The organism is Pseudomonas sp. GM48 (assembly GCF_000282335.1).
Lineage (GTDB): Bacteria > Pseudomonadota > Gammaproteobacteria > Pseudomonadales > Pseudomonadaceae > Aquipseudomonas.
In genome coordinates this window covers 1-45,229 of sequence record NZ_AKJM01000039.1, presented here as the reverse complement: position 1 = coordinate 45,229, position 45,229 = coordinate 1, and the positions used below count along the sequence as shown (strand labels likewise).

The window sequence follows — 45,229 nt, the reverse complement described above, 5'->3', positions numbered from 1 at the left end:
CGCCCACCCCCGGATGAACGCCTCCACTCAGCCTGCCGAGGGGGCGGGTGGATCAAGATCAAAAGCTGCAGGCGAGCTAACGCTCGGCCTGATGAGTGGTGAGGAGCGAAGGTGTACGCCGATCTGCCTTTGCTCTTCTGTGGGAGCGGGCTTGCTCGCGAAGGCGGCCTGCCAGCCGACCAATTTCTCGCAGATACACCCAGCCCCCCCTGTGGGAGCGGGCTTGCTCGCGAAGACGACCTGCCAGCCGACCAATTTCCACCGAATGTACTCGGTCCAATTGTGGGAGCGGGCTTGCTCGCGAAGGCGGCCTGCCAGCCGACCAATTTCTCACAAACATACCCAATCCCCTGTGGGAGCGAGCTTGCTCGCGATGGCGGCCTGACAGGCGCAGGTAGATCACAGTCGAACGAACCCCGTAAACAGGCCGGCCGGTAGGCCGCCTCGCTTTGCTTTTGCGGTGTACGCCCCCTCGTGAGGCCGAGCGCAGGTTCTGCGCAGTGGGCAACCCGGCATGGATGCCGGGTTAGCCGCCCCCGGCCATGGATGGCCGATGGCGGCGGGCCCACGGAGCAGGACCGGAGCGAGGGCATGCCGAGCCACGGCGAGGCACCGAATGTCAGGGGCAAGAGCCCTTTGGTTACTTTGGGGCTTTTCCAAAGTGACCCGCTGTAAGAGCGGAACCATAAGCGGCCGTGACCGCAGCAATGGATATGTACACCCGTAAAAAACACATCGCCCAACACATAGCTTTCGCGAGCAAGCCCGCTCCCACAGGGATCTTCAGTGGCCAGCGGACCCAATGTGGGAGCGAGGAAAGTCGTAAAATCGCCTTGCATTGCCTGCAATCGGGCGATCTCCCCGAAATAACGGACGGCGGTGTACAATCACGTTTTTATACCCTCTGTTGATTATGCGAAGGATTTTCCGGATGTTGCCGCGCTTTCCTGCCGTCACCCGCTGCCTGACTCTTGCCGCCCTTTTGGTGGCAGGTCCCGTTGCAGCATTGGAGTTTCCCCTGCCGCCACCCGGTGAGGACATCATCGGCCAGGTGCAGGTGATCAAGGCCAAGTACGAAGACACCTTTGCCGACCTTGGTACCACCTACGATCTGGGCTACACGGAAATGGTCGCGGCCAACCCGGGCGTCGATGCATGGTTGCCAGGCGTCGGCACGGAAATCATTCTGCCGACCCGTTTCATCCTGCCGCCAGGCCCGCGTGAAGGCATCGTGATCAACCTGGCCGAGTACCGCCTCTACTACTTCCCGAAAGGCAAGAACGTGGTGTACACGTTCCCGCTGGGTATCGGTCGTGAAGGCTGGGGCTCGCCGATCGCCCATACCAGCATCACCGCCAAGACACCTAACCCGACCTGGACGCCTCCGGCGTCGATCAAGGCCGAGCACGCAGCAGACGGTGATCCGCTGCCCAATGTCGTGCCGGCCGGCCCTGACAACCCGCTGGGGCCGTTCAAGTTCACCCTGGGCACACCGGGCTACCTGATCCACGGTTCGAACAAGAAATTCGGTATTGGCATGCGCACCAGCCACGGCTGCTTCCGCATGTTCAACAACAACGTGCTGGAAATGGCGGGCATGGTGCCGGTCGGTACGTCGGTGCGGATCATCAACGACCCGTACAAGTTCGGCATGAGTGGCGGCAAGGTCTATCTGGAGGCGCATACGCCGCTGGACGACAAGGGCAACCCGTCGGTGGTCGACAAGCACACTGCGGTCATCAACGCGATGCTCAAGCGTGAAGACATCACCAACAACCTGCGCATGAACTGGGATGTGGTGCGTGATGTGGTTGCCGCTGAAGATGGCCTGCCGGTGGAGATCGCTGTGCCGGGCGCCAGCGTCGCACCGATGGTGTCGAGCACTCCGATCGACCCGATGCAGTAAGCTTGCAAAGAGCCCGTCGGCGCGTATCGCGTCGACGGGTTTTTTTTTGCCTGGAGAAAACGCCGGGCAATAAAAAAGCCGACCCAAAAATGGGTCGGCTTGATAACAATCCCGAAGGACTATTACTTGCGGCTAGCTTTGTCCAGCATGCGCAGAGCACGCTCGTTAGCTTCGTCAGCAGTCTGTTGTGCTTTTTGAGCAGCAGCCAGAGCTTCATCAGCTTTACGGTAAGCTTCGTCTGCACGAGCCTGGGAGCGAGCAGCTGCGTCTTCAGTAGCGGTCAGACGTGCTTCAGTTTCTTTCGATGCGCTGCTGCAACCGGTAGCCAGAACTGCGGCCAGAGCCAGAGCAGAGAATTTCAGAACGTTGTTCATCGTGTTCCCCTTCAAGGACTTTCTATTAAGTAGCTATCTCCTCCGATTGAGGAAATAGCCGGCGTACATACTACCCATTACTTGTAGTAAGTAAAACTGACGTGACGCAAGAAGCAAAAAAAATTGTAGGCGTTGATTCTTTTTCGAGCAACTTTTAACTGAATTGTTTAAAAAATATCCAGCTGCAAGGCCCGTGGCTGAGCGAGCCGACAAGAAAAAGTTCCTGTGGCACACCGCTGTTTTTCAGTCTGGCTAAAGTCCGCCTATATGGAGTCGTCTACACTTTTGTTCGGCTTTTGCGTAGCACCTCTCAATATCTTTCTCGATGTTCAGGTGACTTTAACAACGGGCGCTCGTCTTAAGTCTCAACATCCGGCAATGTACAGGCTATCGACCCTGAGTGAGCTTCGGTCGAGCCATTCCTGCGTGATCCGGAGCAGCACCCGCCAACCTGCATGATGACGAGCGCACCTTGAGCATTTCTGTCAATGGTGCCTACTATTTGTACGTGCTCGGTAGCGCGAGATCGGTGCAGCTCTTCTCGGTGTCCATTCAGGCACGGGGTGGCGTAGATGTTCCTTCGCCGGAAAAACATCGGTAAGGTAGGGGTCGAATTCCAGACCCGCGAGGAGTAGTGATGAGCGAGGCGTTGTCCATCCACCATGACCAGGCTGGTCATCAGTTCGAGACCAATGTGGACGGTCATCGTGCCTATCTGACCTATATGGATCTGGGGAAGCAGACCCTGGATATCTATCGCACCTTCGTGCCAAACGCACTGCGTGGTCGCGGTATTGCGGCAGCCTTGACCGAGAAGGCGCTGGAGTACGCTGACGAAATGGGCTACACGGTCATTCCATCGTGCTCCTACGTCGAACGCTACATGGAGCGTCACCAGCGGCATGCTGCCAAGCTGAGTCAGTGACCTTCAATAAAACGAATACATAAAAAAAACGCCGGGTTCTACCCGGCGTTTTTTTGTGCGTGCTTTTTGTGCAGCCAATCGGGTGATCAGCTGCGATCGCGCTTAGGCAGTACATCCTTGAGCTTGGCATGCATGCTGCGCAAGGTGTTTTCGGTCGCGGTCCAGTCGATGCAGGCGTCGGTGATCGACACGCCGTATTGCAGGTCGGCGAGGTCTTTCGGGATCGCCTGGCAGCCCCAGTTCAGGTGGCTTTCAACCATCAGGCCGATGATCGACTTGTTGCCTTCGAGGATCTGGTTGGCGACGTTTTCCATCACCAGCGGTTGCAGGGCCGGATCCTTGTTGGAGTTGGCGTGGCTGCAATCGACCATGATGTTCGGCTTGATCTTCGCCTTGTTCAGCGCCTGCTCACAGAGCGCAACGCTGACCGAATCGTAGTTCGGCTTGCCGTTGCCGCCGCGCAGCACCACATGACCGTAGGCATTGCCCTTGGTGGTTACGATCGATACGCCACCTTCCTGGTTGATGCCCAGGAAACGGTGCGGGCTGGAAACCGACTGCAGGGCATTGATCGCCACGGTCAGGCCGCCATCGGTACCATTCTTGAAGCCGACGGCCGAGGACAGGCCGGACGCCATTTCACGGTGAGTCTGGGATTCGGTGGTGCGCGCGCCGATGGCCGACCAGCTGATCAGGTCCTGCAAGTATTGCGGGGAGATCGGGTCGAGGGCTTCGGTGGCGGTCGGCAGGCCTTTTTCGGCCAGGTCCAGCAGCAACTGGCGACCGATGTGCAAGCCGTCCTGAATCTTGAACGAGTCGTCCAGGTACGGGTCGTTGATCAAGCCTTTCCAGCCGACGGTGGTACGTGGCTTTTCGAAATACACGCGCATGACCAGATACAGGGTATCGGACACTTCGGCAGCGAGGACCTTCAGGCGCTCGGCATATTCATGGGCGGCCTTGATGTCGTGGATCGAGCAAGGCCCGATGACAACGAACAGCCGGTGGTCGGTGCCATCCAGAATGTTGCGAATGACTTCGCGGCCCTTGGTGACGGTGCGCAGTGCGGCGTCGCTCAGGGGAATATCGCGCTTGAGCTGATCGGGAGTGATCAGTGTCTCGTTGGAGGCGACGTTTAGGTCGTTGATCGGTAAATCAGCCATCGTTTACTCGTCAGGTCACGGGTGCCGGCCGCCAGCGAACCCGCGCGGCGGAGCACAGCAAATTAAGCGCGTCGGGGAGCTGAACCTTAGCGCGTTACACCGTGGCTCGACAATGGGCAGACGCCGGTTTAGGGGCCATTCACAGTGAGTTTCCCCAACGTGACGGGCAAACCCTTCGGCAATGCCCCTAATCCGGCACAGGCTCGGCAAAAGCCTTTTGCACCGAATCGTGAGAGAACTCGTCGGCATGCTCCTGAACCCATTCGAGGGCCAGGGCCTGGATATCCTGCAAATCGTCGTGGGTGTCATGCAGGCGGCAGTAGCGTTCGATCTGGCACACCTGCTCGCCCATTCGGGCGCTGAACAGCATTTGTTCGTCGACGAAGGCGATACCCACCAGATAACCGCGTTTGCGCCGCAGACACCAGGCGACATAGCCCAGGTAGCGCACGTCCGGACTTACGGTCGGCATGCGAACTTCCAGCGCCGTGCCGTGGCGCCACGCGCGGTGATAATTGCAAGCCATGCCCCCGAGACTGATAGTGTGCAGCTGTCGTCGCGAAATACACTCAGGTTTCAGCAACGTTAATTCGACGGGCACATCGTCAGGGTGAGGAATAAATCGTCCCATGAACACAGACTCCATGTGTCGGCCATCTGACATTGTTACAACCAGTATAGTGGTCGAATTGGAACTGACCGATTTTGACGCCGACCAACGGCTGCTGGCGATGAGCGGCGTATCGCTGGTTATTTTCACCAGTGTCGGCTGCGCCAGTTGCCGTTTTGCCCGCGAGCAATTGCCGACACTCGACCTGGCAGTCGATCGACTGTGCTGGATCGATGCCGGCAATAACGGAGGGGTGGTCGAGCGTTATCAGGTCTTTCACTTGCCGGCGCTGTTTGTCGTTCGCGACGGCGAATTCTTCGGAGCACTGAAATCGCGTCTGACCGACACCGAGCTCAATCGGGCCGTGCGCCAGGCGCTGAGTCGAACAGCAGAGGAGTTGCCATGATGGGGACAGTTGCCAGGCCGACAATCGGCATTATCGGGACCGGTGCAATCGGCGGTTTCTATGGGGTGATGCTGGCGCGTGCCGGTTTTGATGTGCATTTTCTGCTGCGCAGCGAATTCTCCGCGGTGGCCGAGCATGGGTTGCGAGTCGATAGCGCGCCCCACGGTGCCCTGACATTGAACCCGGTAAAGGCTTATTCGAGCGCTGAAGACATGCCGCCCTGCGACTGGTTGCTGGTGGGCGCGAAAACCACCAGCAACGCAGACCTGGCACCCGCCATCCTGCAGGCTGCGGCACCGAACGCCAAAGTGCTGCTGTTGCAAAATGGCCTGGACGTCGAAGACAGCCTGCGCGAGCTGCTCCCCGACTCGCTGCACGTGCTTGGCGGGCTCTGTTATATCTGCGTCCATCGCGAGGCGCCGGGCGTCATCACCCATCAAGCGCTAGGCGCAGTGCACGTTGGCTATCACAGCGGTCCCGCCGTCGATGGGCCGACGCGCGCCGCCATTGTCGAGGAGGGTGTCGGCCTGTTTCGCAGCGCCGGCCTCGATTCCCAGGCCATGGCGAACCTGCACCAGGCACGCTGGCAAAAACTGGTCTGGAATATCCCCTACAACGGTCTCTCGGTTTTGCTGGGGGCGAGCACCACGCCGTTGATGGCCGATGCCGACACTCGTGAGCTGATCAAGGCGCTGATGGCAGAAGTGGTGCAAGGCGCAGTCGCGTGCGGGCACGACGTACCAGCAGGGTATGCCGAGCACTTGTTCATGGTGACCGAAAAAATGCCCGACTACTGGCCGAGCATGTACCACGATTACTTGCACAAGCGACCGCTGGAACTGGCCGCGATCTACGCCCGGCCTTTGGCGGCGGCGAAGGCAGCCGGGTGTGAGATGCCGCGCATCGAGGCCTTGTTTCGCAGTTTGAGTTTCATTGATCGACGCAACACCTGAGTCGACCGACCTGAGGGGGAAGGGCATGCCAAAGGCAATTGACGACAAGCTGGTGCTGGCGATTTCTTCGCGGGCGCTATTCGACCTGAGCGAAAGCCACATGGTCTACCTGTCGAGTGGCGTCGAAGCCTATCGGCAATATCAGATCGAACACGAAGACGAAATCCTCGAGCCCGGCGATGCCTTTCCGTTGGTGCAGAAACTCCTGAACCTCAATAACAGCCTCGGCCGCGCCCGGGTCGAGGTGATTCTGGTGTCGCGCAACAGTGCCGACACCGGGCTGCGGGTATTCAACTCGATTGACCATTACGGCCTGGCAATTTCCCGGGCGGCTTTTGTCGGCGGGCGCAGTCCGTATCCCTATCTCAAGGCCTTTGGCTGCGACCTGTTTCTCTCGACCCACGCCGAAGACGTACGCAATGCTCTGGACGCCGGGTTCGCGGCAGCGACCATTCTGTCGGGCGGTGCCAGCCGTGCAGCCAGCGACGAGCTGCGCATTGCCTTCGACGGAGATGCGGTGCTGTTTTCCGATGAGTCGGAGCGCATTTATCAGGCTGGTGGTCTGGAAGCGTTCCAGGCCAGCGAGCGCGAGGCCGCTCGCGAGCCGTTGCGCGGTGGGCCGTTCAAGGGCTTTCTTGCCGCTCTCAATCTGCTGCAGCGTGAGTTCCCGGAGGACGCCTGTCCGATCCGTACCGCGCTGGTCACGGCGCGATCGGCACCGGCCCATGAGCGGGTGATTCGCACGTTGCGCGAATGGGACATTCGTCTTGACGAGTCGCTGTTCCTCGGCGGCCTGACCAAGTCGGCCTTTCTCGAAGCCTTCGCGGCCGACGTGTTTTTCGACGATCAGGCCGGTCACTGCGAGTTGGCCCGTGAAGTCGTCGCCACCGGTCATGTGCCCCATGGCATAAGCAACGAGCAAAAGGTTTAAGCCCGCCGTTCAATGCGTTGCGCCGGACGTCGTAGTCGCCAAGGCACTGCTAAGCTGAATCAAATCTCCGCCATGTTGGCAGTCGAGGAGGTCATATGATTCGTTCGATGCTGTATGCCACCGATCTCGGGCTGTATGCGCCCGTGGTGATGCAGCATGCGCTGGAACTGGCCCGGACCTTCAATGCCAATCTGTATGTCGTGCATGCGGTTGAACCCATGGGGTTGTTTGCCGAATCGGTGCTGCAAAGTTATCTCGATGAGCGGGCGCTGAATGAGTTTCACAGCCAGGGCCTGAATACAGTGATTGCCAGTATCGAGCAGCGGGTGCTCGACAGTTTTCGCGAGGAGCTGGGGGATGAGGGCGAGCATGACCTGGAGCGGATTCAGGCGGTGCGGGTGCTGCAGGGCGATCCGTCGCAGGTGATTCTGGACCAGGCCCAGAAACTCTCCGTGGATTTATTGATCGTAGGTAGTCACAGCCATGGTGCCGGTGCGGAAACGCCTCTGGGGCGAACCGCCGCCCGTGTGTTGCAACTGTCCAAGGTGCCGGTCTATCTGGTGCCGCTGGTGCAACGTCGTCGCCAAGGGGATCGCTAGAGCACGAATAATGGCAATTTGACAAAAAAGTTCTAGATTTATTCTTCGTGCCATTAATATAGTTATATACCGTCGCTGATGCCCGTGGCGTCTACCTGCTTTGAGGGATTCATATGAAGCTTCAACAATTGCGCTACATCTGGGAAGTGGCGCACCACGACCTCAACGTTTCCGCAACAGCCCAAAGTCTTTACACCTCTCAACCGGGCATCAGTAAACAGATCCGTCTGCTGGAGGATGAACTGGGCGTCGAGGTTTTTGCCCGCAGCGGCAAGCACCTGACCCGCGTTACCCCGGCCGGCGAGCGCATCATCACCACCGCTGGCGAAATTCTGCGCAAGGTTGAAAGCATCAAGCAGATCGCCCAGGAATTCTCCAACGAGAAAAAAGGCACCCTGTCGATTGCCACCACGCACACCCAGGCGCGTTACGCGTTGCCGCCGGTGATCAGCAATTTCATCAAGCAATACCCGGACGTTGCCCTGCACATGCACCAGGGTTCGCCGATGCAAATCGCCGAAATGGCCGCTGACGGCACCGTGGATTTCGCCATCGCTACCGAAGCGCTCGAGCTGTTCGGTGATCTGGTGATGATGCCGTGCTACCGCTGGAACCGTTGTGTGGTTGTGCCTCAGGGGCATCCGCTGACCAAGCTGTCGAAGCTGACCCTCGAAGCACTGGCCGAATACCCGATCGTGACGTACGTGTTCGGTTTTACCGGCCGTTCGAAACTCGACGAAGCGTTCAGTCATCGTGGCCTGACGCCGAAAGTGGTGTTCACCGCTGCCGATGCCGACGTGATCAAGACCTATGTTCGCCTGGGGCTGGGCGTAGGCATCGTGGCAAAAATGGCCGTCGACGCCAAACTCGATAGCGACCTGGTGGTGCTTGATGCCAGCGAATTGTTTGAGTCCAGCGTGACCAAGATCGGCTTCCGTCGCGGCACATTCCTGCGTGGTTTCATGTGCGATTTCATCGAGAAATTCGCGCCGCACCTGACCCGCGAAGTCATGGCCAAGGCCATTCAATGCCACAACAAGCAGGAACTGGAAGAGCTGTTCGACGGTGTCGAACTGCCCGTTCATTAATCCTGCTTAAACGACCTCGGTGACAGCAAACTGTTGCCGAGCACCCGCCACCAGAATCTCCACCTCATCGCCCTCGAACTTGCCCAGCAGGCTTTTGCCCAGCGGTGAGCGCGGGGTGATGACGGTAATCAGTTGCCCCACCAGATCGACCTTCAGCCCGGCCGCATCGGGGGCGAGAAACAGCCATTGTTCGCGTCCCTTTTCGTCCTCGAGCCCGAGCAACGCGCCCACTTCGATGCCCCGTCGATCTTCATACGGGCGCAGGGCCATGTTCTGGCAGAGGGTCAGTGACTGGCGAATTTCCTCGACCCGCCTGGCTTGCCCGGCGGCGAGATAGGACGCTTCCAGCCCCAGGGTGTCGTACTTGTTCTCGGCGATGTTTTCTTCGTGGGTCGCCGTTTCGTAAGCGGTTTGCGCGGCCCGTTCGGCGATGTCGAGATCGATTCGCAGCTTGTCGAGAATCAGTTGGTGGACGGTATGCTTATTCATGATCAATCACAGAATTGCAGGACGTTGGCGCGACTTTTTTCGCTGGGTATCGTCCGGTCCTGTTGCAACCAGAACTGACAGGTCGGATTGGACTGGTTGCGACTGCTGCTGCGCGCCTGATCGAGCCGTTGTGCCTGCTCGTTTTTGCGCAGGTTTTCTTCGTACTGCTCGAACAGTGGATTCTGCGGCGCAATGTCCGGAACCGGTTGCGCTGCCACGGGCGGTTTGGCCAGTTGCTCCACGGCGGCCGCAACAGATGCCAGTTGCTTGTTGAACAACAAGTGGGAAGCGAGCCAGCAGGTCAGCACAATGGCAATGAATCCCAGCCACATGCCGAGGGCGATGCTGCCGGTCAGTTGCAGGGCGTTGAGGCTGATGGGGAAGGATCGGCGCGGAGTGGGACGGTGGGGCATGGTTGCCTCCTGGCGGAAGGTCACTGGCGAGTGGCGATTGTCGCATGAAGAATAATCGCCGTCGGCTCTTCTGCACGGGGTAATTTATGCGGACAATCGGCGCCTTTGCCAACGGGAGCCTGGAATGCCTGATATGAAAACCCGCTGGGATATTTTTTGCACCGTGGTCGATAACTTCGGCGACATCGGCGTGACCTGGCGACTGGCCCGGCAACTGGTGGCCGAACATGGACTGGCGGTGCGTCTATGGGTCGATGATCTGCGAGCGTTCGAACGCCTGTGCCCGGAAATCGATATCCACGTTGCGCAGCAGTGGCAACAAGAGGTCGAAGTGCGCCAATGGCCGGCCGAGTGGCAACCGACTGAAGCCGCCGATGTGGTGATTGCTGCATTTGCCTGCCAATTGCCGAGCGCCTATATGGACGCCATGGCCGAACGGGAAAAGACACCGTTGTGGATGAACCTCGACTATCTGAGCGCCGAGGACTGGGTGATCGGCTGCCACGGTTTGCCCTCGGTGAAGTACAAAAGCGTACAGAAATTCTTTTTCTTTCCGGGGTTCCGGAAGGGTACAGGCGGGTTGTTACGTGAGCGCGGGTTGCTTGAACGTCGTCGGCAATTTCAGCAAGACCCGCAAGCTCAAAGAGAATTCCTGCAAGGTTTAGGGATCGATCGTGCGCCCGGAGCGCAGTTGATCTCATTGTTTGCCTACGAAAACACCGGGCTGGCCAGTTGGCTCGATGCGCTGGCTGGCGATCCGACGCCCACTCATCTGCTGGTGCCGGAAGGGCGGATTCTCGGCGATGTCGAACGCTGGCTCGGTGTGCAGGGTTTGACGGCCGGTGCCGTGCATGTGCGTGATGCCTTGACCGTGCAAGTGCTGCCATTCGTCCGCCAGGACCAATACGACGGGTTGCTGTGGTGCTGTGATTTCAATGCCGTGCGCGGCGAAGACTCCTTCGTGCGCGCCCAATGGGCAGGCCGGCCATTTCTCTGGCATATTTACCAGCAGGAAGAAGACATCCATCTGGACAAGCTCGAGGCCTTCCTCGAGCTTTATGTAAAGGGGCTATCTGCGCCTGCGCGGGAGGCGATCAGCGGTCTCTGGCGGGCGTGGAATGCCGGTGAAAAAATGCCCGACCACTGGCAATCCACCCGTAAACACTGGCCAGAGCTGGAAAAACACGCCGAGGCGTGGTGTCTGGAACAGGCCTTGCAGGCCGATCTTGCCACGGCGCTGGTACAGTTTTATGGAAATTGGATATGATACGCGGCCTAGATTTTTGTAAATCCCATCCAAATTCGGATATTCGCAATGAAAACTGGTAAAGAACTCAAACCCGGTACCGTGATCCGTATCGACAACGATCCTTGGCTGGTTCAGAAAGCTGAATTCACCAAGTCCGGTCGTAACAGCGCGATCATGAAGACCAAGCTGAAGAACCTGCTGACCGGCTACAAGACCGAAACCGTATACGGTGCGGACGACAAGCTGGACGACGTGATCCTCGACCGCAAAGAAGCGACCCTGTCCTTCATCAGCGGCGACTCCTACACGTTCATGGACACCACTGACTACACCATGTACGAGCTGAACGCTGAAGACATCGAAGCCGTTCTGCCGTTCGTTGAAGAAGGCATGACCGACGTTTGCGAAGCCGTGTTCTTCGAAGGCCGTCTGGTTTCCGTAGAACTGCCGACCACCATCGTGCGTCAGGTTGCCTACACCGAAGGTTCTGCTCGCGGCGACACTTCCGGCAAGGTGATGAAGCCTGCCAAACTGAAGAACGGTACCGAGCTGTCGGTTGCTGACTTCATCAATATCGACGATATGATCGAGATTGATACCCGCGAAGGCGGTTCCTACAAAGGCCGTGCCAAATAAGCACAGCTTGAGGAATGAAAAAGCCCGGCCATTGAGTCGGGCTTTTTTGTGCCTTTCAGAATCTGCGTTGAACCCCTGTGGGAGCGGGCTTGCTCGCGAAGGCGTCTTCATATTCGATATTTATGTCGACTGACAGTCCGCTTTCGCGAGCAAGCCCGCTCCCACAGTTTTATTTCAGGTGTTCCTTGAGCTCTTGCGAGGCCTGCAGCATCGCCGAACGCACCGCTGGCACCTGGCTCACCACGTTGAGCAAACCGTAGTCGTGGATCAGGCCGTTGTAGCGCACCGAGGTCACCGGCACACCGGCTTCATCGAGTTTGCGGGCGTAGGCTTCCCCTTCATCGCGCAGCACATCGGCACCGGCGGTCTGCACCAGCGCGGGAGGCAATCCTTTCAACTGGGCGGTGGTCGCACGCAGAGGTGAGGCGTAGATCTCGTTCCGCTGATTGGCGTCGGTGGTGTAGTTGTCCCAGAACCACTTCATCATGTTTCTGGTGAGGAAGTGCCCTTCGGCGAACTGGTTGTAGGATGCCGTCTCGAAGCTGGCATCGGTCACCGGCCACAGCAATACCTGGAACTTGATCGCCGGCGTGCCTTTGTCTTTGGCCATCAGTGCAACCACGGCCGCCATGTTGCCGCCGACACTGTTGCCGGCTACCGCCAGGCGCTTGCCATCGACATTGATCTCTTTACCGTGCTCGGCCACCCATTTTGTCGCGGCGTAAGCCTGGTTGATCGCCACCGGGTAATGCGCTTCCGGCGACGGTGTGTAATTCACGAACACGGCCGCTGCACCCGAACCCACCACCAGGTCACGGACCAATCGTTCGTGGGTCGGGAAATCTCCCAGCACCCAACCCCCACCGTGGAAGAACATGAACACGGGCAGCTCACCCTTGACCCCGGCCGGCCGGACGATGGTCAGGTTCAGCGGTTGGCCTTCAACCTGGATGGTCTTCTGGCTGACATCGGCTTTTGGCAGCGTCAGCTTCACCCCGGCCTGTGCACCGACCAGCACGGCGCGGGCATCGGCAGGGGGCATTTGCTCCATCGGTTTGCCGGTGCCGGCATTCACCACATCGAGGAATGCCTGGGTGTTGTGTTCAACGTCGCCGGCAAATGCACTGTGGATGGACAGGGCGAGAAGGGTACCGGTCAAGACTTTGCTGAAAGTGTTCATGTTCGTTTCCTGTTCGGGCCTGGTAGGTCAGCGGTTAGACGGTCACGTGCAGGCGCACATCGACGTTGCCACGGGTGGCGTTGGAGTACGGGCAGACCTGGTGGGCTGCGTCGACCAGTGCTTGTGCATCGGCTTGCTCAAGACCCGGCAGGCTGATGTGCAGGTCGATGTCCAGGCCGAAGCCGCCAGGGATCTGGCCGATGCCGACGTGGGCGGTGATCGAAGCGTCGTTCGGGATGCTGCGCTTGGACTGGCTGGCGACGAATTTCAGGGCGCCGATGAAGCAGGCGGAGTAGCCGGCGGCAAACAGTTGCTCAGGGTTGGTGGCTGCGCCGCCGGCACCGCCGAGTTCTTTCGGCGTGGCGAGTTTGACGTCGAGGATGTTGTCGCTGGAAACCGCACGACCGTCACGGCCACCGGTGGAAGTTGCGATTGCGGTGTAGAGAGTTTGCATAGTGAAAGCCTCGTTCAGGGGGATGTGTGTTCGCGCTAAATGTTTGCGCGCTAAGTAAGTGCGAAGTGAATGTATCGCGCTAATGTTTAGTGCGCAAGATAAAAAATAAAATAAATTTGCCAAGACCGACGAACGGTTAAGCAGGATTGGCTGGAGCCATTGAGTTAGAGCGGCTGGAGGTTTTGCAGGCGACTTTTTGTGGCGGGGAATCGGGTTGTATGGCACCGCACAAAGCAACTGTGGGAGCGGGCTTGCTCGCGAAGGCGGTGTGTCAGTCGACTTAAATATCGAATGACAAGACGCCTTCGCGAGCAAGCCCGCTCCCACACTCGTTTTGTGGTGGTCTTGAAGTTACAGGCTGTCTTGCAGGTGACGACGCAGCTCTTGCAGCTCCGCTTGCAGGTTTTGCAGGCGCTCCAGCGTCATCCCGCTGGCGCCGAGGATGCATTGGGGAATATCTCGGGCTTTGTCGCGCAACGCCCGGCCCTGTTCGGTGAGTTCGACGATCACCACTCGCTCGTCCTCGCGGCTGCGGGTGCGGCTGAGCACACCTTCGGCCTCCAGGCGCTTGAGCAGCGGCGTCAACGAGCCAGGATCGGTCAGCAACCGCGTGCTGATTTCACCTACGGTCAAACCGTCCCGCTCCCACAACACCATCATCGCCAGGTATTGCGGGTAGGTCAGCCCCAACGCTTGCAGCAAGGGTTTGTAGACCTTGGTCATCATCAGCGAAGTGGAGTGCAGGGCAAAGCAGGCCTGATTGTCCAGCAGCAGGCTGTCGCAGTTATCCAGGGTGTTGCGCTCGGTGTTCATGTCGAAGCCTTGATCTGTGATCTTAGGAATCTAGCGGGCGAATCTTTAATGCGCCAGATAATTTTGATCAGTGCCGTTGCAAATGGGTTTGAAGCACCAGATCCCAGGGTGGAACCGGACTGAAGCGGGTTTTCAGGTACTCCAGCAACAAGCGACTGCGGGAGTTGGGTTGCTGTTCCAGGCGCAAGGCATAGATGCCGGCACTTTCCGGTGCTGGCAGGCCGCTTTCGCAGAACAGCGGCAGCAACTCACCCCGCAACAGGTACTCGCTGGCCAGCCAGGTCGGCAGGTGTGCGATACCCAGTCCGGCCAATGCGCCGCACACCAGCGCCTCGGCATTGTTGGCGCTCATGCGGACCCGCGCTGGCCGGTGCAACTGCATTTGTCCGTCCCGCTCGAAGCGCCAGGCGAAGGGCGGGGCCAGGCCATCCCAGTCGAGTCCGTCGTGTTGACTCAGCTGTGACGGATCGGTTGGCACACCGCGACGCTGCAAGTAATCCGGGCTGGCGCAGGCGATACGCACCATGCTCGCCAGTGGCGTGGCCACCAACCGGGTGTCGGCCAACTGCCCGGCGCGCAGCACCAGATCGACCTTGCCGAGGTTCAGGCCCTGCATGTCGACGAAGCTGTCGATCAAGTGCAGTTGCACGTCGAGCCCGGGGTAGAGCATCAGGAAATCGGCAATCACCGGTGCCAGGTGCCGGCGACCAAAGGCTGCCGGCGCATCGATACGAATCAACCCCTCCGGCGCGCTGCTCAGGGACACCGCCTCGGCCCGGGCCAGGCGCAACTCGGCGACGATCCGCCGTGCGCGCTCGGCAAAGGCCAATCCCGCCGGGGTGGCGCGTACCGCATGGGTGCTGCGGATGAACAATTGGCTGCCGACGGCGCTTTCCAGGCTGTCGATACGCCGTGCCACGGCCGAAGGGGTCAGCGGATGACGGCGCGATGCGGCGGAAAAACTCCCGGTTTCCAGCACGTCGAGGAACAAAGCCAGTTGGTCGGTCAGTTGACTGGGGTTCATGGCAGGTTTGCGCTTGTGCGAATTTGGCAAAGCCATTGTGCGTTGCTGTGCGTTTCCGCGCCAGAAGCAACTGCGTAGGATCAATGGCGTGATGTGAGGAGAAATCGGCCGTGATTGAGTTTGTGATGTATCTGGTCTTCGGTGCCGCCCTGGGCACACTTGGCGGTTTGTTTGGCATCGGCGGCGGTCTGATCGCTATTCCGCTGCTGGGCGTGTTGTTCGGGCTCGACCAGCAGATTGCCCAAGGCACAGCGCTGGTGATGGTGGTGCCAAATGTGATGCTGGCGTTGTGGCGTTATCAGCAGCGCAACCGGATTGAACTGCGACATGCGCTGCCGTTGGCAACGATGGGTTTCAGTTTTGCCTGGCTCGGCTCGATATGGGCCGTGGGCATTGATGCACAAACCATGCGTTCAGGCTTTGTCGGGTTCCTCATCGCGCTGTCGGCCCTTAACCTGGCACGAATGTTCTCCGCCAGCGCCCCGGCGGCGTCGCAGATGAATTATCCGTGGCCATGGCTGGGCGTACTCGGTGCGGCGTCCGGCACCATGGGCGGCGTGTTTGGCGTCGGCGGAGCCGTGGTGGCGACGCCGGTGCTGACCAGCGTGTTCGGGACCAGCCAAGTGGTGGCGCAAGGACTGTCCCTGGCCTTGGCGTTGCCAAGCACCGGCGTGACGTTGGTGACTTATGCCGTGCACCATCAGGTGGACTGGTTGATCGGCGTGCCCTTGGCGATAGGCGGGCTGCTCAGCATCAGTTGGGGCGTGAAGATTGCCCATGCAATTCCGGAGCGGCTGCTGCGTGGGCTGTTCTGCGGCTATCTGGTGGCGTGTGCAGTGACGCTCGCCTTCAAAGTTTGAAGCCTTCGATGATGTGTTCGGCCAGGCACTCGGTGATCGGTGACGGGTTATGCAGATTGCGCACGAGCATGATGCTGGCCTCGGGCAGAAGCGGCAAATCCTCGGCCTCACCGAGGATGCGCATGTCCGCGGTGATCAGGCTTTCAAGCTGCGCCGTGACGGCCAGGCCGGCGCTGACCACGGCCATGATCGCCGACAGGCTGTCGCTGTTGTACGCCACCCGGTAATCGCGCCCCTGGGCATCCAGGGCATTGCAGGCCCACAGGCGGCAGAAGCAATCACTGTTGAACATCGCCAGCGGCAGCGGCGTCTGCTCGTGGGCGCTGTAGCATTGCGCCTCGGCCCAGACGAAACGCTCCTTGCGCAACAACTGGCCGATTTCGCTGCCCGGTTCGCGAGTCACGATGGACAGGTCCAGATCCTGGCGCATCAGCAATTGTTTTGATGATTCGCAGTGCACTTCAATCTGGATCAGCGGGTAGGACTGGGCAAAGCGGCGTAAAATCCCCGGGAGGAATCGCATCACATAATCGTCCGGCGTGCCGATGCGCACCGTGCCGACCATGTCGGGCTCACGCAGCGTATTGAAGACCTCGCTATGCAGCTTGAGGATCCGCCGCGCATAGCCAAGCAACACCTGGCCTTCGGCCGTCAGCCGCACCTGCCGTCCGTCGCGCTGGAACAACTGGCGTTGCAGCACATCTTCTTCCAGTCGCTTCATCTGCATGCTGACGGCTGACTGGGTGCGGTTGACCATTTCGCCAGCGCGGGTAAAGCCGCCCTGGTCGGCGATGGCGACGAAGGTGCGCAGTACTTCGGTATCGATGCTCGGGTAGGCTGACATCCATCAATCTCCGAGATATGTGACATCAGAAACATTCGTTGGATTGATCTTAGACCCGGCGCGAGACTGGAGCCATCCAAACGGAGGGCAACAAGATGAAAGGTCAACACGAGTTCCATGGTGCAGAAAAACACTCGATTCACGTGATTTCCGATCTGCTGCACAAGGTCGGCCGCTGGTACGAACTGCATCGCGAGCGCGAACTGCTGGCGAGCTTGAGCGACGAAGCACTCAAGGACATCGGCATGAGCCGTGCGGATGTGGAGAACGAGTCGATCAAACCGTTCTGGAATGACCCGATGCATAAATGATGAATGCCACGCTACACAAACCCCTTACCGGTGAGGTAGGTTGCGAGCAGACAAGGAGGCATCCATGCCCGCAACATTGTCCTTTACCCTCAAACAGGCTCGGCGTCTGGCGCTGGCCGCCCAAGGGTTCAACGGGCGGCAGCCGCCAGCGGCGATCAAGGCTGTTGCGCTCAATCGCCTGATCGAACGGCTGGGCATCTTGCAGATCGATTCGGTCAATGCACTGGTGCGTTCGCACTACCTTCCGCTGTTTTCCCGTCTTGGCAATTACTCCTCCGATTTGCTCGACCAGGCTGCCTGGAGTCTGGGCCGGCGCCGTACGTTGTTCGAGTATTGGGGCCATGAAGCCTCGTTGTTGCCTCTTTCGATGTATCCATTGATGCGTTGGCGCATGCAGCGTGCAAGCCGCGGCGAAGACATTTATCAGCAATTGGCGCGTTTTGGGCGGGAACAACAGGACACCATTCGCCGGGTGCTGGCGTCGGTCGAGGAGCAGGGCGCGTTGGGCGCCGGGAGCCTGTCGACCCGTCAGGAACGGGCCGGTCCCTGGTGGGACTGGAGCGCGGAAAAGCATGCGCTGGAATGGTTGTTCGCCGCCGGGGAAGTGACAGTGGCCGGACGGCGGGGGTTCGAACGGCTCTATGACCTGCCGGAACGGGTGATCCCTGCTGCGATTCTGCAACAACCCCTGCTCAGTGAGGCTGAGGCCCAGCGCGGCCTGTTGCTGCATGCCGCGACAGCCTTGGGCGTGGGCACTGAGAAAGACTTGCGGGATTATTTTCGCCTGAACCCGGCGGACAGTCGTTTGCGATTGGCGGAGTTGCTCGAGGCGGGTGAGTTGAGTGCCTGTGAAGTACAGGGGTGGCGGCAGCCGGCTTACTGCCTGCCCGAGCCCAAGGTACCGCACAAAGTTGTATCCAGCGCATTGCTCTCACCGTTCGATTCGCTGATCTGGGAGCGCAGCCGCACCGAGCGCCTGTTCGACTTTCGCTACCGCCTAGAGATTTATACGCCGCAGGACAAGCGGGTCTACGGCTATTACGTCCTGCCGTTTTTGCACAACGCACGGATTGCCGCGCGGGTCGACCTGCGCGCCGAACGGGCGACGGGGCGGCTGGCGGTGCATGCGGTGCATGAGGAAGAGCCGGGGCTGGATGACGAGGGAATGCTGGCGTTGGCGGTCAATCTGCGGCAGATGGCGGATTGGCTGGGGTTGGCGCAGGTTCAGTTGAATTGCCCGCGGGCGAGTGCGGCGCGGTTGCGGGGGGCATTGGCACAGATTGAGGGTGACTGAACCGGCCCCTTCGCGAGCAAGCCCGCTCCCACACTTGATTTGTGAACGACACAGAACCAATGTGGGAGCGGGCTTGCTCGCGAAGGCGTCCTGTCAGGCAGCCAACAACTAGCGCCGAACCTGCTTCAGTGTTTCCGCAATCAAGAACGCCAGTTCCAGCGACTGATCGGCATTCATCCGCGGATCGCAATGGGTGTGGTAGCGATCCGACAAGCCGTCCTCGGTAATCGGCCGCGCACCACCAATGCACTCGGTAACGTTCTGCCCGGTCATTTCGATGTGGATACCACCGGCATAACTGCCTTCGGCCTGGTGCACCTGGAAGAACTGCTTCACCTCGCCAAGGATCTGCGCAAAGTCGCGGGTCTTGTAGCCGCTGCTCGCCTTGATCGTGTTGCCGTGCATCGGGTCGGAACTCCACAGCACCTGCTTGCCTTCACGCTGGACGGCACGGATCAGCTGCGGCAAATGATCGCCGACCTTGTTCGCGCCCATCCGCGCGATCAGGTTCAGGCGGCCCGGGTCGTTGTCCGGGTTGAGCACGTCGATCAGGCGAATCAGGTCGTCGGGGTTCATGCTCGGGCCGACCTTGACCCCGATCGGGTTGTTCACCCCACGCAGGAATTCGACGTGGGCGCCATCGAGCTGGCGGGTGCGGTCGCCGATCCACAGCATGTGCGCCGAGCAATCGTAGTAATCGTTGGTCAGGCTGTCGCGACGCACGAAGGCCTCTTCGTAGTTCAGCAGCAGCGCTTCGTGGGCGGTGAAGAAACTGGTTTCGCGCAACTGCGGCGAACTGTCCATGCCACAGGCGCGCATGAACGCCAGGGTTTCATCGATGCGATCGGCCAGGTGGCTGTATTTTTCCGCCAGTGCCGAGTTGGCGATGAAATCCAGGTTCCACTTGTGCACCTGATGCAGATCGGCAAATCCGCCCTGGGCGAACGCGCGTAACAGGTTCAGGGTGGCGGTGGACTGATGATAGGACTGCAACAGGCGTTCGGGGTCCGGCACGCGGCTTTTTTCGTCGAAACCGATGCCATTGACGATGTCGCCACGGTAGGCGGGCAACGTCACGCCATCGATGGTTTCGTCGTTGGCCGAACGCGGCTTGGCGAACTGCCCGGCCATGCGCCCGACCTTGACCACCGGGCAGCCGGCGGCAAAAGTCATCACGATCGCCATCTGTAACAACACCTTGAAGGTGTCGCGGATTTTCGCCGCGGAGAATTCGGCGAAGCTTTCGGCGCAGTCGCCACCCTGCAACAGAAACGCGCGGCCCTGGGTCACCTCGGCAAACTGGCGGCGCAACTCCCGGGCTTCACCGGCAAACACCAGAGGTGGATAGCTGGCCAGGGTCTGCTCGACCTGCTGCAAATGTGCGGCATCAGGGTATTGGGGTTGTTGCTGGATCGGCAGGGCGCGCCAGCTGTCAGGGCTCCAGGGTTGGCTCATCACGGTCTCTAGTGTTTTCGCTCGGACGTCCATGTTATCAGCAAATTAGTGCGTGACCTGTTCCCGTCGCTTCGCCGACAATCTCGTCTTTGCCGCTCTCTACACGCGGTGTTATTGCGTTGCCGGCCCCGGTGACGATCAGGAGATGAAATGACTGAGGAGCGCGTCGAGCATCTGCTCGCCGAGGTACAGGACGAGTTCGGCGTGATTCGTGTGCTGGAAGTGGCCGATTACCGTTTTCTCGAGTTCGGTGACGCCATCGAGCAAAGCTGCGTGTTCACCGCCGATCCGAGCTGGCTCGAGTACGACTACACCCGGGCGATGCTGATCGGTGCGTTGTGCCACGATCAACCGGAAAGTGCGCTGTTTCTCGGCCTCGGCGCCGGTACGCTGACTCAGGCCTGTCTCAAGTTCCTGCCGCTGGAAGATGTCGAAGCCATTGAACTGCGCCCGGACGTACCGCGCCTGGCCATCGAGTACCTGGGACTGGATGACGACCCGCGTCTGTACATCCGCGTTGGCGATGCGCTGGAGCTGCTCGACACCGCCGAATCGGCGGACTTGATTTTCGTCGACCTTTACACCGACGTCGGTCCGGGTGTCGGTCATCTGGCCTGGAGCTTTCTGGAAAACTGCCAGAAACGCCTGAATTCCGGTGGCTGGCTGGTCATCAATCAGTGGGCTACCGACGATGGAAAACCCCTGGGCGCGGCATTGTTGCGCGGTTTGTATCACCGACATTATTGGGAGCTGCCGGTGAAGGAGGGCAACGTGATTCTGATTGTGCCGTCGGAGCTGGATCAGGAACTGGACATGGACGGCTTGATCGCCCGTGCCGAAGCGCTGGCGCCGCGCCTGGGGTATTCGTTGCAGTCGTTGATCAAGTGCATTCGCCCAGCTACTTGAGTTGTTTCTGATGGCCCCTTCGCGAGCAAGCCCGCTCCCACAGGGATTTGCGCAAAACCTGTGGGAGCAGGCTTGCTCGCGAAGGGGCCATCAAATCCCTTTGAAGACTCCAGGCCGCCGCTCAACCATCGATCGCACGCCTTCCTTGACGTCCTCGCTAGCCATCAACTTCTTGACTAGCAGAGGCAACGCCTGTGCCGCTGCGGTTTCCCCTTCATACCGGGCCTGTCGCGCAGACATCAGCGTCGCCTGGACCCCAAGCGGTGCCTGGCGGGCGATTCGCTCGGCCAGTTCAATTGCCCGGGGCAGCAAATCCTCGCTGGCCATGACTTCCTGCACCAATCCCAGGTGCAAGGCGTCATGGGCGTCGAATTCATCACCGGTCAGCAACCAGCGCATGGCGTTACCCCAGCCTGAGACTTGATGCAGGCGCAGGGTGGCACCGCCGAACGGGAAGAGCCCGCGTTGCACTTCCATCTGTGCGAACCGGGTGTTGCTGGCACACAGGTTGATGTCGGCGGCCAGCATCAGTTCGATGCCGATGGTCAGGCAATACCCTTGGGCGGCGACGATCACCGGTTTGCTGACCCTGGGACCTGCGAACACTCCCCACGGATCGCAGCCGCCGGGCGGAACCTGCCAGCCATCTGCCATTGTGGCGCTGGCATTGACCAGATCGAGCCCGGCGGTAAAGTGTTCGCCATGAGCGAATACCACCGCCACCCGAGCTTCACTGTCGGCTTCGAACTCGCCATAGGCCAGGCTCAACGCGTTGAGCAGGTCGAGATCGAAGGCGTTGCGTTTGGCCACCCGATCCAGACCGATCAGGAACACATGACCATGCCGTTCGCGGCTGACTCGACTGGAGCAGGGCTGATTCATGGAGCGATCCTCGGGGGTAGGAAAGGCGTGCCAGACAGGCGGTCGGCACGGCAAAGGGTGAACCGTTTTAGCGCCGTCACCCGCAAGGCCGGGCCTTTGAAAAATAGACGGCTGATGGATTATTCGCAAAGCCTGTGACACAACGGCGTATCCAGTGGATTTGCGATAAAAAAAACTCCCTTTTTGGGCGAATTCCGGTATAGTGCGCGCCGGCCTTTAACCGGGCCGCGTTTAGGTAGCGCAATTCCCCGAAGCCAGCTTCGGCTGCACGTCCGCCCAGCGGACTCTTCCTTGACGATTCTTTTCATTCATTCGTTTTCGCAAATCCCCGCCGACAAAGCTGCCAGGGCGACTCTTGAGTCTCAACACGGCATGTGCAGCTTTGGAGCATGGGTCTTTGCGGATGCACTTAGAGGCAGACCCATGACCCAGGAAATCGGCGGCTTCGCCGCTCTTGAACTTCATCCAAATATTGTCGCTGCAGTAGTCGCTACCGGCTATGAAGAGCCTTCGGCCATTCAGCAGCAGTCGATCCCGATCATTCTCGCCGGTCACGATATGATTGGTCAGGCGCAAACCGGTACCGGTAAAACCGCTGCCTTTGCTCTGCCAATTCTGCACCGCATTGATCCGTCCAAGCGCGAGCCGCAAGCTCTGATCCTGGCCCCAACTCGTGAGTTGGCGCTACAAGTTGCAACCGCTTTCGAAACCTACGCCAAGCAAATGCCGGGCGTGACTGTTGTGGCTGTCTACGGCGGCGCGCCGATGGGCCCACAACTGAAAGCAATCCGTAATGGCGCACAAATTGTTGTCGCCACTCCGGGCCGTCTGTGCGACCACCTGCGTCGCGACGAAAAAGTATTGGCGACTGTGAACCACCTGGTTCTCGACGAAGCCGACGAAATGCTCAAGCTGGGCTTCATGGACGACCTGGAAGTTATCTTCAAGGCCATGCCGGAAACCCGTCAGACCGTACTGTTCTCGGCTACTTTGCCTCAATCGATCCGTGCCATCGCCGAACGCCACCTGCGCGATCCGAAGCACGTGAAGATTCAGAGCAAGACCCAGACCGTTACCGCGATCGAGCAGGCTCACCTGCTGGTTCACGCTGACCAGAAGACTTCGGCCGTTCTCAGCTTGCTGGAAGTGGAAGATTTCGATGCCCTGATCATGTTCGTGCGCACCAAGCAAGCGACCCTGGATCTGGCCAGTGCCCTGGAAGCCAAAGGCTACAAAGCCGCTGCACTGAACGGTGACATCGCCCAGAACCAGCGCGAGCGCGTGATCGACTCCCTCAAGGATGGCCGTCTGGACATCGTTGTGGCGACCGACGTTGCCGCTCGTGGTCTGGACGTTCCGCGCATCACTCACGTGTTCAACGTTGACATGCCGTACGATCCAGAGTCCTACGTTCACCGTATCGGCCGTACCGGCCGTGCCGGTCGCGAAGGTCGTGCACTGCTGCTGGTGACTCCGCGCGAGCGCCGCATGCTGCAAGTGATCGAGCGTGTAACCGGTCAAAAGGTTGCTGAAGTTCGCCTGCCAGACGCTCAAGCTGTTCTGGATGCGCGCATCAAGAAACTGACCAACAGCCTGTCGCCACTGGTTGCTGAGGCCGAATCGACTCACGGTGATCTGCTGGATCGCCTGACTGCCGACATCGGTTGCAGCCCGCGTGCCCTGGCCGCAGCCCTGCTGCGCAAGGCTACCAACGGTCAAGCGCTGAACCTGGCCGCTATCGAGAAAGAACGTCCACTGGTGCCGAACAATGCACCGCGTGGCGATCGTCCTGAGCGTTCCGGTGATCGTCCTGAGCGTGGTGACCGCGAGCGTCGTGCTCCGATGCCACTGGGCGAAGGCCGTGCCCGTTGCCGTACCGCGCTGGGTGCGCGTGACGGTATCGCCGCCAAGAACCTGCTGGGCGCCATCCTCAACGAAGGTGGTCTGGCGCGTGAAGCCATCGGTCGCATCCAGGTGCGTGACAGCTTCAGCCTCGTTGAGCTGCCGGAAGATGGTCTTGAGAAGTTGCTGACCAAGCTGAAGGACACTCGCGTTGCCGGTAAGCAGTTGAAGCTGCGTCGCTACCGCGAAGATTGATCCGCTTTCGGGCTGATTGATCGAACATAAAAAATCCCCGACTGGTTCGGGGATTTTTTTTGCCTGCTGATTTGTGGTCGGCCATGGATTTGTGTCGCCGCCCTTCGCGAGCAAGCCCGCTCCCACAGACGACAGCTTTACTTCAGAAAGAATGCGATCAAATGTGGGAGCGGGCTTGCTCGCGAAGGCCGCGACGCGGTCTGTCTGTCAGCCGAAGCGGTAAATATCCATGCCCAGCGCCCCCATGGTGAACCCTTGGTGAGCAACGCTGAACTGCCCCCCGGCAGCGCGGGCAAAGTACAACGGCAACAAGTGCTCATCACTCGGATGATTGCGTACAGCGTTTGGCGCCTGTGCGCGATAGTCGTGCAGCGCGGCCTCGTCGTTCGCTGCGAGTTTCTCGATCATCCAGTCGCGGAACGCCTGGGCCCAAGGCTCAACGCTCTCGGGGCCGGCATGCCAGTCCAGTTCCCGCAGGTTGTGAGTGATGCTGCCGGAGCCGATCAGCAGCACGCCGTGCTCGCGCAGGCTGGCCAGCGCGTGGCCAACGCGGGTCTGCAGAGCGGGGCCGCCACGGGTGGGCAGTGAAACCTGAACAATCGGGATGTCGGCTCGAGGGTACATCAACGATAAAGGCACCCAGACGCCATGGTCGAAAGGCCGATTGCTGTCGATACGCGCAGGCAAGCCAGCGGTTTTCAATAACCCGGCAACCTCTGTGGCGAGTCGTGGATTGCCGGGTGCCGGGTACTCGACCTCGAAAAGGGCCTTGGGGAAGCCGCCGAAGTCATGCCAGGTTTCCGGTTGTGGGTTGCCGCTGACCAACAGCTCATTGCTTTCCCAGTGCGCAGAAACAATCACGATGGCCTTGGGTCTGGAGATCTCGGCAGCCAGGCGAGCGAGTGCCGGCCCGCTGGCGCCGGGCTCCAGGGCGAGCATCGGGGAGCCATGGGATATGTACAGGCTGGGGAACATGAATGAGCTCCTGAGAGTTAAGATGCAACATCTTCAGTCAGATCATTAATCTAAATCTAATATAAGTTTTAGGGTGTTTTGATCGAATTTTCGGGGTTAATTATGCAGCCTGAGTTTTGGCACAAGAAATGGGCGGCGAATCAGATCGGCTTTCACCTGCCGCAGGTGAACCCTCATCTGAAGCGGTTCTGGCCAGCGTTAAGCCTTGAAGAAGGGGCACGCGTGTTGGTGCCGTTATGTGGAAAAAGCCTGGATTTGCTTTGGCTCGCCCATCAAGGCCATGAGGTCCTGGGAGTCGAACTGTCGGAAAAAGCCGTCGAGGAGTTTTTCAGCGAGCATGGCTTTGATCCGGCCGTCAGTGAGCAGGGGCCTTTCAAGGTCTATCGGGCAGGTTCCATTGAGCTGTGGTGCGGCGATTTCTTCGAGCTGACGGCAGGCGACGTTGCTGACTGCTCTGCGCTCTATGATCGCGCCGCGCTGATTGCATTGCCACCGAAGATGCGTGAGCAATATGCCGCGCACCTGAATCGCATATTGCCGAAAGAGTGTCGCGGATTATTGATCACTTTGGACTATGACCAGGCACAAATGGACGGACCGCCGTTTGCCGTACTCGATGATGAGGTGCAGCGATTGTTGGGTGGGTCGTGGTCGTTGAAGGTTCTGGAGGATCAGGACGTACTGAGTGAAAGCGGGAAGTTCCTGGACGCGGGTGTGACGCGACTTGAGGAGCGGGTGTATCGGGTTTCCAGTCGATAATATCTAGTCGTTAGCACCGGCCCCTTCGCGAGCAAGCCCGCTCCCACATTTGACCGCGATCCCCTGTGGGAGCGGGCTTGCCCGCGAAGAGGCCCTGAAACACACCGAAGTATTCAAGCAGACAAAAAAGGCCCGCATCGCTGCGGGCCTTTTCATTTGCGGTGGAGCCTCTTAGCCGCGGCGACGAGCCAGGGCGTCGATACGCTCTTCCAGCGGCGGGTGGCTCATGAACATGCGGGCAAACCCTTGCTTGATGCCACCGTTGATGCCGAAGGCGTTCAGGGTGTCGGGCATGTGCACCGGCAGCCCCTGTTCCGCCCGCAGGCGTTGCAGGGCGCCAATCATCGCGGCGGTGCCGGCCAGGTTTGCACCTGCTTCATCGGCGCGGAATTCCCGCTTGCGCGAGAACCACATGACGATGGCGCTGGCCAGGATGCCCAGAACCAGTTCGGCGAAGATGGTCGCTACGTAGTAGGCAATGCCCTGGCCTTCTTCGTTCTTGAAGATCACTTTGTCGACGAAATTGCCGATGATCCGTGCGAAGAACATCACGAAGGTGTTCACCACGCCCTGGATCAATGCCAGGGTAACCATGTCGCCGTTGGCTACGTGGCCGATTTCGTGGGCCAGAACGGCTTTCACTTCATCCGGCGAGAAGCGCTCGAGCAAACCCTGGCTGACCGCGACCAGCGCGTCGTTCTTGTTCCAGCCGGTGGCGAAGGCATTCGCCTCGTAGGCCGGGAAGATACCGACTTCGGGCATCTTGATCCCGGCTTCGCGGGACAGTTGCTCGACGGTTTGCAGCAGCCATTGCTCGTGACGGGTGCGTGGCTGGGTGATGATCTGGGTGCTGGTGCTCATCTTCGCCATCCACTTGGAGATGAACAGCGAGAACAGCGAACCGGCGAAACCAAAGACCGCACAGAAAATCAGCAGCTGATTGAGGTTGAGATCAACCCCGTTGGCCGCCATGAACCCGTTGAAGCCGAAAAGGCTCAGGGTGATGCTGGCAATCAGCACGACCGCCAGGTTAGTGGCCAAGAACAGCAGGATGCGCATCATGGTTGTAGAAATCTCCTCATGCTAAATATGTAGCGTACTGCGGGGTATATAAGGTGCTGCACCGGGGTATTCAACCGGGTGACTATTTCAAACTGTGTCCTACGGCAACAGTCTAGCTGCTTGCAGGGCATTTCCGACGCGAGTGCGGGAAGTGTTTGTCAGTCAAATAACGTCGAGTGCCCCAGCCTTTGTTAGGCGCAAGCAGGCAAGGTGTTATCCGGCAGGAAGCGAAGTAGCTGCCATCGGCGGAGCGCATACGTGTGTTGCTGAATGAATCACCGTGCGACGTACGGGAGCGTCGCACGGTGACTGGCCGCTTACTGGCGGTAGGACTTGAGGAAGTTGCCGATGCGTCCAATGGCCATGTCCAGGTCATCGACACGGGGCAGGGTCACGACGCGGAAGTGGTCTGGCCATGGCCAGTTGAATGCGGTGCCTTGAACCACCAGCAGCTTCTCGGAGAGCAGCAGGTCGAGAACGAACTTTTCGTCGTTATGGATCGGGCAGACCTTGGGGTCGATCCGCGGGAATGCATACAGCGCCCCCATCGGCTTGACGCAGCTTACGCCCGGAATGTCGTTGAGCAACTCCCAGGTGCGGTTGCGTTGTTCGAGCAAGCGGCCCGGCGGCAGCACCAGGTCATTGATGCTCTGATAGCCACCCAGGGCAGTCTGGATCGCGTGCTGGCTCGGCACGTTGGCACACAGGCGCATGTTCGCCAGCATGTCGATGCCTTCGATGTAGCTCTGGGCGTGGTGTTTCGGGCCGGAAATGGCAATCCAGCCGGAACGGAAGCCGGCCACGCGATAGGACTTGGACAGACCGTTGAAGGTCAGGCACAGCAGGTCCGGCGCCAGGGAGGCGGTGCAGATGTGCACGGCATCGTCGTAGAGGATCTTGTCGTAGATCTCGTCGGAGAACACCACCAGATTGTGCTGGCGGGCCAGTTCCAGCATGCCCAGCAACACTTCCTTGGAGTACACCGCGCCGGTCGGGTTGTTCGGGTTGATGATCACCAGGGCCTTGGTGTTCGGGGTGATCTTGGCCTTGATGTCAGCCAGGTCTGGCCACCAATTGGCTTGCTCGTCGCACAGGTAATGCACCGGATTGCCGCCGGACAGGCTCACGGCTGCAGTCCACAATGGATAGTCAGGCGCAGGCACCAGCACTTCGTCGCCATTGTTGAGCAGGGCCTGCATCGACATCACGATCAGTTCGGAAACGCCGTTGCCCAGGTAGATGTCTTCAATGCCGACGCCTTCTACCTGCTTTTGCTGGTAATACTGCATCACGGCCTTGCGCGCACTAAACAGGCCCTTGGAGTCGCTATAACCCTGGGCGGTCGGCAGGTTGCGGATCACGTCCTGGAGAATTTCATCCGGCGCTTCGAAACCAAAAGGCGCCGGGTTGCCGATGTTCAGCTTGAGGATGCGATGGCCTTCCTCTTCCAGGCGTTTGGCGTGCTTGAGCACCGGGCCGCGAATGTCGTAGCAGACGTTGGCGAGCTTGTTCGATTTGCTGACCTGCATGGCGATGTGTTCCCGAAAATGAACGATCCAGACGGCGTTTGGACAACCGTGCTGGGAATCCTGCGTATTCACACAGGCCTGACGCCTTGAGATGCAGCACCCATATTTCCGTTTGAATGCGCGTGGTCTGGCTGCCAGACTGGCGTTTGACGAGGCGCAATCATACGTGCCGCCCGATCCGTGGAAAAGGTACAGATCGGGCTTTTTCAGCCGCTGAGGTGTGATGATGGAAAAGTTGGAAAAAACCCTGGAAGAATGGAAGGCGATGCTCGATCCAGAGCAGTACAACGTGTGCCGCCTCAAAGGCACCGAACGTCCGTTTTCCGGCAAATACAACGCCACCAAAACCGACGGTGTCTACCACTGCATCTGCTGTAACGAACCGCTGTTCGACTCCACGACCAAATTCGATTCCGGCTGCGGCTGGCCGAGTTTCTATGCGCCAATCGGCGAAAGCGCCATGACCGAAATCCGTGATGTCAGCCACGGCATGATCCGCACCGAAGTGGTCTGCGCCAAATGCGACGCGCACCTTGGCCACGTGTTCCCGGATGGCCCACCGCCGACCGGTCTGCGTTATTGCATCAATTCGGTGTGCCTGGACCTGGTGCCCCGCGAGTAATGCGAGCCCTGTAGGAGCGAGCTTGCTCGCGATGGACCAGAGAACAACTCGGAGCACCAGGCTTCCCGCGTTATCGTTGACGACCATCGCGAGCAAGCTCGCTCCTACAGTGGATTGGCGTTCGATAATTTAAATTGCACACAATTCAATTGCTCGCTATGTTTGGCTCAACTTCCCGAATCCGGAGCTTTCATCATGAGCGACAACCTGCTGAGTATCCCTTGCACCACGATCAAGGGTGAGCAAAAGACCCTGGCGGATTTCGCCGGCAAAGCCGTGCTGGTGGTCAACACGGCCAGCAAATGCGGTTTCACTCCGCAGTACAAAGGCCTGGAAGAGCTGTGGCAGACCTACAAGGACCAGGGCCTGGTGGTGCTCGGTTTTCCCTGCAACCAGTTCGGCAAGCAAGAGCCGGGCAACGAAGGGGCGATCTCCGAGTTCTGCGAGCTGAACTTCGGAGTCAGCTTTCCGCTGTTCAAAAAGATCGAGGTCAATGGTGCCGACGCCCATCCGCTGTTCGTGCAACTGAAAAAACGCGCACCGGGTGTGCTGGGTTCCCAGGGCATCAAGTGGAACTTCACCAAGTTCCTGATCGGCAAGGACGGGCAACTGGTCAAGCGTTTCGCCCCGGCGACCAAGCCGCAGGACCTGACCCGCGAGATCGAAGCCTTGCTCAAATGAACACCTTGTCCGTCGATTCACTGAAACTCGACAGCCAGCTGTGTTTCAAGCTGTACGCTGCTTCCCGGGCGGTGATTCGCGCCTACAAGCCAATGCTCGATCAGTTGGGCCTGACGTACCCTCAGTACCTGGCGATGCTGGTGCTGTGGGAGTGGCAGGAAGCCGCCCCGGAGCAACCGACCGTCAAGGCATTGGGCGAGCGCCTGGCCCTGGATTCCGGCACGCTGACACCGTTGCTCAAGCGCCTCGAGCAACTGCAACTGGTGCAGCGTCAGCGTTCGGCGCGCGATGAGCGTGAAGTGCATCTGAGCCTGTCGCCAGCCGGCATGGCCTTGCGCGATCAGGTCGGGCCACTCAAGGCGCGTCTGTTGTGCGACAGCGGGGTTGATCTGAATCGTCTCAACGACTTGCGCGATGGCCTCGATCACCTGTTGGGGCAGATCAAGGCGCTGTCGTAGCAGGGATCCACAAGTCCAGCAAGGCGGCCAGTTCCTCTCGCCGGAAAGGTTTTGCCAGGTAGTCGCTCATGCCCGCGGCACGACAGCGTTCGCGCTCTTCCGACATGGCGTTGGCCGTCAGGGCGACGATGGGCAGTTGCGGCCAGCGTCCGCTGCGGCGGATTTGCCGGCTGGCCTCATAGCCGTCCATCACCGGCATGTTGCAGTCCATCAGCACCAGGTCGAATTCCCGTTGCTCAAGTTGATCCAGAGCCTCGCCACCATGAGCCGCGGTGGTGACCTCGCAGCCGAGCTTGCCGAGCATGCCCTTGGCCACCAGCTGGTTGACCGGATTATCTTCCACCAGCAGCACACGCCCGCGGCGTAGCGGGGATTGCGTATCGAGCCGGACATCATTGATCGGGTGGGTTTCCGGTTGCAGGATCCGTCGCAACATCTGATACAGCGTATTGCGTGCCAAGGGGCGTGCCTGTTGTTGCAAGGGGGCGAGGGCGTTGGCCTCTTCGCTGGGCATGAAATTGCCATAAGCGGTGATCAGCAGGATCGGCGCGCTGAGGGTGGGGCGCAAATTGAACAGGCATTCGGGACAGTCGGTGATGAGCACGTCGGCTGTCAGTCCAAGCAGTGAGTCATTCAAGGAGCGCCGTTCATAGTCCAGCCCCCATCCCGGCAACAGATTGTTGAGCAATTCGCCCAGCCCGCTGCTGGCAGCAGTGATGGCGATGACTTTGCCCTTGAGCAAAACAGCAGGTATTGCATGGGTATGGATGGGCAATGGCAAGTCCGCGCAGAACTGGCTGCCAAAGCCTGGCTCGGAGCTGATTGTCAGGCGCCCTTGCATGGCCTCGCAAAGGTTGTAGGTCAGGGCCAGGCCGAGCCCGGTGCCACCAAATTGGCGGGTAATACCGGCACCAGCCTGGGTGAAAGGCTGGAAGATTTTGACCTGAGCATCCTGAGGGATGCCGATGCCGGTGTCGCAGACTTCGATTCTGACGCCGTCCCCGAACGTCGACAGGCGCACGTCGACCCGTCCGAAACGGGTGAACTTGAGGGCGTTGGACAGCAGATTGCTGACGATCTGCCGCACCCGGGTCGGATCGCCGAGCACCAGTGCCGGGAAGTGCGGATCGATCAGGCAGGTCAGTTCGACACTGGGGGCGGCGTTCTGCGATAACAGGTTGGCGGTGTCTTCGATCAGCGAGCCGAGGTCGAAGGGGATGTGTTCGAGTTCGAGTTGACCGGCATCGAACTTCGACAAGTCGAGAATATCGTTGAGTAATTCCACCAGCACTTTGCCCGAGTCATGGGCAATGGACAGCTGCTGCTGTTGTTCGGCATTCAGCGGCCCGTCGAGGGACAGCGCGATCATCCCGAGCAAACCATTGAGTGGCGTGCGAATTTCATGGCTCATGTTGGCCAGGAACACCGAGCGGGCTTCGGCCATGTCCAGGGCGGTACTGCGGGCGGCTTCCAGTTCCTCGTTGGATTGGCTCAGCCGGGCATTGATCGCCTTGAGTTCGGCAGTGCGGGCCGAGACGATGTTTTCCAGTTGGCCGAGATACTCGGTCAGGCGGTTTTCCGCGTTGCGTCGCTGCTGGATTTCGGTGGCGGTGTTTTTGAATTGCTGGTTGGCAACCTTGACCAGTACGCCGATCTCATCGTTGGCGTGCCCGGTGGGACATTCCAGTGAGGTCGGCTCGGTACTGCTCGGGTCGCGACCGCTGAGTTCACGGATGACCCGCACCAGGGGGGTGGTCAGCATTACATAAAACAGCGCCAGCAGGATGCCGGACAGCAGCAGGCTGCGTGCAAAGCCATTGAGCAGGGTCACCTCGGCCCGGCGCAGGAACCGGTTGCCGAAGGAGTAAGTGTCGACGTTCAGCTGCAGCGTACCCAGGGATTCGTTGGGTAGATGATCCAGGTAAAGTCGGTCTTCGAACTGTCGATTGGCGTCGAACAGGAAGTCACTGAGCATCCGGTATCCGTTTTGCGCACTGGGTCGCTTGACGCTGGCCAGCACGGTGCCGTTGTTGTCGGTCAGTTTCGCGGCAATGATCGCTGGCGAGCGCAGCAGGCCCAGGGTCAGTTCCTTGGCGAGTTCGGCGTCGATGTTGTAGGCGATTCGCGAGGCCGGGTTGTGGCTGATTTCCAGTAATGAAAGGATTTCACGATTGATGGAGGCGTCTTCACTGGCATAATCGATGCCTATTTGCAGCAGGCTGAGCAGCGTGCCCAGAATGAAACCGACCAGCACGGTAAGCCGGGCTTGCTTGAACGACAGCCGGTTGGTGAATTTGATATCCATGGGGGGGTGAACCACTTCCGTTTCCTTTCGCTGCTCTAGCATAGTCGATCATGCCAGCCTATTGATGTTCACGCGGGGCCTGTATCGCGGGGGCAGCCACTTGTCTGACGCTGTATTTCGTCGCTGTATCACCATCATTACTGTGAACGTGCCTGAGGAGAAGTCGTGGATTCCCGATTGAATGCTTTTCTTGAACGCGCTGATGCCGTTCTGGCCCGTATCGAGCCGTTGCTGCCGGCGCCCCGGCCAGCCATCGACTGGACGCATTGCCTGGCCGCGCGCTGGCAGCGTGAGTCGCGCGGCGGCTATCTGTTGCCGCTGGAGGTAAGCCTCGACATGCGGTTGTCAGACCTGATCGGCGTCGACCGGCAAGTCGAACAGCTTGGGCGCAATACCCAACAGTTCCTCGACGGCATGCCCGCCAACCACGCCTTGCTCTGGGGCTCGCGCGGTACCGGCAAGTCATCGCTGGTGCGCGCCTTGTTGGCCGAGCACGCTCAAGCCGGTTTGCGCCTGATCGAGATTGAGCGTGATCACCTGGCAGACTTGCCGCGAGTGGTCGAACAGATCGCCAAACTGCCCCAGCGTTTCGTGCTGTTTTGCGATGACCTCTCGTTCGAGTCGGGCGAGGGCGAATACCGGGTACTCAAAAGCGTCCTCGATGGCTCGCTGGAACAGGCGCCGGACAACGTTTTGCTGTACGCCACGTCCAACCGTCGCCACCTGGTGCCGGAAAAGGAAAGTGACAACGAAAACTGGAAACGGGTCGACGGCGAACTGCATCCCAGCGAAGCGGTGGAAGACAAAATCGCGCTGTCGGATCGCTTCGGCCTGTGGCTGTCATTCTATCCGTTTACCCAGGAACATTTCCTCAACGTCGTCGAGCACTGGATCGGCCAGTTGGCCGGCAAGGCCGGACTGGTGTGGCAGCGCAGCGAAGAGCTGGACATTCTGGCGGTGCGCTGGGCCACCGGCCGTGGCAATCGCAATGGACGTTGCGCCTATCAATTTGCCCGTTATTGGGTCGGGCTGAAGCTGTTGGAGCACAAGGCATGATCGATTTACAAAAGAGCGGCCAGGGCCTCGAAGGCTACGGCATGCTGCACGCGCAGCTTGAGTCCTTGTTGGCGGACGAGCGGGATTTCATTGCCAATGCCGCGCAGTTCTCGGCGTTTCTGTTCAATCAGCTCGATGACTTGAACTGGGCCGGTTTCTACCTCAACCGCAATGAAGAACTGGTGTTGGGCCCGTTTCAGGGGCAGATCGCTTGCGTGCGGATTCCGTTCGGTCGCGGTGTATGCGGGGCGGCCGCAGCCACCTTGCAGACCCAACGGGTCGAAGATGTTCACGCGTTTCCCGGCCACATTGCCTGCGACAGCGCCTCGAACAGCGAACTGGTGGTGCCGCTGGTCAAGGACGGCCGATTGATCGGCGTGCTCGATCTCGACAGTCCGAAGCTCGCGCGCTTCAGCGCACAGGACCAGGCTGGAATCGAACGACTGGCGGCGATTTTCCTGCGCCTGACCGACTGCTGATCAAGATGCCAGGCCTGCCTTGGCCAGCAGGCTCGACAGATGACGAATGGGTTCATGGGGGGGCGTACAGGTCCAGCCGGACATCCTGCTCAATGCGGTTGAAGAGTTTTTCACTGCTGGACAGTATGATTTGTGTGGTTTGCCGATAGTTGAAAAGACCCGGCACCACCCCGGTCAGCAACAACAAAAAGGTGAACATCACGCTGATATGGACATGCAGGGGAAACCGGCGTGGGTCCGTGCGCAGTGGGTCAGGCATTGCGGTTTTCTCCAGGATGGTCAACACGCTGCTGAGGGTCCAGGCATAGTTAAGGCTCTGTCATTTTGCTTTCGTCGCAATGCTCGATCTGACGTAGTAACGCGTGCTCCAGCTCAAGCATGGCGCGCTCCATGGTTTTGCAGCATCCAGCCACTTTTTCGTGATCGGAATCCTTATGGCAGGCTGCTTCGAGCGCCTCACAGCGGTCGATCAAACGAGAGGCCTGCACTATCCGGGCCGCGCCTTTGATTTTGTGGGCAATGTCCTGCAACGCCTGCGTGTCCCCGGAGCTGGATAGCGACAGCAGTGTTTGCAGGTCCTGGCGGTTGCTGCTCACCAACTCGTTCAGCAATCGCTGGTTCAAGATCGGGTTACCCCCGGTCAGCAGTTTCAACCCCTGGAGGCTGAACGCCGGGGCTGCATGGGCCGGTTCAATGCCTTCCACCCATTGACTCAAGGCGCCAAGGCTGAGGGGTTTGAACAGGCAGTCGTCCATTCCGGCTTGTTTGCAGCGTTGTATTTCTTCCGGTTGTGCGTTGGCGGTAAACCCGAGAACGGTGCAGGGAGGACGATGGTTTTGTCGTTCATGCCGGCGAATGGCGCGGGCCAGCTCGTAACCGTTCATGACCGGCATGTTGCAGTCGGCGATCACCAGATCAAACGGTTGGTCTTTCCACACCTCGAATCCCTCCTTGCCATCGGCCGCGACGGTGAATCGATGGCCAATAAACTCCAGTTGCTGGCAGGTGAGCAGACGATTGGCCGAGTGATCGTCGACCACCAGAACATTCAATGGAGTTGTAGCGATGACGACTTGCGTTTCGGCTACCTGGGCTGACTGTTGCAGCGGCAACGTTGCCAGTTGCAGTAAAACCTGCACTTGAGTGCCGACGCCCGGCTCACTGTGCAATTGCAGGCTGCCGCCCATCATTTCGCACAGGTTGCGGCTGATCACCAGCCCCAGCCCTGCGCCCCCTCTGGCCGATTGCATGGCGTTGTCGGCCTGGGCAAAGGGTTCGAACAGGCGCTGTTGATCCTGTTCGCTGATCCCGATACCACTGTCGTGAACCTGCACCCGCATTTGCACGTGCTCGGGTTCCGTTGCCGGATGCAGGTCGACAATGACCCGGACCTGGCCATGCTCGGTAAACTTGATGGCATTGCTGACCAGGTTGGAGAGCACTTGCTTGAAGCGCAAAGGGTCCAGCAGCACATCGACGGCCGGGTTGACCGACGAAAACTCCAGCACCAGCTCGAGTTCCTTCTGTCGAGCCAGACCATCGAAAATCCGTAGGACCGAGGCCACAAGTTCACCCGGGTTGACGCGCTCCGGGCTCAGGCTCAAGCGTCCCGATTCGATTCTGGCGATGTCGAGAATGTCGCCGATCAGCTCCAGCAACCCTTGCGCCGAGTTGTACGCGACATCAATGGCCGGACGCTCCGGGTGCTGATGATCAAGACGCTTGAGTGTCAGTTCGAGCATGCCGATGATCGCGTTCATCGGCGTGCGGATTTCATGGCTCATCGTGGCCAGAAACGTGCTTTTGGCCCGGTTGGCTTTATCGGCACGCTCTTTCGCGTAACGCAGGTCATCGAGCAGTTGCCGCCGTTCGCTGATGTCGATCCAGCCACCGATAATGCCTTGGACTTTTGCGCTGGAATCCCGATAGGGCAGAATCCAGTGATAGATCGTCAGCTTCCGGCCACCGATATGCAGCTCGCGATCGACAATCAGCGGTCTGCCCTCGGCCACCACGCGCTGATAGTCGGCCTGGTACTCCCGGGCTTCGAACACATTGCTCATCGATCCCTGCATGACGCTTTTGCCAATGACATCTTCACGCCTGGCGCAGAACGCCTGCAGGTAACTGTCGTTGCAACTTTGCAGTAGCCCCTGGCAATCACGTACGTAAATCGGATGCGGCGTGCCATTGACCAGCGATCGCATGAACTCGAATTGATCGTTCAACGCACGTTCGGCGGCCTTGCGCTGCTTGATCTGGCGTCGCATGTAATCGTTCCACGCAATGGAAATCAGCAGCAACACGCCTGCACCGATGACGATCTGGTAGAACAGTCTTTGATAGTTGCGCCAGGTGCTTTGCGAGGACGCCGAGTAGCCGCGCCAGCGACTGTTGATGATGCCCAGTTCCTCCGGTGAGATGCTCAGTAACGCCTTGTCGAGGATGGCGTTCAACTCTTTGGCGTCCCGGGCTGTGGCAAGGGAGAACGCCGCCTGCTCGGTGCCGATGGTGGTGCTGATTTGCAATGTGTGCTCGAAGAGCCGCGACGAAATGAAGTAGTTGGCAATGATCAGTGAATTCACGGCGCCGTCGGCCCGACCTTCGGCAAGCATCTCTACGGCGCTGAAGGTGTCCTGGGTTTCGATCAACCTGATCCGGGGAAACTCTCTGCGCAGGTAGTCCATGAGTGGGTTGCCTCGGGCAATTGCCAGGCGCTTGTCCTGCAACTGCTCAAGGTTGGCCGGGCTGTCGGCGGCTTTGCGGGTCAGCAGGACGGAAGAATTCTCCAGAAAGGGGCGGGTAAAGTTCAGTTGGGTCTGACGTTGGGTGCTGGGGAGCAGTGCGGCGATCACATCGGCCTTGTTGTTCCTGATCTGTTCGATCATCTCGTCATCGCTTCGACTGCGTCGGATGTCAAAGCGCAAGCCGGTGCGCAGCCTGATCAGTTCAAGCAAGTCAGCGGTGACCCCGCGAAAGTTGCCATTGCTGTCGAAAAACGTCAGTGGCGCAAAGGCTTCGTTGACGACCACGCGCACCATCGGATGGTGTGCCAGCCAGCGTTCTTCCCGGTCAGTGAGTTGCAGCTTTTGATCGGTAAGCAGAATGTCGCTACCGGCGCTCCAGCGTTTGGCGATGTTTTCTCGTTCACTGGAGGGGATGGCCCCGATCATCGAGTTGATGATGCCGAGCAGTTCGGGGTTGTTCCTGTTCACGGCAAAGCTGAAACCATGGGCTTCGTGTTTGCCGAAGTTGGCCATGCGGATGTTATTCAAATACCCCTTGTTGATCATGTAGTGAGTTGAAATGGTGTCACCGAGAAACACGTCCGCCTGGTCGAAGGCAACGGCGTTGATCGCATTCTGGTAGGACGGATAGGACGTGATGATCGCCTTCGGATACAACGCCCTGACTTCCGGCAGCGGCAAGTAGTGATACACCATGCTCAGGCGCAATCCGGCCAGGCCATCGGCAAGGGATCGGGTTTCCCTTTCACGGGTCACCAATACGGGTTGGTCGACGGCATAGGGTGTGGACAGAGCAATACCGGCATTGCCAGCTTCGAAGCCATTGGCGGTGCCGAGCAGATCCACTTCGCCGTTTTGCAGTGCAGCGATCGCTGCCCCTCGGGAATCGAAACGCAGAACCGTGACAGGCAGACCGGTTGTTTTTTCCAGAAGGCCGGCGTAATCGGCAGTAAACCCTTCATAGTCCTGACCACTGGTCGTCAGGTCGAAAGGCGGATAGTCCGGGGCGGACGTACCAAGGGTCAGTCGATGTTTGCGTTGTATCCACTGTCGTTGGGATTCATCCAGTCGAACCTCCAGAGCCCCGGCCTTCGAGCGGCTGAGCAGCGTGTATTGTTCACTGCCCGGTGCCCCGAACAACGAGGTGCTCACGCATAGGCCTGCGGTCACTTGAATCAGATAGACCTTCAAACGGCTGGGCATCCAGGTTCTCACACTAGTGCGTTACGTTTTGCCATCTCGATAAGTTCAACCAGGGATTTGGCTTTGAGTTTCTGCATGAGGCGCTTTTTGTAGGTGCTCACAGTCTTGTTGCTCAGAAACATTCCCTTGGCGATTTCCTTGTTCGTGCGACCTTGGGCAAAAAGTTGCAAGACCATCAATTCCCGGTCGTTCACGGTTTTGAACAGTTCCAGTTCGATGCAGCGTGTTTCATCTCCGCGGACGGGGTTCAAAGTCTCGCTCGGGAAATAGTTGTAACCTGCAAATACCGCTTTTATCGCGCTGACCAGTTCACTGATGTCTTCTTGTTTGCAGACATAGCCCGATGCACCGGATTGCATGCAACGAATGCCGAAAAGTGTCGGGCATTGTGCCGTCAGTACCAGTGTTTTAAGGGGTGTGCTCATTGCGTTGAATCGGGATAGCACTTCCAGGCCATCCAGCTTTGGAATGCTGATGTCGAGAATGACCAGGTCCGGCATGCATTCGCGAACCATCTGCATGGCGTCGACCCCATTGTCAGTTTCGCCGACGACTTTGTAACCTTCATGTTCCAGTAACATTCGAACGGCAAGGCGGATAACGGGGTGATCGTCGACAATAAAAACGGAGTTCATAATCAAGTCCCATGCAAGCTCAAATAAAGCGCGCACCTTAGCTCAGATACTTGAAGGGACGCATGAACTGACGGAGCTGTAGCAGCAATATAGGAGAAGTCCTACAGATTAAAAAGAATTGGACTACGCATTAACTAGGTTTTTTATTAGGAAGGCTGAATCTGGCCAATGTTCAGGTGTGCTTTAAAAGAAGGTTTCCTGTGAGTTTTTTGTTGTTTGTTTTTCGACTATTGCATGTGTGTTTTTTACAGTGGTGCTGAGGTCAACAAGTTTCTAAATTCAGATTGTTTCAATGGTTTTATCAAGTAACCCAATAATGGCAGCCCGTGTTCAGTGGCCGCTTTTTCAAGTTCATCCAGTTCAGAAGTCGTCAGACTGCTCAGAATGATCGCCTGCCTGATCAACCCTCGCTGGCTGGCGAACCGGACCAGATCGAGTCCCGTCAGATCGGGCAGGCATTGATCGCATAAAAGGACGTCGAACGGTTGGGCAGCCCCGAGCATTTGCTGCATGGCGCCTTTGGCGCTGTCGGTGGTAGTCAGTCGGTTGAAGCCATAACTTTCCAGCAGGTATTGAGTGGCTATTAGTTGGAAGGGGTGGTCTTCCACCACGAGGATGCGTAGATCGTTTTCGGCCATGGGGCGCACTTCATCTGTCGAACAGAAGGGAGGGCGATTGTTTCGCGAGTGTGTTGGGCAAGCGATCAGTTCGCTCGCCATGTGCTGTAGGGCGATTCGACGAAACTTGAGTGTTGTTGGATGTTGAAGGGTTGATCAGCCATAACCGGTGCCGTAATGGCTGATCAATCGACACACCTTAGTGGCGGGAGCGGCCGGTCATCTCCAGGGCCATGTCACCGGCATAGCTGTCGGTCATGCCGGCGATGAAGTCAATCATGCGCAAAAACGAAGTGTGCAATGGACCATGAGGATCGGGGGCGTTGTTGCCCAGCAGGTCAAGGATGCGGCGGCTCTTGAACGACGGGGTACGACCGTTGTGCTGCTCCAGCGCTGCACCGCAAAAGGCGTTGAGCAGGATTTCCAGCGTGGTGTAGGCGCCGATCTCATGCAGGGTCTTGCGCTTGTCCTGGAAGATTTTCTTGCGAGCCATGTCCTTGGCATTCAACACGCAGCGCTTGGCCGGACCGTGCATGTGTTCCACGAGATCGCCGGGCAGCGTACCGGCCAGCAGCGCGTCCTGTTGCTCGACAAAGGCGCGGGCCGCCGCATTGGTCAAGTGTTCGATGGCTTTACCGCGCAGGATCGCCAGTTTGCGTCGGCGCGAATCACCAGGACCGAGCTGGCGGTAGGTCTCCGGCAAGTCATCGCCCACCAGGCCCAGCAGCAGGGACTCGACTTCGGCGTATTCCAGCAACTCCATTTCCAGGCCGTCTTCCAGGTCGATCAGCGCATAGCAGATGTCGTCGGCGGCTTCCATCAGGTACACCAGCGGATGCCGTGCCCAGCGTTGCTCCTCCAGTTGCGGCAGGCCGAGTTTATGGGCGATCTGCTCCAATAGCGGCAGCTCGCTCTGATAACACCCGAACTTGTGTTTTTTGTAGCCCAGCGAGTCGGCGTGCTTGGCCGCCCATGGATATTTCAAGTACGTACCCAGCGTTGCATATGTCAGTCGGGTGCCGCCGTCGAACTGGTGATACTCCAGTTGGGTGAGTACCCGAAAGCCTTGGGCATTGCCTTCGAAGTTCAGGAAGTCATTGCGCTCGGCTTCACTCATTGCATCCAGCCAGCCACGTCCTGCTGCTTGCTGGAACCAGTGCCGGATCGCGTCTTCACCGGAGTGGCCGAAAGGCGGGTTGCCGATGTCGTGTGCCAGGCAGGCCGATTGCACCACCATCCCCAGGTCGCTGGGTTCGCACCAGTCGGGCAGGGCGTTGCGGATGGTTTCGCCGACCCGCATGCCCAGTGAGCGCCCCACGCAACTGACTTCCAGTGAGTGGGTCAGGCGCGTATGAATGTGATCATTGCTGGACACCGGATGAACCTGGGTCTTGCGCCCGAGGCGACGGAAAGCCCCCGAAAAAATAATGCGGTCATGGTCTTTGTGAAAAGGACTGCGGCCGAGCTCTTCAGGGCTGTGCAGCGGTTTTCCGAGGCGTTCGCGGGTAAGCAGGGTGTGCCAATCCAAGGCGGGGTCTCTCCGTCAGGTGACTGATGGCCTAGCTTCCCGTTTCGCGCCATGACCTGCAAGCGGAACTCGTCGATCACCAGGTTTCCCTGGCAAGGTGTTGTTTCTGGAGGGTGCCTGTTGACCGGGCAGGTGCACAGGATGGCCCCCCCTCGATAGAGGGGCGCATCCCGTTGATGTTGCAAGAGTGCAGCCAGAAAGAAACCGGTCAGTCTTTGCGCGAAGAGCCCTGCATGATCAGTTTGATCAGCGGCCCCAGTGTGGTGCCGAGCTGGACCAGCCGGGTCAGACTGCCGAGGCCACCACCGTTTTTTGCACCCTTGCCGGTCAGAAAGCCCAGCAAGGTGACGGCGGCCACGCCCCAGAGTGGCGCGTGTTTGATGCCGAAGCCGTCCTGCAGGTTTTGCGTCATCCCGCGCACGCGTTGCAAGGGTTGCAGCAGTTGCGCTGATTCGTGGCGGATTTCCTGACGATGCATTTCCATGCGCAGACGGATCAGTGCCTTGCGCATTTCCGTGCGCGAGCTGTTGTGTGGCAGTTCAGGCAGGCTCATGGCAGCAGGCGCTCCCGATCGTTGGCCAGCTCTTCCAGCGTGCCATTGAAGGGCGAGGACTCATCGAAAATCGCTGCTCTCAAGCGCATTCCACAGAATAGGGCGGCGAGGGTGTAGAACACACAGAGCCCGATGATGGCGGTCAGGCGATACGTGTCCCAAAACACGATAAGCACCAGCGTCGACAATCCCACCAACAGCAACAACGCAAACACCAGGGCCAGGCCGGCAAACAGCAACAGGCTGACGGTGCGGGCTTTCTGTTCCTGCAATTCGATGCCGAACAGTTCGACATGGCTGTGCAGCAACCCAAGGAAGGCAGCACCCAGGCGCCGCGATGAGGAGCTTGTTCCCGTTACAGACGGGCCGGATTCGCCGATCGACATATCAGCGCCGGCTGGCCAGCAGGCCGATCAGGAAACCCACGCCGGCCGCGATCCCGACGGATTGCCAAGGGTTGGCCTGGACATAGTCTTCGGTGGCGGTGACAGCAGCCTTGCCGCGTTCGCGCAGGGAGTCTTCGGTCAGCTTCAGGGTTTCACGGGCACGCAACAGACTGTCGTGAATCTGCTCGCGCAACTCGTCGGCCTGATCGCCGGCCAGGGTCGCGGTGTGCTCCAGCAACCGTTCGGTGTCACTGACCAGTGTCTGAAAGTCGTTCATCAGGATTTCTTGAGCAGTCTTTGCCTGGGTGCGGGCCATGGTGGATCTCCATAAGTGGCTTTCTGATGTGTTCGAGTATGAGCCTTCGGCGAAGGTTCAGTACAAATGACTGGTACAACTTTTGCTGTGTCGTGGTGCGCCGGTCCGCGCCATTGCGCTATAGCCGGGCATGATTTCAGTAAAACCGTAGGACCAACAATCAAAAACTCGCGCAAACGTCCGGGGCACGTTTTTCCCGGACGGTGTTCGTGCACCAAGGCGGTTCAACGAGATCAGTCCGCTGATGCTTCGAAGCCGCAACTTGGTGCATGGACAGGCTTCGCGAACTGCTTTGGTGCTTTTTTCTGCCATAAGGTCTGCCCATCCGATGGAAAATCTGCAAAGCGCCGTGGACACCCTGGTCCATAGCTCCAACACGCTGTTCATTCTGATCGGTGCGGTCATGGTTCTGGCCATGCACGCCGGTTTTGCCTTTCTCGAAGTCGGAACCGTGCGACAGAAAAACCAGGTCAATGCGCTGTCGAAAATCCTCAGTGACTTCGCCGTTTCGACACTGGCTTACTTCTTTATAGGCTATTGGATTTCCTATGGCGTGACGTTCATGCAACCAGCGGCCGTGCTCAATGCCGACCATGGCTATGGACTGGTGAAGTTTTTCTTCCTGCTGACCTTTGCCGCGGCGATCCCGGCGATCATTTCCGGAGGGATCGCCGAGCGCGCCAGGTTTGTCCCGCAACTGTGTGCGACAGCATTGATTGTTGCGTTTATCTATCCGTTCTTCGAAGGCATGGTCTGGAACGGCAACCTGGGCTTGCAGGCCTGGTTGCTGGAGCGCTTTGGTGCCGGTTTCCATGATTTTGCCGGCTCGGTGGTGGTGCATGCCATGGGCGGTTGGCTGGCGCTGGCGGCGGTGTTGTTGCTCGGGCCGCGTAACGGCCGTTATCGCGACGGACGCCTGGTCGCGTTCGCGCCATCGAGCATCCCGTTTCTGGCGTTGGGCTCGTGGATCCTGATCGTCGGCTGGTTCGGCTTCAACGTCATGAGCGCGCAAACCCTGCAAGGTGTCAGCGGACTGGTGGCAGTGAACTCGCTGATGGCCATGGTTGGCGGTACGGTGGCCGCGCTGATTGTCGGGCGCAACGACCCCGGCTTTCTGCATAACGGCCCGTTGGCGGGGCTCGTGGCAATCTGTGCCGGTTCTGACCTGATGCATCCCGTGGGGGCGCTGGTTACCGGTGCCATCGCGGGGGCGCTGTTTGTCTGGTGCTTTACCGCAGCCCAAGGCAAATGGCGTATCGACGATGTATTGGGTGTGTGGCCGCTGCACGGCTTGTGCGGTGTATGGGGCGGCATTGCCTGCGGCATTTTCGGCCAGAGTGCCTTGGGCGGCCTGGGTGGGGTCAGCCTGATCAGCCAGTTGATTGGCACCGCGCTGGGCGTGACCGTAGCCCTGGCCGGCGGGTTTTCGGTGTACGGCGTGATCAAGGCGCTGCATGGCTTGCGCCTGAGTCAGGAAGAGGAGTATTACGGCGCGGATTTGTCGATTCACAAGATTGGCGCAGTGAGCCAGGACTGATTCAGGTCTCTACATGGTTGGTGGTATCAGGGCAGGGGCTCAATGGCTCGACGGCTATTCGGGGCAGGCCTAGAATGATCACTTCAATTTTTGGTTGAGCGCTCATGCTTCCTGAATGTCAGCTGTTCGGCACCCTTGGATGCCATCTCTGTGAAGTGGCTGAAGCCATGTTGATGGAGTTTGTCGAGCGCGGTCTGCTGGTGGAACTGGTGGATATTGCCGACAAGGAAACATGGTTCGCAGCTTACAGCCTGCGTATTCCAGTGCTGCGACGAGTCGATACCGGCGCTGAACTGGGCTGGCCGTTCAGTGCCGATGAGGTGGTGGCGTTCCTGCGCTAAGCGTTTTTGCGCTGGCGCTAGCTCCCGCCTGTCGAACTTTGCGATTGATCCCCTTGGCTTATACGGTGTTGATCGGATACTGTATGCGTATACAGCTATTCGCGGTGCCTGCCTGCCGTTGCCGATTTTCGGGAGCGAGCAGGCAGCCCGGGCGTGAGAGGGATGAATCGTGGTCAATGTCGAACAATTGAAGAGCAGCGTGAACCGGATGTCCGCAGACGTCGTGCACGAGGCCGTCCGTGAGTTGCGTCTGGATGGTCTGGTGACCGAGGGAAAAACGCCCTTCAACAAAACGCATTTCAATACCTGTTTCGCTGAAATCGAAGCCTTGTTTCAACGCGCGGGTTATCACCGGCAACTCGATGTCGTGGGTTATCAGGGGTTGTTGTACGCCCTGTATGACCCCGCTCGCTGGGAGGCGGTCGATGTGCTGCGCTGGCTCAAGGAGTACACCGAGGCGGCGGCACGCACGCAGATCCCGGCATAAGGAATCTCCTCTAGGTTCATTCCCCCCTGCTGTTGGATAATGCCGCTCTGCACTGAGGGTTAGAGCTTTCGTATGTCCACTTCTTCTTTTTCCGCGGCACACAGTCAGGCCAGTACGCTCTACTTGCCACCTGGCCCGTGGCAGACCGTTGTCGATTGCCTGTGTGAGCATTTCAGCGCTATCGGTCGTGAACAATGGCTGGACAGAATCGCCCGTGGCCGGGTCCTCGATGGGCAGGGCATGCCGATCGCCCTCGACCTGGCCTACAAGGAAGGTTTGCGGATTCATTATTTTCGCGAAGTGCCGGATGAAAAGCCGATCCCGGTGATCGAGTCGATCCTGTACGCGGATGAGCATCTGGTGGTGGCCGACAAACCGCACTTCCTGCCTGTGACACCGGCTGGCGAATACGTTGAACAGACGCTGCTGAGGCGCTTGATCCGGCGCCTGGATAATCCGCATCTGGTGCCATTGCATCGCATTGACCGGCATACCGCGGGGCTCGTGCTGTTTTCCGCCAACCCGAAGACTCGTTCGGCTTATCAGTCCTTGTTTCCAACCCGGCAGATCGAAAAACGCTACGAGGCCATCGCACGGGCGTTGCCTGATCTTGCTTTCCCGCTGGTTCATAAAAGCCGGCTGGTCGATGGCGAACCGTTCTTCCGCATGCAGGAGGGCCCCGGGGCCAGCAACACCGAGACTGCGGTAGAGGTCAGGGAGAAACAGGGAGATCTCTGGCGTTATGGTCTTTACCCGGTAACGGGCAAGAAACATCAGCTGCGGGTCCATATGGCAGCGTTGGGAGCCGGTATCTGCAACGACCCGTTTTACCCCGAGGTGCTCAAGGATGCAGAAGATGACTACGCCAATCCTTTGAAATTGCTGGCTCAGGGGCTGAAATTTATCGATCCGGTCACGGGCCAGGAGCGAGCGTTCGAGAGTGAAATCACCCTGCAATGGTGATCAAAAAACGACCCTGAAGCGCTAATGCCAGTCAGTTAAGCGGTAATGCGATCTGTAGCAGCTGCCGAGCCCGCGAGGCTGCGTTCGGCTGCATAGCAGTCGTGAGTCCAGCTGACGCGGCCTGCCTG

At 59.0% G+C, this 45,229-nt stretch carries 47 protein-coding genes and 1 pseudogene; 24 read left to right on the top strand and 24 right to left on the bottom strand.

The features are described 5' to 3' along the window. Positions 1-931 precede the first annotated feature (931 nt). Positions 932-1,906, top strand: coding sequence for a L,D-transpeptidase family protein (locus tag PMI28_RS22820; RefSeq protein ID WP_007983551.1), 975 nt, complete (start codon positions 932-934; stop codon positions 1,904-1,906). 122 nt (positions 1,907-2,028) lie between these two features. Here PMI28_RS22820 and oprI read toward each other — a convergent pair whose 3' ends face one another. Then, entirely contained in the window at positions 2,029-2,280 is a 252-nt protein-coding gene (oprI, locus tag PMI28_RS22825) for an outer membrane lipoprotei OprI (protein ID WP_003199355.1), read from the bottom strand. A gap of 637 nt (positions 2,281-2,917) precedes the next feature. On the opposite strand from oprI, the gene PMI28_RS22830 reads away from it, so the two are divergent. Further along, entirely contained in the window at positions 2,918-3,205 is a 288-nt protein-coding gene (locus tag PMI28_RS22830) for a GNAT family N-acetyltransferase (RefSeq protein ID WP_007973562.1), read from the top strand. An 86-nt stretch (positions 3,206-3,291) separates the two neighbouring features. Here PMI28_RS22830 and PMI28_RS22835 read toward each other — a convergent pair whose 3' ends face one another. Continuing rightward, positions 3,292-4,368 (bottom strand): 3-deoxy-7-phosphoheptulonate synthase, encoded by a 1,077-nt coding sequence (locus tag PMI28_RS22835; RefSeq protein WP_007983549.1) that lies wholly within the window; start codon positions 4,366-4,368, stop codon positions 3,292-3,294. 187 nt (positions 4,369-4,555) lie between these two features. Beyond that, the gene (locus PMI28_RS0128330; protein ID WP_033063126.1) at positions 4,556-4,999 is read right to left on the bottom strand and encodes a PilZ domain-containing protein; all 444 of its coding nucleotides are present in this window, start codon (positions 4,997-4,999) and stop codon (positions 4,556-4,558) included. Here PMI28_RS0128330 and PMI28_RS22840 point away from each other — a divergent pair. From PMI28_RS22840 to cysB, 5 genes are all read left to right on the top strand, one after another. Next, positions 4,998-5,384 (top strand): thioredoxin family protein, encoded by a 387-nt coding sequence (locus PMI28_RS22840; protein WP_007983545.1) that lies wholly within the window; start codon positions 4,998-5,000, stop codon positions 5,382-5,384. The two genes, PMI28_RS0128330 and PMI28_RS22840, sit on opposite strands and share 2 nt — an antisense overlap. Beyond that, entirely contained in the window at positions 5,381-6,337 is a 957-nt protein-coding gene (locus PMI28_RS22845) for a putative 2-dehydropantoate 2-reductase (RefSeq protein WP_007983543.1), read from the top strand. The genes PMI28_RS22840 and PMI28_RS22845 overlap by 4 nt, the downstream gene beginning before the upstream one ends. A 25-nt stretch (positions 6,338-6,362) precedes the next feature. Continuing rightward, positions 6,363-7,268, top strand: coding sequence for a 5'-nucleotidase (locus PMI28_RS22850; protein ID WP_007983541.1), 906 nt, complete (start codon positions 6,363-6,365; stop codon positions 7,266-7,268). Positions 7,269-7,363: 95 nt separating this feature from the next. Then, on the top strand, positions 7,364-7,867 hold the full coding sequence (locus tag PMI28_RS22855; RefSeq protein WP_007983539.1) for a universal stress protein: 504 nt from the start codon (positions 7,364-7,366) through the stop codon (positions 7,865-7,867). Between the two features lie 113 nt (positions 7,868-7,980). Then, positions 7,981-8,955, top strand: a complete 975-nt coding sequence (gene cysB / locus PMI28_RS22860; protein ID WP_007983537.1) for an HTH-type transcriptional regulator CysB — start codon at positions 7,981-7,983, stop codon at positions 8,953-8,955. A gap of 6 nt (positions 8,956-8,961) precedes the next feature. On the opposite strand, the gene PMI28_RS22865 is transcribed toward cysB, so the two are convergent. Together PMI28_RS22865 and PMI28_RS22870 are read right to left on the bottom strand one after the other, a co-directional pair. Next, positions 8,962-9,444 carry a GreA/GreB family elongation factor gene (locus tag PMI28_RS22865; RefSeq protein ID WP_007983535.1) on the bottom strand — a complete coding sequence of 161 codons (483 nt, stop codon included), beginning with the start codon at positions 9,442-9,444 and terminating at the stop codon, positions 8,962-8,964. 2 nt (positions 9,445-9,446) lie between these two features. Next, positions 9,447-9,857, bottom strand: a complete 411-nt coding sequence (locus tag PMI28_RS22870) for a hypothetical protein (RefSeq protein ID WP_007983533.1) — start codon at positions 9,855-9,857, stop codon at positions 9,447-9,449. A 124-nt stretch (positions 9,858-9,981) separates the two neighbouring features. Here PMI28_RS22870 and earP point away from each other — a divergent pair, with 124 nt between their 5' ends. Both earP and PMI28_RS22880 read left to right on the top strand, forming a co-directional pair. After that, the gene (earP, locus tag PMI28_RS22875) at positions 9,982-11,124 is read left to right on the top strand and encodes an elongation factor P maturation arginine rhamnosyltransferase EarP (protein WP_007983531.1); all 1,143 of its coding nucleotides are present in this window, start codon (positions 9,982-9,984) and stop codon (positions 11,122-11,124) included. 48 nt (positions 11,125-11,172) lie between these two features. Then, entirely contained in the window at positions 11,173-11,742 is a 570-nt protein-coding gene (locus PMI28_RS22880) for an elongation factor P (protein WP_007983530.1), read from the top strand. 169 nt (positions 11,743-11,911) lie between these two features. Here PMI28_RS22880 and PMI28_RS22885 read toward each other — a convergent pair whose 3' ends face one another. From PMI28_RS22885 to PMI28_RS22900, 4 genes are all read right to left on the bottom strand, one after another. Further along, positions 11,912-12,922: an alpha/beta hydrolase gene (locus tag PMI28_RS22885; RefSeq protein WP_007983528.1), complete on the bottom strand. Its 1,011-nt coding sequence runs from the start codon at positions 12,920-12,922 to the stop codon at positions 11,912-11,914. A 34-nt stretch (positions 12,923-12,956) separates the two neighbouring features. Further along, positions 12,957-13,376, bottom strand: a complete 420-nt coding sequence (locus PMI28_RS22890) for an organic hydroperoxide resistance protein (protein ID WP_007983526.1) — start codon at positions 13,374-13,376, stop codon at positions 12,957-12,959. A gap of 351 nt (positions 13,377-13,727) precedes the next feature. Then, the gene (locus PMI28_RS22895) at positions 13,728-14,189 is read right to left on the bottom strand and encodes a MarR family winged helix-turn-helix transcriptional regulator (protein ID WP_007983524.1); all 462 of its coding nucleotides are present in this window, start codon (positions 14,187-14,189) and stop codon (positions 13,728-13,730) included. Between the two features lie 67 nt (positions 14,190-14,256). Continuing rightward, positions 14,257-15,213: a LysR family transcriptional regulator gene (locus tag PMI28_RS22900; protein ID WP_007983522.1), complete on the bottom strand. Its 957-nt coding sequence runs from the start codon at positions 15,211-15,213 to the stop codon at positions 14,257-14,259. A gap of 125 nt (positions 15,214-15,338) precedes the next feature. Here PMI28_RS22900 and PMI28_RS22905 point away from each other — a divergent pair, with 125 nt between their 5' ends. Then, complete coding sequence (locus tag PMI28_RS22905; RefSeq protein WP_081501388.1) at positions 15,339-16,073, top strand: sulfite exporter TauE/SafE family protein; 735 nt, start codon at positions 15,339-15,341, stop codon at positions 16,071-16,073. On the opposite strand, the gene PMI28_RS22910 is transcribed toward PMI28_RS22905, so the two are convergent. Further along, the gene (locus tag PMI28_RS22910; RefSeq protein WP_007983518.1) at positions 16,063-16,917 is read right to left on the bottom strand and encodes a LysR substrate-binding domain-containing protein; all 855 of its coding nucleotides are present in this window, start codon (positions 16,915-16,917) and stop codon (positions 16,063-16,065) included. The genes PMI28_RS22905 and PMI28_RS22910 overlap by 11 nt on opposite strands. A 95-nt stretch (positions 16,918-17,012) precedes the next feature. Between PMI28_RS22910 and PMI28_RS22915 the strand changes: the two genes are divergently transcribed. Then, positions 17,013-17,228 carry a DUF1127 domain-containing protein gene (locus PMI28_RS22915; protein WP_007983517.1) on the top strand — a complete coding sequence of 72 codons (216 nt, stop codon included), beginning with the start codon at positions 17,013-17,015 and terminating at the stop codon, positions 17,226-17,228. A 64-nt stretch (positions 17,229-17,292) separates the two neighbouring features. Beyond that, on the top strand, positions 17,293-18,522 hold the full coding sequence (locus tag PMI28_RS22920; RefSeq protein WP_007983515.1) for a winged helix-turn-helix domain-containing protein: 1,230 nt from the start codon (positions 17,293-17,295) through the stop codon (positions 18,520-18,522). Positions 18,523-18,630: 108 nt separating this feature from the next. On the opposite strand, the gene PMI28_RS22925 is transcribed toward PMI28_RS22920, so the two are convergent. Next, positions 18,631-19,977, bottom strand: coding sequence for a class II 3-deoxy-7-phosphoheptulonate synthase (locus tag PMI28_RS22925; RefSeq protein ID WP_007983513.1), 1,347 nt, complete (start codon positions 19,975-19,977; stop codon positions 18,631-18,633). 150 nt (positions 19,978-20,127) lie between these two features. On the opposite strand from PMI28_RS22925, the gene PMI28_RS22930 reads away from it, so the two are divergent. Continuing rightward, positions 20,128-20,883 (top strand): spermidine synthase, encoded by a 756-nt coding sequence (locus PMI28_RS22930; protein WP_007983510.1) that lies wholly within the window; start codon positions 20,128-20,130, stop codon positions 20,881-20,883. 90 nt (positions 20,884-20,973) lie between these two features. Here the strand turns inward: PMI28_RS22930 and PMI28_RS22935 are convergent, their stop codons facing one another. Further along, entirely contained in the window at positions 20,974-21,765 is a 792-nt protein-coding gene (locus PMI28_RS22935; RefSeq protein WP_007983509.1) for a crotonase/enoyl-CoA hydratase family protein, read from the bottom strand. A gap of 423 nt (positions 21,766-22,188) precedes the next feature. Between PMI28_RS22935 and PMI28_RS22940 the strand changes: the two genes are divergently transcribed. Beyond that, positions 22,189-23,862, top strand: coding sequence for a DEAD/DEAH box helicase (locus PMI28_RS22940; protein ID WP_007973525.1), 1,674 nt, complete (start codon positions 22,189-22,191; stop codon positions 23,860-23,862). 207 nt (positions 23,863-24,069) lie between these two features. Here the strand turns inward: PMI28_RS22940 and PMI28_RS22945 are convergent, their stop codons facing one another. Then, complete coding sequence (locus tag PMI28_RS22945; protein WP_007983506.1) at positions 24,070-24,837, bottom strand: DODA-type extradiol aromatic ring-opening family dioxygenase; 768 nt, start codon at positions 24,835-24,837, stop codon at positions 24,070-24,072. A gap of 102 nt (positions 24,838-24,939) precedes the next feature. Between PMI28_RS22945 and PMI28_RS22950 the strand changes: the two genes are divergently transcribed. After that, positions 24,940-25,596: a thiopurine S-methyltransferase gene (locus PMI28_RS22950; protein WP_033063125.1), complete on the top strand. Its 657-nt coding sequence runs from the start codon at positions 24,940-24,942 to the stop codon at positions 25,594-25,596. Positions 25,597-25,767: 171 nt separating this feature from the next. Here the strand turns inward: PMI28_RS22950 and htpX are convergent, their stop codons facing one another. After that, positions 25,768-26,658, bottom strand: coding sequence for a protease HtpX (htpX, locus tag PMI28_RS22955; RefSeq protein ID WP_007973520.1), 891 nt, complete (start codon positions 26,656-26,658; stop codon positions 25,768-25,770). 317 nt (positions 26,659-26,975) lie between these two features. Further along, positions 26,976-28,187 (bottom strand): pyridoxal phosphate-dependent aminotransferase, encoded by a 1,212-nt coding sequence (locus PMI28_RS22960; RefSeq protein WP_007983502.1) that lies wholly within the window; start codon positions 28,185-28,187, stop codon positions 26,976-26,978. Positions 28,188-28,413: 226 nt separating this feature from the next. On the opposite strand from PMI28_RS22960, the gene msrB reads away from it, so the two are divergent. From msrB to PMI28_RS22975, 3 genes are all read left to right on the top strand, one after another. Beyond that, complete coding sequence (gene msrB, locus PMI28_RS22965) at positions 28,414-28,809, top strand: peptide-methionine (R)-S-oxide reductase MsrB (protein ID WP_007983501.1); 396 nt, start codon at positions 28,414-28,416, stop codon at positions 28,807-28,809. A gap of 195 nt (positions 28,810-29,004) precedes the next feature. Beyond that, positions 29,005-29,490 carry a glutathione peroxidase gene (locus tag PMI28_RS22970; protein ID WP_007983498.1) on the top strand — a complete coding sequence of 162 codons (486 nt, stop codon included), beginning with the start codon at positions 29,005-29,007 and terminating at the stop codon, positions 29,488-29,490. Continuing rightward, positions 29,487-29,948, top strand: coding sequence for a MarR family winged helix-turn-helix transcriptional regulator (locus PMI28_RS22975; RefSeq protein ID WP_007983496.1), 462 nt, complete (start codon positions 29,487-29,489; stop codon positions 29,946-29,948). Before PMI28_RS22970 ends, PMI28_RS22975 begins: the two co-directional genes overlap by 4 nt. Here the strand turns inward: PMI28_RS22975 and PMI28_RS22980 are convergent. After that, positions 29,932-32,295 carry a hybrid sensor histidine kinase/response regulator gene (locus PMI28_RS22980; protein WP_007983494.1) on the bottom strand — a complete coding sequence of 788 codons (2,364 nt, stop codon included), beginning with the start codon at positions 32,293-32,295 and terminating at the stop codon, positions 29,932-29,934. The genes PMI28_RS22975 and PMI28_RS22980 overlap by 17 nt on opposite strands. 123 nt (positions 32,296-32,418) lie before the next feature. Between PMI28_RS22980 and PMI28_RS22985 the strand changes: the two genes are divergently transcribed. Together PMI28_RS22985 and PMI28_RS22990 are read left to right on the top strand one after the other, a co-directional pair. Then, the gene (locus PMI28_RS22985; protein WP_007983492.1) at positions 32,419-33,309 is read left to right on the top strand and encodes an ATP-binding protein; all 891 of its coding nucleotides are present in this window, start codon (positions 32,419-32,421) and stop codon (positions 33,307-33,309) included. Then, the gene (locus PMI28_RS22990) at positions 33,306-33,788 is read left to right on the top strand and encodes a GAF domain-containing protein (protein WP_007983490.1); all 483 of its coding nucleotides are present in this window, start codon (positions 33,306-33,308) and stop codon (positions 33,786-33,788) included. Before PMI28_RS22985 ends, PMI28_RS22990 begins: the two co-directional genes overlap by 4 nt. Positions 33,789-33,809: 21 nt before the next feature. Here the strand turns inward: PMI28_RS22990 and PMI28_RS22995 are convergent. The 8 genes and pseudogenes from PMI28_RS22995 to PMI28_RS23030 form a co-directional block, all read right to left on the bottom strand. Continuing rightward, positions 33,810-34,047 (bottom strand): annotated as a pseudogene (locus tag PMI28_RS22995) (hypothetical protein); the annotation flags it as partial. A gap of 49 nt (positions 34,048-34,096) precedes the next feature. After that, a complete protein-coding gene (locus PMI28_RS23000; RefSeq protein ID WP_007983485.1) occupies positions 34,097-37,738 on the bottom strand; it encodes a transporter substrate-binding domain-containing protein in 3,642 nt (1,213 codons plus the stop codon). An 8-nt stretch (positions 37,739-37,746) separates the two neighbouring features. Beyond that, complete coding sequence (locus tag PMI28_RS23005; protein ID WP_007983483.1) at positions 37,747-38,373, bottom strand: response regulator transcription factor; 627 nt, start codon at positions 38,371-38,373, stop codon at positions 37,747-37,749. A 245-nt stretch (positions 38,374-38,618) separates the two neighbouring features. Then, a complete protein-coding gene (locus tag PMI28_RS23010; RefSeq protein WP_007983480.1) occupies positions 38,619-39,011 on the bottom strand; it encodes a response regulator in 393 nt (130 codons plus the stop codon). A gap of 178 nt (positions 39,012-39,189) precedes the next feature. Then, a complete protein-coding gene (locus PMI28_RS23015; protein WP_007983478.1) occupies positions 39,190-40,518 on the bottom strand; it encodes a deoxyguanosinetriphosphate triphosphohydrolase in 1,329 nt (442 codons plus the stop codon). Between the two features lie 208 nt (positions 40,519-40,726). Beyond that, positions 40,727-41,071 (bottom strand): hypothetical protein, encoded by a 345-nt coding sequence (locus tag PMI28_RS23020; RefSeq protein ID WP_007983476.1) that lies wholly within the window; start codon positions 41,069-41,071, stop codon positions 40,727-40,729. After that, complete coding sequence (locus PMI28_RS23025) at positions 41,068-41,457, bottom strand: phage holin family protein (protein WP_007983474.1); 390 nt, start codon at positions 41,455-41,457, stop codon at positions 41,068-41,070. Before PMI28_RS23025 ends, PMI28_RS23020 begins: the two co-directional genes overlap by 4 nt. A 1-nt stretch (position 41,458) precedes the next feature. Continuing rightward, entirely contained in the window at positions 41,459-41,773 is a 315-nt protein-coding gene (locus PMI28_RS23030) for a DUF883 family protein (protein ID WP_007983472.1), read from the bottom strand. 328 nt (positions 41,774-42,101) lie between these two features. On the opposite strand from PMI28_RS23030, the gene PMI28_RS23035 reads away from it, so the two are divergent. The 4 genes from PMI28_RS23035 (at position 42,102) to PMI28_RS23050 (ending at position 45,101) form a co-directional block, all read left to right on the top strand. Further along, a complete protein-coding gene (locus PMI28_RS23035; protein ID WP_007983469.1) occupies positions 42,102-43,310 on the top strand; it encodes an ammonium transporter in 1,209 nt (402 codons plus the stop codon). 104 nt (positions 43,311-43,414) lie between these two features. After that, on the top strand, positions 43,415-43,651 hold the full coding sequence (locus tag PMI28_RS23040) for a glutaredoxin family protein (RefSeq protein ID WP_007983467.1): 237 nt from the start codon (positions 43,415-43,417) through the stop codon (positions 43,649-43,651). 169 nt (positions 43,652-43,820) lie between these two features. Then, positions 43,821-44,138: a hypothetical protein gene (locus PMI28_RS23045; protein WP_007983466.1), complete on the top strand. Its 318-nt coding sequence runs from the start codon at positions 43,821-43,823 to the stop codon at positions 44,136-44,138. A 72-nt stretch (positions 44,139-44,210) separates the two neighbouring features. Next, on the top strand, positions 44,211-45,101 hold the full coding sequence (locus PMI28_RS23050; protein WP_007983464.1) for a pseudouridine synthase: 891 nt from the start codon (positions 44,211-44,213) through the stop codon (positions 45,099-45,101). Positions 45,102-45,229: the final 128 nt, after the last annotated feature.

What these genes read in the sequence shown, in the direction of transcription:
- PMI28_RS22820 (WP_007983551.1), top strand. Translation starts at nt 932, where the DNA reads ATGTTGCCGCGCTTTCCTGCCGTCACCCGCTGCCTGACTCTTGCCGCC.
- oprI (WP_003199355.1), bottom strand. Translation starts at nt 2,280, where the DNA reads ATGAACAACGTTCTGAAATTCTCTGCTCTGGCTCTGGCCGCAGTTCTG.
- PMI28_RS22830 (WP_007973562.1), top strand. Translation starts at nt 2,918, where the DNA reads ATGAGCGAGGCGTTGTCCATCCACCATGACCAGGCTGGTCATCAGTTC.
- PMI28_RS22835 (WP_007983549.1), bottom strand. Translation starts at nt 4,368, where the DNA reads ATGGCTGATTTACCGATCAACGACCTAAACGTCGCCTCCAACGAGACA.
- PMI28_RS22840 (WP_007983545.1), top strand. Translation starts at nt 4,998, where the DNA reads ATGAACACAGACTCCATGTGTCGGCCATCTGACATTGTTACAACCAGT.
- PMI28_RS0128330 (WP_033063126.1), bottom strand. Translation starts at nt 4,999, where the DNA reads ATGGGACGATTTATTCCTCACCCTGACGATGTGCCCGTCGAATTAACG.
- PMI28_RS22845 (WP_007983543.1), top strand. Translation starts at nt 5,381, where the DNA reads ATGATGGGGACAGTTGCCAGGCCGACAATCGGCATTATCGGGACCGGT.
- PMI28_RS22850 (WP_007983541.1), top strand. Translation starts at nt 6,363, where the DNA reads ATGCCAAAGGCAATTGACGACAAGCTGGTGCTGGCGATTTCTTCGCGG.
- PMI28_RS22855 (WP_007983539.1), top strand. Translation starts at nt 7,364, where the DNA reads ATGATTCGTTCGATGCTGTATGCCACCGATCTCGGGCTGTATGCGCCC.
- cysB (WP_007983537.1), top strand. Translation starts at nt 7,981, where the DNA reads ATGAAGCTTCAACAATTGCGCTACATCTGGGAAGTGGCGCACCACGAC.
- PMI28_RS22865 (WP_007983535.1), bottom strand. Translation starts at nt 9,444, where the DNA reads ATGAATAAGCATACCGTCCACCAACTGATTCTCGACAAGCTGCGAATC.
- PMI28_RS22870 (WP_007983533.1), bottom strand. Translation starts at nt 9,857, where the DNA reads ATGCCCCACCGTCCCACTCCGCGCCGATCCTTCCCCATCAGCCTCAAC.
- earP (WP_007983531.1), top strand. Translation starts at nt 9,982, where the DNA reads ATGCCTGATATGAAAACCCGCTGGGATATTTTTTGCACCGTGGTCGAT.
- PMI28_RS22880 (WP_007983530.1), top strand. Translation starts at nt 11,173, where the DNA reads ATGAAAACTGGTAAAGAACTCAAACCCGGTACCGTGATCCGTATCGAC.
- PMI28_RS22885 (WP_007983528.1), bottom strand. Translation starts at nt 12,922, where the DNA reads ATGAACACTTTCAGCAAAGTCTTGACCGGTACCCTTCTCGCCCTGTCC.
- PMI28_RS22890 (WP_007983526.1), bottom strand. Translation starts at nt 13,376, where the DNA reads ATGCAAACTCTCTACACCGCAATCGCAACTTCCACCGGTGGCCGTGAC.
- PMI28_RS22895 (WP_007983524.1), bottom strand. Translation starts at nt 14,189, where the DNA reads ATGAACACCGAGCGCAACACCCTGGATAACTGCGACAGCCTGCTGCTG.
- PMI28_RS22900 (WP_007983522.1), bottom strand. Translation starts at nt 15,213, where the DNA reads ATGAACCCCAGTCAACTGACCGACCAACTGGCTTTGTTCCTCGACGTG.
- PMI28_RS22905 (WP_081501388.1), top strand. Translation starts at nt 15,339, where the DNA reads ATGTATCTGGTCTTCGGTGCCGCCCTGGGCACACTTGGCGGTTTGTTT.
- PMI28_RS22910 (WP_007983518.1), bottom strand. Translation starts at nt 16,917, where the DNA reads ATGTCAGCCTACCCGAGCATCGATACCGAAGTACTGCGCACCTTCGTC.
- PMI28_RS22915 (WP_007983517.1), top strand. Translation starts at nt 17,013, where the DNA reads ATGAAAGGTCAACACGAGTTCCATGGTGCAGAAAAACACTCGATTCAC.
- PMI28_RS22920 (WP_007983515.1), top strand. Translation starts at nt 17,293, where the DNA reads ATGCCCGCAACATTGTCCTTTACCCTCAAACAGGCTCGGCGTCTGGCG.
- PMI28_RS22925 (WP_007983513.1), bottom strand. Translation starts at nt 19,977, where the DNA reads ATGAGCCAACCCTGGAGCCCTGACAGCTGGCGCGCCCTGCCGATCCAG.
- PMI28_RS22930 (WP_007983510.1), top strand. Translation starts at nt 20,128, where the DNA reads ATGACTGAGGAGCGCGTCGAGCATCTGCTCGCCGAGGTACAGGACGAG.
- PMI28_RS22935 (WP_007983509.1), bottom strand. Translation starts at nt 21,765, where the DNA reads ATGAATCAGCCCTGCTCCAGTCGAGTCAGCCGCGAACGGCATGGTCAT.
- PMI28_RS22940 (WP_007973525.1), top strand. Translation starts at nt 22,189, where the DNA reads ATGACCCAGGAAATCGGCGGCTTCGCCGCTCTTGAACTTCATCCAAAT.
- PMI28_RS22945 (WP_007983506.1), bottom strand. Translation starts at nt 24,837, where the DNA reads ATGTTCCCCAGCCTGTACATATCCCATGGCTCCCCGATGCTCGCCCTG.
- PMI28_RS22950 (WP_033063125.1), top strand. Translation starts at nt 24,940, where the DNA reads ATGCAGCCTGAGTTTTGGCACAAGAAATGGGCGGCGAATCAGATCGGC.
- htpX (WP_007973520.1), bottom strand. Translation starts at nt 26,658, where the DNA reads ATGATGCGCATCCTGCTGTTCTTGGCCACTAACCTGGCGGTCGTGCTG.
- PMI28_RS22960 (WP_007983502.1), bottom strand. Translation starts at nt 28,187, where the DNA reads ATGCAGGTCAGCAAATCGAACAAGCTCGCCAACGTCTGCTACGACATT.
- msrB (WP_007983501.1), top strand. Translation starts at nt 28,414, where the DNA reads ATGGAAAAGTTGGAAAAAACCCTGGAAGAATGGAAGGCGATGCTCGAT.
- PMI28_RS22970 (WP_007983498.1), top strand. Translation starts at nt 29,005, where the DNA reads ATGAGCGACAACCTGCTGAGTATCCCTTGCACCACGATCAAGGGTGAG.
- PMI28_RS22975 (WP_007983496.1), top strand. Translation starts at nt 29,487, where the DNA reads ATGAACACCTTGTCCGTCGATTCACTGAAACTCGACAGCCAGCTGTGT.
- PMI28_RS22980 (WP_007983494.1), bottom strand. Translation starts at nt 32,295, where the DNA reads ATGCTAGAGCAGCGAAAGGAAACGGAAGTGGTTCACCCCCCCATGGAT.
- PMI28_RS22990 (WP_007983490.1), top strand. Translation starts at nt 33,306, where the DNA reads ATGATCGATTTACAAAAGAGCGGCCAGGGCCTCGAAGGCTACGGCATG.
- PMI28_RS23000 (WP_007983485.1), bottom strand. Translation starts at nt 37,738, where the DNA reads ATGCCCAGCCGTTTGAAGGTCTATCTGATTCAAGTGACCGCAGGCCTA.
- PMI28_RS23005 (WP_007983483.1), bottom strand. Translation starts at nt 38,373, where the DNA reads ATGAACTCCGTTTTTATTGTCGACGATCACCCCGTTATCCGCCTTGCC.
- PMI28_RS23010 (WP_007983480.1), bottom strand. Translation starts at nt 39,011, where the DNA reads ATGGCCGAAAACGATCTACGCATCCTCGTGGTGGAAGACCACCCCTTC.
- PMI28_RS23020 (WP_007983476.1), bottom strand. Translation starts at nt 41,071, where the DNA reads ATGAGCCTGCCTGAACTGCCACACAACAGCTCGCGCACGGAAATGCGC.
- PMI28_RS23025 (WP_007983474.1), bottom strand. Translation starts at nt 41,457, where the DNA reads ATGTCGATCGGCGAATCCGGCCCGTCTGTAACGGGAACAAGCTCCTCA.
- PMI28_RS23030 (WP_007983472.1), bottom strand. Translation starts at nt 41,773, where the DNA reads ATGGCCCGCACCCAGGCAAAGACTGCTCAAGAAATCCTGATGAACGAC.
- PMI28_RS23035 (WP_007983469.1), top strand. Translation starts at nt 42,102, where the DNA reads ATGGAAAATCTGCAAAGCGCCGTGGACACCCTGGTCCATAGCTCCAAC.
- PMI28_RS23040 (WP_007983467.1), top strand. Translation starts at nt 43,415, where the DNA reads ATGCTTCCTGAATGTCAGCTGTTCGGCACCCTTGGATGCCATCTCTGT.
- PMI28_RS23050 (WP_007983464.1), top strand. Translation starts at nt 44,211, where the DNA reads ATGTCCACTTCTTCTTTTTCCGCGGCACACAGTCAGGCCAGTACGCTC.